Here is a 56,206-nt window from a genome sequence, read left to right as displayed (position 1 = left end):
TTGGTTTCGTTTATGTGCTGGTGATTGGTTTTGCTCCTTCTTTACGTATCTCGCTAAAAAGCTATTTCCGTCCGCTCAAAGTGGGCATTTTGTGGGAAGTACTGGGGATTGGTATTCCGGCGAGCATTGAGTCGGTGTTGTTTAATGCAGGGAAATTACTCACGCAAATGTTTGTCGCCGGAATGGGGACAAACGTGATTGCCGGTAACTTTATCGCGTTCTCCATTGCGGCATTAATTAACTTACCCGGTAATGCCCTGGGTTCAGCGTCCACCATTATTGTCGGCAAGCGACTGGGTAAAGGGCAAATTGGCCAGGCCGAACGGCAACTGCGCCATGTGTTCTGGCTCTCCACTCTTGGCCTGACGATAATCGCCTGGGGGACCGCGCCTTTCGCCGGATTGATGGCCTCGTTCTATACCCACGAAGATGATGTTAAAGAAGTCGTCAAAATACTCATTTGGCTGAATGCTGCGTTTATGCCGATTTGGGCAGCGTCATGGGTATTACCTGCCGGGTTGAAAGGGGCGCGTGACGCCCGTTTTGCAATGTGGGTTTCCATGGCGAGCATGTGGGGTTGCCGCGTGGTTGCAGGCTACACATTAGGGATTGTGTTGGGGATGGGCGTGGTCGGTGTCTGGATGGGTATGTTCTTCGACTGGACGGTGCGCGGCGTGTTGTTCTACTGGCGAATGGTCAGTGGGCGCTGGCTAAAAAAATACCCGCGTCTTAAAAAAGAGCCGCTTTCGTAAGGTGGACTGAGTGGATGCTGTTTTTACTCATCCACTCTATAAAACCGTTTACCCAATGTTAATAGTGATGTTCTGGAAGTTTTTGGCGTTTTTTGTTCTGCATTACTCCTGTTATCCAAACTCATTGTATGGCTTTCAATCAAATTCTTGATATCTATCACTCTGCTATGTCTCGTTTTTACTAGTAACGTAAAGTTACTGGCTGTGAATTATTCTAAAATGTTATTAATTGCGGCAAGCAATGACTTTTATGAATGTAACAGGAAGACGAGGTAATAATGAGCACAACGACAAGGAACACGGAAGGTCGTCTAATGACAGGGTTTCTCAACGCTGTTGAGAAAGCAGGAAACAAATTACCCGAACCCGCTTTAATCTTTTTCTATTTTTTACTGGTAGTTATGGCACTCTCCGCGGTGCTCTCTTCCGTCAATTTTGATGTAGTCAATCCGGTTACCAATGAAGCCGTCAGAATTAATAACCTGCTTTCGCCTGAGGCGCTGACTGTCACACTTTCTTCAATGGTCACTACCTTCACCGGTTTTGCTCCGTTGGGAATCGTGCTGGTGGCGATGTTAGGTGTGGGTGTGGCAGAAAGCTCAGGCTTTATTAATACCGGCCTGAAAAAAATGCTTCGTGTTACGCCGAAAAAACTGCTGACTCCGATGATTATTTTCGTCGCAATGTTCAGCCACGTAGCAGCCGATGCCGGCTATGTGCTGGTTATTCCATTGGGCGCGATTATCTTTATGTCTGCTGGACGCCATCCGTTGGCGGGTATTGCGGCGGCATTTGCCGGGGTATCTGGCGGCTTTGCGGCCAATATGGTGCCAACCGGTAACGATGCGTTATTGCAAGGTTTTACCCAAACTGCCGCACAACTGCTGGATGGGACTTATACCGTCAATACCTTGTGTAACCTGTTCTTTGGTATAGGTTCAACAGTAATGATTACCCTGGTTGGTTGGTGGGTGACTGAGCGCATTGTTGAGCCACGCGTGTCAAAACTGGAAATCGACGGCGATTATCAGCATAACGAAGATATGAGCAGCTACACCGTTGCGGAAAGCCGCGGCTTTAAAGCTGCGGGCCTGGTGATGGTTCTGGGGCTCGCAGGGCTTGCCGCTCTGGCATGGCCTGAAACTTCGCTGCTTCGTAGCCCAACTGATGGCTCACTCACCAGTTATGGCGCGCCAATCATGAAATCCATCGTACCGTTGATTTTCCTGATCTTTATTATCCCCGGGATTGTTTACGGTTTTGTCGCTGGTACTTTTAAAAGCGGCAAAGATGTCATCACTGCAATGAATGAATCCATGAGCAAAATGGGTTCCTACATGGTCATGGCCTTCTTCTGTGCCATGTTTATCAAAGCGTTTGGCGATTCCAATATCGGGACGCTGATTGCGCTGGCCGGTGCCGACGTGCTGAAAACAATGGCACTGCCAGGCGAAGCCACCATTATTGGTATGATTCTTTTGACTGCTGTGGTGAACATTCTCATCGGTTCTGCTTCTGCAAAATGGGCGCTGCTTTCACCAATTATGGTGCCAATGCTGATGGCGGTAGGTATCTCCCCTGAGCTGACTCAGGCGGCGTTCCGTATCGGTGATTCCACTACCAACATTATTACTCCGCTGATGGTGTTCTTCCCGCTGGTGGTGGTCTATTGCCAGCGCTACGTGAAGTCCACTGGCGTGGGCACGCTGGTGTCGATGATGATGCCTTACTCGGTGATCTTCTTCGTCTCCTGGAGCATCTTCCTGCTGGTGTGGTGGGCTCTGGGTCTGCCACTGGGCGTGAACGCGCCATATACTTATCCGATTTCGTAACTGTTTATGCAACCGGCTACTTTGTGGCCGGTTTTACGGCTAAATGGTGGATGACGCCTGCGGCTTATCCACCCTATGATTTGTATGTCAGATTCGTATTACTCAGGCATCAGGCTTTGCAACACGTCACAATGCTGTTTCACTGCCTGATGCAACAACCGCACCGTTGCCGAAAGCTGTTTACGATGCGGGCAAATCATATTGAGCGGCACGCTATCACCCTGGTACTGCGGCAGAATAATTTTAAGACGGCCTTCATTCACATCTTCGCTGACATCCAGCCAGGATTTATAAGCAATCCCTTCACCTGCGATCGCTAAACGGCGAATCACTTCGGCATCATCGCTCACCATTGCGCTTTTCATCGCCACATGATGCATGTCGCCATCTAAGCTTAACGTCCATTTGTCGTAAATCCGCCCACGAAGTGCGTAGGTTAACGCGTCATGTTGGGCCAGTTCGCTAATTGTTTTTGGCTCACCGCAGCGCGCGATATACGAAGGTGCAGCCACGACAACTCGTCGATTAAAAGGAGCGAGTGGGAGGGCTACAAACGAGGCGTCATCGTTGTTTCCGTAGCGGAATGCAATATCCACCGGATCTTTGAATACATCGGTAATTTGATCGGAGAACAGAATTTTTAAATGCAGCGCCGGGTGTTCACGACGAAAAGCCTGGAAAACCCAAAGCAACATATTGCGCCCAAGATCTGAAGGTACGGCGATTTGCAACACACCACGCACTTCGTCGGCTGCGGGCTGAATTTGTTCGAATCCGGCCTCAAGGGTTTGCAGTGCAGTGATGGCGTAGGGTAGCCAGGTTTCACCTTCTGGTGTCAACCGCAGGCTACGCGTGGAGCGGGCAAATAAACGCGTATTCAGCGTTTGCTCGAGGCGTTTGATGGCGGTACTGACCTGTGCAGGCTGTAAACCTGCTTCACGTGCAGTCTCACTAAAACTGTTTAAGGCGGCGGCCCTGACAAACAAAGTAAGGTCTTCCAACCTGAGCATTTTAACTCTCCGAGTATAAGTGTTGTTTTCTATGGGCTGTTTTTCGCCTGTAGAACACCTTGTACCATGAGTTCATTCACACGATGAACCCTTTAATCTCTGGAGCAACCATGAAAGCTATCGCGATTACTCAAGCTGCACAAAATGGCACCAATCTGGAATCTCTTAGTGAGATTACTCTACCGACACCGGTCGCTTCAGGGCACGATTTGTTGGTAGAAGTAAAAGCAATATCCGTAAACCCGGTCGATACCAAAGTACGTGCAGGTTTTAAAGCAGACCAGCCGCGGGTGTTGGGTTGGGATGCCGTGGGCGTAGTGGTTGCAACAGGTGAAGCCGTGTCGCTGTTTAAGCCAGGCGATGAAGTATGGTATGCAGGTTCGTTGACTCGCCCTGGAAGTAACAGTGAATACCAACTGGTGGATGAGCGCATTGCCGCGCTGAAACCAAAATCTATTGATAATGCTTCTTCTGCTGCATTGCCATTAACAGCAATCACGGCCTGGGAAATGTTATTTGACCGCCTGGGCGTGACAGAAAACGGTAATGAAAATGATGTGTTGCTGATTGTAGGTGCGGCAGGTGGTGTGGGTTCAATTCTCACGCAACTGGCAAGTAAGCTGACGAAAATCACCGTTATCGGTACTGCTTCACGTCCACAAAGCCAGCAATGGGTTGCGGATTTAGGCGCGCATCACGTTATCGACCATAGCAAGCCATTGACTGAAGAGTTGGCGCGTATTGGTGTGAAAAATGTTACCCATGTTGCAAGCCTCAACCAGACTGACAAACACTACCAGCAACTGATTGAAGTGCTGGCCCCTCAGGGGAAACTGGCGCTGATCGATGACCCGGAAACCCTTGATGCGCGCCCGCTGAAAGTGAAGAGTATTTCGCTGCATTGGGAGTTTATGTTCACTCGTTCCATGTTTGAAACCAGCGATATGATTGAGCAAAACCGCCTGTTGACTCGCGTGGCGACCTTGATAGACCAGGGCGTACTGCAAACGACGCTTGGTGAGCATTTTGGCACTATTAACGCAGCCAACTTGCGCCGTGCCCATGAATTAATTGAAACCAATCGTGCGGTCGGTAAAATCGTGCTCGAAGGCTTCTAATTACATAAAAATCATAGAGAAAACATCATGGACATTATTCAATCAGCAGCATCACGTTACTCAACCAAAGCGTTTGATGCGAGCAAAAAAATTAGCGATGAAAACATCGAGAAAGTGAAGGATTTGCTGCGCCTTAGCCCGTCCAGCACAAACTCACAGCCGTGGCACTTTATTCTGGCAAGCACTGATGAAGCGAAAGCGCGTATTGCCAAAGCAACCTCCGGTTTCTATGTGTTTAATGAGCGCAAAGTGCTTGATGCATCTCATGTTGTGGTGTTCTGTGCGAAAACGGCAATTGATGAAACGCATCTTTCTAAACTGTTGGAACAGGAAAATGCAGATGGCCGTTTTGCCAGCCAGCAGGCGATGGAAGGGCAGCACAAGGGGCGCTCTTATTTTGTAAATATGCACCGTTTTGATTACAAAGACGCCCAGCATTGGATGGAAAAACAAGTTTATCTCAACGTGGGGAATTTCTTGTTAGGCGTATCCACAATGAATATCGATGCTGTGCCGATTGAAGGTTTTGACGCCCGCATTCTGGATGAAGAGTTTGGCCTGCGCGAGAAAGGTTTTACCAGCCTGGTTATCGTGCCAATTGGCTATCGCAGTGCGGAAGACTTCAACGCGGCATTGCCAAAATCGCGTCTTGAGTTCAGCGAAATCTTAACGGAGTGCTAAAAATGTCGGATAACACACTGTCAATCATTGCTGTTCTGAAGGCAAAAGAGGGGCAACAAGATAACCTGAAATCGGCCCTACAAGCGCTGATTGCACCGACGCGACAGGAAGAAGGTTGCCTGGATTACGCGTTGTTCCAGCTTCAGGAAACGCCGGATGTGTTCTATATGCGTGAGTCCTGGAAAGGGCAGGAAGCGCTGGATGCACACATTGCACTGCCACATTTCCAGGCGTTTGTGCAGCAGATGGATGCATTGTTGGCGGAGCCTTTGCAACTGGTTCGTTTGAATGCCGTTGAGCCGTAAGCTCTGCCTGCTTTCTGTAATTTGAGCCACTAAACCAAGGCCGTCACAGTATCTGTGGCGGCCTTTTTTCTATCTTTTAGTGCGGCCATCCTTTCAGGCTCAGCGAGCTGCAAAACCAGGATTGAAAGTCTCACCGGACGAGATAACGGTTATTGCCCAGCGGCCAGCCGGTGCGGTGGTCGGCTATGGCGAGTGGCAAACTTTGCCGGGGCAAGAGACTACTCTGCGCCATTCCACTGTGATATTCAGCAATACGGGTTCTGAGCTGCTCTGGTTACGCTTGCATGAAACCGCAGCGGTGTGAATTCGCGCAGAGCGAGAATAATAAGCAGATGAAAAGGGGAGAATGAGCAGACGTAATAGAACAAAAAGCCCGCTTAGTTTCCTAAGCAGGCTTCTTAAATTTGGCTCCTCTGACTGGACTCGAACCAGTGACATACGGATTAACAGTCCGCCGTTCTACCGACTGAACTACAGAGGAATCGTTTGAACGAGGCAAATAGTAACGTCACGTTCAAAAAGAGTCAACGACAAAAATAACGTATTGATTCAAATGGCTAATTTAAAATCAACTTGTTGAATTAATGCACCGTATTTCCATTGGATGCCTCAATGTTTTCACTCTCACGTAACCGTAATAACGGGTCTTGACCATAAAACTGGCAAAAACGTTGATAAAGTGAAGGAAAACGAGGCGCGAAAAGCTCCGGGGCACTAAAAAAATACTCGGAGAGCACGGCGAAACATTCTGCCGGTTCAGATGCTGCGTAGGCATCAATACTTGCTGCGTTTTCGCCCACCATATCAATTTCGTCCTGGATGTTACTCATGGCTGCCTGGAGATCGTGTTCCCAGCCCGCGACATCGCGCAGTGCTATTAATGGAACGCCGCTCGCACGATCGCCATTACGCATATCCAGTTTATGAGCCACTTCGTGGAAGACCAGATTAAAGCCGGAAGCATCGAACGAATCCTGCACATCGAGCCAGTTCAGAATGATGGGGCCTTGCTGCCAACTTTGCCCAGACTGCACAACGCGCTGGTTATGGACCAGTCCAATGTCGTCTTCCCATTCATCATCCACCACGAATGGGGCAGGGTAGACGAGGACTTCATGAAAACCATCCAGCCACTCGATACCAAGTTCAAGTACCGGCAAACAAAAGAGTAACGCGATCCGTGCGCTTTTTAGTTCATCAAGTTCGAATCCTTGCAAAGGCACCAGCCGTTTTTGCTGTAAAAAACGGTCAGCCAGACGGACCAGTTTTTCTTGCTCGGCAGTCGTGAGCGTTGCCAGAACCGGAATGGCTAAAGCCTGCTCCCACGGCAATACCGTGACAGCGGATGAATCATTTGATTTCCAGGGCCACTTAATCATGTTACTCGCTCGCAAAGTCATCTCTTGAACGGAAAACTACTATACCGTGACTGTGAAAATGCCGCACTAGTGAGGCACATGGCAGCGACCAGAACAGGACCGCCGAGAGAAGGGATGTACCCTATATCTCTGTGTCATTATTCAAACACTTACCACTTTTCCTTTCAACGACGCGGGTCACAGCTTGCGCGGGAAGGGTTAAAATTATTTCTATCCTCAATGTTTGTAGTAGAAATATATTGATCAGCTATATGAACGCATGTTCCGGGGAGAGAAACCCGGAAAGCCAGGGATAGCGGTTTTGCTCCGGGTGAGGCAGTTGCCAGACTGCATCTTTAGTCTTAGCACGTGATGGACGAGCATACAGATATTCGAGGTCTGATTAGTATTATTATCGATACTTATTGTCTGCAGTTTTATAATCCAAAATCTCTTTTTGTCTTATCTCTCTCTTTTAATTTAACCCGGTAAACTAAGAACTGATATTTTTGAAGGCACTCATAATGTGTGTTGTTGTTTTTACTGGAGCTTTAATACGGGTAGGAATTGCTTTGGTGTGTGTATCTGGAACTGCCTGGCTATTAAGTTAAGAGTGTCTAAAATTACATATTTATAAAACCGCTCAATAAATGATCTGATGTTTGTGGGTTGTTAATTTGATGAGGAATGACATGATATATTACAATTTTAAGAATCATCCTAATTAAAAACAGCTATTTCATGCTGTTAAAAAACAATGAAAATGTGATAAAAATCACGCTCATGGAGATGCTCACTTATCGCAATTCTTCAGCTAATTAATTGAGGGACATATGTCAGAAGTTATGGACGAAAAACCGACTCGTACTCCGGGCGGAAAATTGGCGCTGTGGTTGTTTTATGGATTTTGCCTGTACACGGTTTGGGCTGTGGTGCGTTACTTTTGGGTTGTCAGCGACGTTACCGGTGGCGATATGGGATCGCTTGGTGGAAAGTTGCTTGGCGCGTTAATGGGGTTATTGGTTCTGGGATCGGTGGCTGCATTATTAGGTGGTTTGGCCTGGTATACGCGGGCCAGGTGAATAAGATCGTGCCAATGTGGTCTGTTGTCAGCGCTTTACTTGCTAATTTTGTGATCTTGTACTCATATTAAGTACCGGGTCCAGCTGCGAAGTGAGGAGTACGTATGCCGATAGCCCACTGGCAAGAGCGTTTTGAAGAGTATTTGCAACACAACTGGTTGCAGGACGATAAAGCCCATGATGTGGCACATTTTCGTCGTGTATGGAAAACATCACAGCAGATCATGGAAACCACTGAGGCCGATAGGCTGGTGGTGCTAACCGCTTGTTACTTCCATGATATTGTCAACTTGCCGAAGAACCATCCTGAACGTCATCTTGCTTCCACACAGGCTGCTCAAGAGACTTTACGTATTCTGGATGCTCACTTTCCCGACTTTCCGCATCCGTTATACGATGCCGTTGCGCATGCTGTGCGCGCTCATAGCTTTAGCGCCGGGATTGCACCTCAAACACTTGAAGCGAAAATTGTGCAAGATGCCGACCGTCTGGAGTCGTTAGGGGCAATAGGACTTGCGCGGGTTTTCTATACTTCTGGTGCGTTGGGGCGACCACTGTTTGACAGTGAAGATCCACTGGCTTGCCATCGTGAGCTGGATGATGCCACTTATGCCCTTGATCACTTCCAGAAAAAATTACTTAAATTGCCTGATACCATGCAAACCGAGGCAGGGCGCGCGCTTGCTCTTCTTAATGCAGATTTTTTGGTGAATTACATGGCCAAGCTTTGTGCTGAGTTGAAAGGCGATTACTGCGGTATTGAGCAGGACGTTGTGCATCAATTTTCCTCGCAAAAAATTTCTTCCTGAAATTAGATAGATGCCCGCATCGCTTGCGGGCTGTTCCGATTCTCTCTGGGTCAAATCAGTGATAGAGTGACACTCTATTTTCCCTGCTATGGTTCATGATGAACGACTTCGACACTATTGCCGTGCAACTCTCACAACAATCCCTTCGCCAGCAGCAGCAACAATTAGAAGAAGACTACGCACTCGTGAGCCATATTCTGGAAATCTATGACCAGAAGACGGTGGCACACCATTTGCGTCAGGTGAGTGGTGACTGGACTCGTGAATCGCTAAACCGCTGGTTTAACCGTAAATCATCTCCGCGTACTTTGACGCCTGCTGAAAGTGAAATGCTGCAAAGCATGTTGCCGCCATTGCCGGCACATCATGGAAAATATGCATTTAAATTTGTTGATTTATTTGCCGGGATTGGTGGTATTCGTAGCGGCTTCGAAGCAATTGGCGGCCAATGTGTATTTACCAGCGAGTGGAACAAGCATGCGGTGCGTACTTATAAAGCCAACTGGTATTGCAGCCCGGAAGATCATCAGTTTAATCAGGATATTCGTGATGTCACTTTGAGCCATCGTGACGATGTCAGCGATGAAGAAGCTACGGCGCATATTCAGGCAACGATGCCCGATCACGATGTTTTGCTGGCAGGTTTCCCATGCCAGCCTTTCTCTCTGGCTGGGGTGTCGAAGAAGAATGCCTTAGGGCGAGCACATGGCTTTGCTTGTGAAACGCAGGGCACACTGTTCTTCGATGTTGCGCGTATTATTGATGCGAAACGTCCGGCAATTTTTGTGCTCGAAAACGTTAAAAACCTAAAAAGCCATGATAAAGGCAACACCTTCCGTATCATTATGGAAACCCTCGATAGCCTGGGTTATGAGGTGGCTGATGCCGCAATAATGGGGGCGGGGGATCCAAAAATTATTGATGGTAAAAACTTCCTGCCACAACACCGTGAACGTATTGTACTGGTAGGTTTTCGTCGCGACCTCAATCTGCATAAAGATTTCACGTTAACTAAGCTCAGCGAACTATATCCTCAACGCCGCCCAACCTTTGGTGAATTACTGGAACCCTCAGTGGATAGTAAATATATCCTGACGCCTACGCTCTGGAAGTATCTTTATTATTACGCCAAAAAACACCAGGCTAAGGGTAATGGTTTTGGTTATGGACTGGTTGATCCCAAAAACCCAGCAAGTGTCGCCCGCACATTGTCAGCCCGTTATTACAAAGATGGCGCTGAAATACTTATCGATCGGGGATGGGATAAATCTCTTGGGGAAGCGGATTTTGACAACGCAGATAATCAGCTTCGCCGTCCGCGTCGTTTAACGCCCCGTGAATGTGCGCGCTTAATGGGTTTTGAAGCGATTCAAGGTAATGCATTCCGTATTCCGGTTTCGGATACTCAGGCTTACCGGCAGTTTGGTAATTCGGTGGTGGTGCCTGCGTTTGCAGCGGTTGCCAGACTGCTTGAGAGCAGAATAAAACAGGCAGTGAAAAATCGGACTAATAATTAATGAGTAACATTGGGGGCGTGTGGCATTAATACGACCCCAAAGTTACATAAGCACAGAGAGGTTAATCAGTGTGATGTGACATTTTTTTCTCAATGCTAACCCCATATCTGGCGGTTATGATGCCAGTCTGGAATTCCATCGTTTTTATTTGCTCGAAAGCATCATTGCCATCTTTAACATCCATCTCCAGAAGCTGCGCACCCAGCGTGTTAACTAACAGCTCGCCATTTCCTTTATGTTCATAGCTCGCACCTTCAATACAGGATATTGCCGCCAGGCGGTCAAATAGCTGTAAATCTTCGGACAGAAATGCCGTCTCTGTCATTTTCGTGCCGGTTTTATGTTGCCACAAATTGATCATTGCACTGCGATAAGTCTTCGGCGCTACAGTTTTGCAACTCTTCACAATATCAGCATCAAGGATTGCGGCCTGGGAACTGGGGATGGCTTGTCCATCCATGGCTTCATTCCAGCGGGCCATATAATCCTGAGTAATATTATTTTCCGCTTCTCCTGCCCATGTGTTGAATACGCCACTCAACAACAAAGTTGGGATGAATAATGCTTTGTATAGCTTCATGTTATCGTCTTAAACAAGCCCAGTTCGGGCGTAAAAAGTTAATTAGAATATTTGATATAATGAAGAGCTTTTACATGCCAACAAAATAATGCCACTGATGTTAACAACTTAACCTTTTGTTCTTCATAATGGGTGTTGCTGAATATAGATTGCCACTTTAATTCGACAGATCAAAGTTGAAATTATTTCAATAACGGCTAAATGATGCACAAAAATTGATGTATTTTTAGTTGATACATGATGTTAGGAGAATAATTACTGTAGCAGAATGTCCAAAAGTATACATAATTAAATCCTTCGATATTTATTTTTCGCAGCAGGAGTAATTTCACTATTAGATTATTTTTAATTATTCCGAGCAGGGTTATTAATTTTTTATAACGTTTGTTGCGTGGTTGTTGCTAATATTAGGTTGGGTATTAATAATGAGTAAGAGAGCTGCTGATGGTTGATGTGCATAGTAAGGCGATTCGCAGTAAAAATATGCGCGCCATTGCGACGCGTGACACCGCTATTGAAAAACGCTTGTCTGGCTTATTGAGCGAATGTCGGTTTGCATTCCGCGTGCAGGATGCCTTGCTTGCTGGCCGTCCGGATTTCGTCATTGATGAATATCGCTGCGTTATTTTTGCGCATGGCTGTTTCTGGCATCACCACGACTGTTATCTGTTCAAGGTTCCGGCAACTCGCACCGAGTTCTGGCTCGAGAAAATAGGTAAAAATGTGCTGCGCGATAAGCGAGACATACAACTTTTATTGAACGATGGTTGGCGAGTTCTTCTGGTATGGGAATGTTCATTACGTGGGCGTGAAAAACTTAGCGATAGTGCGCTTTGCGAACGGCTTGAAGAGTGGATCTGTAGCGGGGAAAATTTTGCCGAAATTGATGGGCAGGGTATTCATGCCATCACAAATAGCGGGTGGCAAATGCCACCCATGAGTTGATTACTTCTCTACTTCACATGGGATAATTACCGGCTTTGGGGGCAGGAGATATTTCCCAAGTGTAACCAGCACTACCGCAAAGATAATTACACCTAATGCCAACCATTCTATTGGGGATAAACTTTCTCCAGCAAAACCTGTACCCAAAAGCACCGCCACGACTGGGTTAACGTAGGCATAGCTGGTCGCTACCGCAGGTGCAACATTACGAATAAGGTACATATAAGCACTGATCGCAATAATCGAACCAAATAGTGAAAGATAAGCCACCGCCATAAAGCCTGCCGGTGTAGGCATTGCAAACAGGCGTTCGCCCGTTAACGCCGATGCGGCCAGAAGGACCATTCCCGCCGCGAGCATTTCTACCGCGCCAGCCATCAAACCGACAGGTAATTCAATACGCGACCCGTAAACCGAACCAAAAGCCCAGCTCAAAGAGCCAATCAGGATTAACAGCGCGCCCCAGGGATTGCCACTCAGGTTGCCACCACTATTCAGTAGCACGATGCCAGCAAGGCCAATGGCGATTCCGAGCCATTCTAATTTGCGGGTTTGAATGCCGAACAGGCGGCTAAAGCACAAAGTAAAGAGCGGAACCGTTGCGACCATGACAGCAGCAATACCAGACGGAACATGTTGATGTTCTGCGACGGTCACGAAGCCATTGCCAACAGCAAGTAATAATACGCCAATTAACGCGGCATTAAGCATTGGGCGCATTGCGGGTAATTTATGGCCCCGGAGTAATAAAACGCTCATCAACAACACGCCGGCCACCATAAATCGCACACCAGCCATCATAAATGGTGGCCAGCTTTTTACGCCTACGGCGATAGCAAAATAGGTGGAACCCCAGATGATGTACAACGCAAATAATGCTGCAACCAGCGGCAATAACTGACCAGAACGAACGCGCATGTTTCCTCTCTTTACCCTACCTACCACTCGAATTATTTAGGGTAACTAACGCTAATAGAGCTAATAGTTAACGTCAAAACTATCTTTCTGGCGAGGATTTTACTTGTTTGTGGAATGTTAATTTTTATTGACAGATGAGTTTAATATTCGCCAGCCAACTTTTGTTCCATACTATTGAGTAGACAAACAAAAAAGGATGATCATTTTGGCTGGAAGTAGCTTACTAACTTTGCTGGATGATATCGCCACGTTGCTGGACGATATCTCGATGATGGGGAAACTGGCAGCGAAGAAAACTGCCGGGGTATTGGGAGACGATCTATCACTTAATGCACAACAAGTTTCAGGAGTGCGGGCAAACCGTGAGTTGCCAGTGGTGTGGCAAGTCGCGAAGGGTTCGGCCATTAATAAACTGATCCTCGTTCCTCTGGCTCTTATTATTAGCGCTTTTGCACCATGGGCCATCACGCCGCTGTTAATGATTGGCGGCGCATTCCTGTGTTATGAAGGCGTTGAAAAGGTCGTTCACACGCTTCAGGCCCGTAAGCACAAGGAATCACCGGAAGAGCGCCAGAAGCGGTTAGATGATATTGCCGCGCAAGATCCGCTGGTTTACGAAAAAGACAAAGTAAAAGGCGCGATTCGTACCGATTTTATTCTCTCTGCTGAAATTGTGGCGATTACGTTAGGCATTGTCGCCGATGCGCCCTTGCTCAACCAGGTGTTGGTGCTATCGGGGATAGCGCTGGTCGTGACGGTCGGCGTGTATGGCCTGGTGGGAATTATCGTTAAGCTCGACGATCTCGGCTTTTGGCTGGTCGAGAAAACGTCGCTTATCGCGCGCGGGATCGGCAAAGGTTTATTAGTGCTGGCACCATGGTTGATGAAATTCCTGTCGGTTGTCGGCACGCTTGCGATGTTTTTGGTCGGCGGTGGCATTCTGGTCCACGGTATTCCGGTTCTTCATCATGCTATTGAAAACTGGGCTCAAAAAATGGGGGGCGTGGTTCATTTGCTCGGCCCAACTGTAGCAAACCTGATTATCGGTTTTATTATTGGCGCCATTGTGTTGGCAGTGGTTAATGGCATAAACCGTCTGCGTGGGCGCACAGTTCACTAACTTTTTGCGTAAATTTGTGCGGGTTGCCAGGCAAAACCGTAGGTCATTGTCTATAACTGTAGAAGTTTTCACCCCTGATACAGGAGGCAGTTATGGTCTTTGTGGTCAGCGATGAAGTCCAGCCTAAGAATGGTGGCCCAAGGATGATTGTTACCGGGTTTTCCAGCGGGATGGTGGAGTGTCGTTGGTATGATGGTTTTGGTGTAAAGCGCGAGGCCTTCCGAGAGGATGACCTGGCCCCACTGGTAACAGGGGGCAGCTCGCAAGGATAAGCTTAAAATGCCCTGTCATTGAATTGATGGGGCATTTTTATTTCCTGAATACCTTTCGTTTTGAGGGTAATATAATATCCATGAATATATTTACCCTTAGTAATAGTCCTGAGTGGTCATGTATTCTCTACTTATAAGAACCGACCCATGCCATGGGAAAGTCATGGTTACGGCACAATTGACAGATTTTTAGATGATTGCGGTTTCAGGGAGAGTGTCAGTGTTTGGCAATGCAATACAACGCGTGATCAGCCGTTTTAAAAATCCGCAGAAGGTCGTTAACCTTTGTTTTATATTTGTATTTTTGTTCTCCACCGTGCTGACATGGCGAGAGGCTGTGGTACTCGAAGGGGCTTATGTCGCCAACCAGCGCAATAGTCTTGATAGCGTTGCCACCTTGCTTGATAGACAACTTCAGCACAGCATCGACAATCTGCTGTTTTATCGCAATGCGATGCTCTATGCGCTGCAATCACCCATATCCACGGACAGAACCCGTAAATCGCTGGCCGATTTTGATACCTTGCGTAGCCAACCTTTTTGGCAATTACGTCTCGATTTAAACCGCAGTTTGCCGATGAGCGGTGTGTCTGATGAATTTGTCCATGAAAGCCCATTACTAGACCGTGATGAAAAAACGCTTCATTCAGAGTTGAGTTCGGCGCTGGAATTAAGCTACATCATGCGCTTATCAGACCGTTCTGGAACAATGCCTCAGCGCATGTTCTATGCATCGCGCAGCGGGTTCTTTTTGACCAACACGCCACCTGCTAATGATCCTGGTATTGTCTCGCTCTATTACCGCTTAATAGCCCGGCCCTATTTTTCCTCACAGTCCCAGCAAAATAACCCGCAACGCGCTTTGAAGTGGACGCACACGTTTAACCCTGACACGGCATCGGGTCAGATTGTTACCGCCTCGGTACCACTGGATTTTAATGGCCGCTGGTATGGTGTGCTGGCTCTCGATTACCCAATCAACTCGCTACATAGTTTTCTACAGCAAGCAAAGTATGACGACCATGAAGGTACCGTCTTGCTCTACGATAACGAACTTAATCCAATAGCGAGTTCTTTGGGGGAGTTGCCGACGCATTCGTTGTTTACGGCCCCGCAACTGGCGCAAATCGCCAACGTGGTGACCTCAGCCAAACAGGGGGCTCAGGGTGAAATTCGTATGGACAGCCGTTTTATCACCTGGGCTAAGCTGAGTAACTTTGATGGCCTGCTGATAAAGGTTCACACGCTGGAAGAAGGAGTTCAGGGTGAATTTGGTCGTATTAGTATTGTACTGAGCGTGCTGTGGTTGTTGTTCACACTCATGCTATTTGCGTCGTGGATTGTGATTCGCCACCTGGTCACTAATATGTTTAGCCTCCAACAGACGCTCTCCTGGCGTGCTAATTACGACACGCTTACCCGGTTGTACAATCGTGGTGCTTTCTTCGAAATGGCGCGTAAATTATCGCAAGAGTGTGAGCAGCAAGGTTTACCGTTCTCGGTTATTCAGATGGACCTTGATCTCTTCAAAAGCATAAACGACAGGTTTGGCCATAGTAGTGGTGACAAAGTGCTTATCCATGCGGCAGCGATGCTCAGTGATGCGTTTCGTACGGGAGATATTGCCGGACGAGTAGGTGGTGAGGAGTTTTGTATCGTACTGCCTGATACCTCGCTTGAAGAAGCAACAAAAGTAGCTGAACGCATTAGAGTTCGTATTAATAGTAAAGAATTACTGTTAAAGCAGGGCAATACGGTAAGGATTAGCGCATCGTTTGGCGTCAGTAGTGCCGCCGAATTTAGCGATTACGATTTCGAACGTCTCCAGACATACGCTGACCATCGCCTGTATAAAGCGAAGCAGGGGGGGCGTAATCAGGTGTGTAATCACGATTAAATCGGTTACTCAGGGGTGATGAAATGATCGAGACCTTCTTTCCATCCTTCTGGACCATAGTGCTGAGTGTGGTACACGCGTTGTGGGTCGTCCCGTTGCAACGTCATAGCCTGGCGGCTGTAGCCTTTGACAACCACGGCGTAATCGACGCTATCAAGCAGTAACGCATCACTCGGACTGTCTCCAAGCCCTATTGTGATGTGGGTTTTCCCTTCGCGTTGCTGAAACTGTTCCTGAAGCCAGTGTAGCGCCTTATCTTTGCCTGCCTGAACATCTAATACATGCCAAAACCGCCCGCCTTGCAGCATCATTAAACCGAGAGTTGCCAGCTGATTGTTAAATGCGGCGAGCATTTCTTCGCTATCGCGCCATATCAAGGTTTCTGACGCTTCACTGAGCTTTGCAAGTCCTGCCTGTTTGCGTGTAAGGCCAGTTAACTCACATAGGGTATTCTCATCAACGTCGGCAAAGCAGGTAAATTTAAAGCCAAATTTCTGCCGTAACTTATCCAGAACAGAAAACAGCTCTTCATGGCGGATACCCGTCATCAGACGAGGGTAATCGTCACTGTCACTCCAGCGAGAATCTAGCTGAATAACAGCCCCGTTTTCTGCAATAAACGCCTGTCCTGTTAATGAAAACTCATTTTGCCACTCAATGATTTCCGCAGCACTTTTCGCACTGCACAAAATCAGTGGGATCTTGTTTTGGCGCAAAATGTTAATCCATGGACTTGCGGCCTCCCAACGGTAGGAATGATGTTCCAGTAACGTGCCATCAAGATCTGAAATGATTAATAACGGATCGTGCAGATTCGGCATGGTACTTCTCCTGAAATTCCAATGTTAAGGGCCAGGTTGATTAGGATAAATCTCAATTAAATTCGGTACCTAATCATTAGTGAGTAACAACATTAGTGCTGACAACCGCAAAGAATAAGGAACTCCGGCTTGTTTTAGATAAGTCATTGCGAAAAATTGAATATTCATAGAATGAATCATTCATTGTTTTGAAATAAATCTGATGTATTGTGGATGCACGTCAGATTTCCTGATGTAACGAATTTTTCAAGTGCTTCTTGCTAACGCAAGTTTCATCCCGGCTTTCCTGCCGGGATTCTTTTATCCCATCTATACTTCAAGTTGCTGATGTGTTGGCTACTTTCACACACCTGAATCACTTACCTATGTAAGCTCATCGGGGGTCACTCAATTGCCGCATTTGTGCAACTCGAAATATTTCGGGGAATTCAGCGGTTCACTTCATTAACACTAAAATCGTGTATATCCAGTTCGAAGGCTTCCGCTAATTCGGAGTAGGTATGCCATGTGCGCCCATCGATACTGACTCGATGCGGATCGTCACTCGCACGTGTCACTTCACTTTCGCTAATCTCATTGATGGCCGCCAATAGCGCATCGACATCGATACGTGTGGTTTCATTGAGCTCTTTCGCGGTCTTCATGCAGTCGTCCTCCAGGCTGTACCCGAGTTTAAGTATAGACGCTTAACAAAATGCATAACCTTGCATATCATCCGATGCGAATGAGTCGTTTTTGATCTACACTGGCACAAAGAAACCTGGAGATTTTTGTTATGAATATCAACGATCGCGTGACAGTCAAAACCGATGGCGGCCCGCGTCGGCCTGGTGTGGTATTAGCTGTCGAGCAATTTAGCGAGGGGACGATGTACCTCGTGTCGCTCGAAGAGTATCCGTTGGGAATCTGGTTTTTTAACGAACTGGGGCACCCGGATGGCGTTTTTGTCGAGCGCGCTGAATAATATATTTGCGGTGGATATCGCTTGCGCTAATCCACCCTAAAACCATCCTGTTCTAATTAACGCAAATTTACGAATATTCCATTGGTGACATTATCGGTAAGGCGCACCACATGATAAATCACTTGCTTATTATGTGTCTTTATCTTGCGTTTGATATTTCCTTTGTGCGATGAGACCGTTTTTGCTTTGATATTCATCTGGTCAGATATTTGAATCGTGCCTTGTCCAGACATCCACATTTTAAGCATACTGGACTCGGTTCGGCTTAATGATAATGTGGGTAAATTAATATGCCCGATGCAGTGAGCATTTTTTGCCAGATATTCTGAAAGTATTTCGTCCAGCGACTCTGGTTTTATAGATTTTGAACTAATTAGTAGATTGCTACGCACCAAAAGATATTCATCGAAATGAATATTAGCAATTGCCATAAAGACCAGAAATAAAGTACTGGGATGCTGATTAATGATCTGCTTAATACGCTCACTGCTTTGAGCATCATGGATAAAACAGTCCTCATTAATAAACACCACATTGGGTGTCTGGGATTCACAAGCGAACGCTAAATCCTCAATCGTCTCCACGTTGGTCATCTGTCGTTTTCGGATGCCACGGCTGGTTAAATAACCTGTTAACCCCAACCGGGTATAACTGCATAAGTCCATAATGATCGTTGACATAACACCCCCCACCCGTAATTAAGTATTTTTAGGCGTACTAACCTACATATTTCAAACTGCATCTTTGTTGGCTGCGGTTACTTGCCAGAATCACTTTCTGATGTAAGTTCATCGGGACTTATTCCCTTACCACCGCCATTGAGCTCGAATTATTTCGGTTACAACTATCTAGTAAAGTTATGTATAATTTGTTAAGAATGCTCTCAAAGTAAAGTGAATGTTACATTATGTGAGATAGCTAAAAGCATATAAGCCGCGCCAGTTATATCCTGGTGAATGTTATTCAAGAAAGCTTTTAGGAATATCCTCAGTAAGACGCTACAAAACCTGGGGATTAATTTGCGGGAATTTCACTCACAATATCTGAGAGTAAATTAAATACTTCACTAAATAAGTGTTCAGCGAAGGGAGCCATTAAGGGAATTAATGCTGTCATCACCAACATGCCGACAGCCAGTGTCAACGGAAAACCGATAACAAACACAGAAAGCTGCGGTGACATTCGGTTGAGCAGACCCAGTGCAATATTTAGCGTGAGCAATAAAGTGATGAGCGGGAGAGCCAGCATTAAGCCATTGATGAAGATCAGGCCGCCTGCTCGGGTCAGCGCCATAAACGCATTGCTGTTAATCGGATTACCACCGATTGGCAGAGTGTGAAAAGTGTCGACCAGCATCGATATCAGCCATAAATGGCCGTTAAACACCAAAAAAAGCAGCATCGCCAGCATGTCCATAAAACGGGCAAGCACTGGCATGTTCAGACGGCTACCAGGGTCAAAGAAGGTCGCGAATGAGAGCCCCATCTGCAAGCCGATTATCTCACCTGCGGTACGAATGGCGGCAAAGGCAAACTGCATGGTGAAGCCAAGCGCAGTACCAATCAGAATTTGCTGTGCTGCAAGCCAGAATCCGGCCGCCGAGAAAATGGTGACCTCAGTTGCCGGAAGCGTCGGCGCAACTATCCAGGTAATCATCAACGCGAGGCCAATTTTTACCTTCTTTGAAATCGCGCGTTCACTGAGAATCGGTGCCGTTGAGATCAGGGCCAGAATACGAATAAATGGCCAGAACCCCATACTTAATAACGTGAGCCACTGCCCGCTATCAATGTGAATCATCCAATGTTCATCGGGATGTTCGTCAGCAGCGTGCGCATATAATCCAGCAGCAGATTAAGCATCCACGGCCCTGCAACGATAATAGTAACGAACACCGCGAGAATTTTCGGGATAAACGACAGTGTCATTTCGTTTATCTGGGTTGCGGCCTGCAGCATACTGATCACAAGACCCGTCACCAGTGCCACCATCAATAATGGGGCTGCGAGCGCCAAAGCCACTTTCATCGCTTCGGTGCCCATCATCATGACCGACTCAGGAGTCATCTTTTTCCCTCTAACTATAGAAACTTTGCGCAAGCGAACCGACTAACAATTGCCAGCCATCCACTAACACAAACAGCATTAACTTAAAGGGCAGGGCGATAGTTGCCGGTGGCACCATCATCATCCCCAACGCCATCAGTACGCTTGCAATAACAAGATCGATAATCAAAAACGGAATAAAGACGGTAAAGCCAATCTGGAAAGCGGTTTTCAACTCGCTGGTCACGTATGCCGGTAACAATATGCGCATCGGAACCACTTCAGGTCCTTCCAGCGCAGGGATATCTGCCAGGCGTGCGAACAGTGCCAGATCCGCTTCACGGGTTTGACGCAACATGAACTCACGTAGCGGCTTAGAACCCCGCTCCAGAGCCTCATCCATCTGAATTTTGTTTTCACTAAACGGCTGGTACGCGTCGGTATAAATTTTGTCGAATACCGGGGCCATAATGAAAAAGGTCAGAAACAGCGCAAGCCCCAGTAGAACCTGGTTGGGTGGTGCAGACGGTGTGCCTAATGCACTACGCAGCAGGCCGAAAACAATGATGATGCGTGTGAAGCTTGTCATCATCAGTAGAATTGCCGGTAAAAATGTCAGCGACGTAATAAAGACCAGCGTCTGAACCGGAAGCGTCCAGCTTTGGCCGCCGTTAGACATCGGCTGGCTGATGAGGCCAGGTAGTTGGGCAAAAGCGGCTGGCATAACTAACAACAAACCGAGCAACGAGAAGGGGAGCCAACGTTTCATCAATCTTTCCCGTTACGTTTAAGCAGATTTTTCATCAGACTCTGGAAGTCAGCAGGGGCTGCTGGTGACACCGTTTCGCTCACCAGGGCTGCGGGGAGCGTGTGCAAATGAGTGATTTGCCCGGCAGTAACGCCGAGCACCAGACGCGCATCTTGCACATCGACAATCACCACCCGTTCACGCGGGCCAACGCTACAACTGGCGCTGACTTTCATCTCTTTGCTGGAGCCGGTTTTCGGCGTAAAGCCAAAACGTTTTGCCACCCAGGCCGCGAGTAAAATAAAAATGATAATCGCCGTTAACGCGCCGCTCACTTGCACCAACGGAGAGCCGGTGCTGGCAGTAGGTTGTGACTGAACAGTTGCCTGGGTTTTCATGGCGTTAGCGGCTCAAACGACGCATGCGCTCAGATGGCGTGATAATGTCGGTGATACGGACACCGTATTTATCGGCCACGACCACGACTTCGCCCTGAGCAATCAGATAGCCGTTGATCAAAATATCCAGCGGCTCACCTGCTAAGCCATCCAGCGCTACCACGGAACCTTGCGACAAACGCAGCAGCTCTTTGATAGTCATACGGGTGCGGCCCAGTTCCACCGTCAGTTTGACGGGGATGTCCATAATCAGGTCGATATCTTGCATCGCGCCCGCTATGTCATTGCCTTCAAGCGCACGGAATACGCTGTCTGCGGTGCTTTTGTTGGTGGAAACTTTCTGTTCGTTTAACGCGTCAGCCCACAGATCGTCCACGGAGTCTGCATTATCGTCGGACGGTTGATTAATATCACTCATTTGGGCTGTTCCTCGTTCAGCGAATTCAGTATCGGGTTGATCAAATGTTCGACGCGCAGAGCGTACTGGCCGTTAAGCGTACCGTACTGACTAGTCAGTACCGGAACACCGTCAACGTGCGCCAGAATTCTGTCCGGTTTATCAATCGGCAGCACGTCACCAGGTTTCAATTTTAAAATTTGCGACAGGCGAAGCGGGATATCCGCGAAATTGGCAATTAGCTCAAGCTCAGAATGCTGAACCTGGCGAACCAACGTATCGCGCCAGCTTTGGTCTTCCTGACGGGAATTTTCCAGCGGCGGATTCACCAGCAGTTCGCGCAAAGGTTCAATCATGCTAAACGGCAGGCAGATATTGAACTCGCCGGTCAGGTTGCCGATTTCCACATGGAATGGCGTATTCACCACGATGTCGTTAGGGGACGTTGTGATGTTGGTGAATTTCACCTGCATTTCAGAGCGCACATACTCCACTTCCAGTGGATAAATGGCTTTCCACGCATCGCTATAAGATTCCAGCGCCAGTTTCAACATGCGGTTAATCACGCGCTGCTCGGTATGGGTAAACTCCCGGCCTTCAACTTTAGTTGGGAAACGTCCGTCGCCGCCAAACAGGTTGTCCACGGCGATAAACACAAGGCTTGGAGAGAACACGAACAAACCAGTGCCGCGCAGCGGTTTCAGATGCATCAAGTTGAGGTTGGTAGGCACGGGCAAGTTACGGGCAAACTCGTGGTACGGCTGAATGCGAATAGCCCCGACGGTAATGTCCGGGCTACGACGTAACAGGTTAAATAACCCCATACGGAATTGACGAGCAAAACGCTCGTTAATAATTTCCAGTGCCTGTAAGCGCTCGCGCACCACACGACGTTGGGTATTGGGGTCATAAGGACGAATGTCGGTTTCATTAACGACACTGGTCTTGGGTTCGTCAGAGTTGTCACTGTCGCCATTTAACAGTGCGTCAATTTCGGCCTGAGAAAGAATGCTGTCGCCCATGGGATTACCGCAAAATAAAGGCGGTATACAGCACGTCGCTGACTGCCTGTTGAGGTTGTCCGGCGACCAGAGGCGGTGCCAGCGTATTCTTTATCGCTTCAACCAGTTTCTGTTTACCTTCATCAGTCGCAAGGGCTGCACTATCCTGGCGGGAAAACAGCAGCAGTAGGCGGCTACGTACTTCTGGCAGGAATTCACTCAAACGTTGACGCGTGGCTTCATCTTTCAGGCGCAATGTGACACCGATATACAAGACGCGGTCAGCATCACCGAGGTTAACGGTGAAAGTGTCGAGTGCGTAAAATACCGGTGCTGGCGGTGGCTCTGGTGCCTTCGCCTGCGCGGCAGCAGGTTGCTGCTGCATACGCCAGTAGCTGTAACCTGCGGTAGCACACGCGGCAAGTGTAATCAGGACCAGTAACGGCATCCAGATGGAGCGCTTGCGGCCTTTTGGCAAAGCGTTGTCAGTCATAAAACGCATCTTTCCTGTATCGGTACTGCATATTGGTTAATTATCGCGTGTCGTCGGGCGTTCAAAGGCCCGAAAACAGGTGATATTTGTTGTTACCTCTAACGTTTAGCTTAGGGAACGTGGCTCAGGCGAAAATATCCACCGCGTTATTTCCCGACGCTAAACGTTGTACGCTGGCAGGAACAACCAGCGAATCAGCATCTCCCATTGACGGGAAAGTACCGCCCGAGCGTGATGCTTGTTGCTGCTGTTGGCCTGATTGTTGTTGCTGTTGCCCGGCAGAACTTTCGCTACTAATGCTGCTTTGCCCAAGCTGGATGCCACTTTCTGCCAGTGCAATACGCAGGTTTGGCAATGTCGCTTCAAGTGCTGCGCGAACGTGGCTGTGGGCAGAAACCATCTGCAACTGTGCCTGGTTGTCATCAAGCTTCATGCTGATTTGAATCTGCCCTAAATCTTCCGGATGCAGACGTAGCTCGGCACTTTGCTGGCCCTGACGAGTGAATAGGGTGATGTGCTGGCTGACAGCCTGCTGCCACTCCTGACTGCCCAGTTGGGCGCTAATTTGTGGGGCAACTGGCACAGCAATTTGCGCCGAGGCAGGTGTAGCTACCGTTGCGGTACTGAAAGTTGGCGTGGTGAGTGCGGAAGCCGTACTGGTGTTGTTCGCAGCGGCATCACGGTTGCTATTTTCAGTGCTACTTATGGTGAAAGTTTTTGCTTCAACCGGTGAGTCGGTTGTGGCTGGTGCATTTTTTGCCGCTGCGGTAGTGCTATCGAGTGCTACTGCGTTATCTGTCGCAGTGGTGCTGTTGACTCGTGCATCAACCGCAGGCGTATTTTTTATGCCACTACCGGAAAGCAAAGTATTCAGGCTAACCGCCGCGCTGCTTTCAGCATCTGGCTGGTGATTGAGTGCGTTGGCGACCGGTACTTGCTGCGGCAGCATGGCAAACAGTGCGCTTAATGCCTGCATGTCAGCATTACTGAGCGTATGCGTTTGCTCATGTTGCGCATCGACCTGGGCCGTTTTTTCATCGTTGCTGCTTTTCTTAACGTTAGAGAGCAGGGCAGACAAAGCTTGTGGTGTATCGAGGTTATTTAACAGCGCGGCAAGGGTGGTTTTTTCATCTGCGGCATCAACAGCAATAGCAGGTGCGTCTTTGCCCGCTGTTTTACCCAAAGCGGCTTCCAGAGAAACAGTTTTACCCTCCACCAGAGTGACCTCGCCTGGCAGCGCTTGACTCAGCAGGCTCAGGAAATCCTCACTGAAGCCTTTATCGCCAGCAACGACACCACCCGGAGCTGGCGTAGTACTTGCGACTTCGGGAGAGGTTGTAATCAGGGGCTGCATAATCATTCTGCTTTCCTCAGTGTTGCCCGCTGGGCGTATTCATCCATCAATTTTTGATCGAGCTTGTTCTCGGCCAGCAGTACTTGCGCTGCTTTGCGCTGTTGTAACGTGCTCCAGGCCTGCAATCTTTTCTGCTTCTCTTGCCATACATTCAGCGCCTGATTGACCTTTCCGTTCCACTGCATCAACTGTTGGCGATGCTGATCGATAGCTTTCTCAAGTGTTTGTATAAATTGCTGATAATTCTGCCAGCGGTTACTGGCAATGCCCTGACTCATGCTGTCGTTGAGGCTGGAGCTATATTCAAATTGATAGTTAATCAGCATGTTGAGCTGTTCTTCTGCCGCCTGGCAGCCGCGGCGCATTTCCCCTAAGCGTACTGCTGCGTCCTCGACCTCTTTTTCTGCCAGGTCGCGCAGGGTATCCAGTGCTGTGCTTTGGTTCATAGTGACCTCTCGTCAAGCTTGTGTCGGATACAGCTGACGCTTATCCGACCTACGATGGGTTATCAAACCGTTGGAAAAATAATCTCCAGTGACTGGCAAGCTTCTTCCCAGCCGCTGCGCTCAAAGATCCCTTGCTGCAAAAAAGCTTCCAGTTGCGGCCACAGCAAAATTGCTTTATCGAGCTGCGGATCGCTGCCTTTGGCATATGCACCAACGCTCACCAAATCGCGGTTGCGCTGGAAGCTGGATAACAGTTGTTTGAAATGGCGCACGCGTGCGTAGTGCTGATCGGTAATTAACGACGTCATGGCACGGCTGATAGACGCTTCAATATCGATTGCCGGGTAGTGACCGCCTTCCGCCAGACGGCGCGATAACACAATGTGGCCATCAAGAATGGCGCGCGCGGAATCGGCAATCGGATCTTGTTGATCGTCGCCTTCGGTCAAAACGGTATAAAACGCGGTAATAGAGCCACCGCCAGAAATACCGTTACCCGCACGCTCAACCAGCGCTGGCAGCTTTGCGAACACCGAAGGTGGATAACCTTTGGTTGCTGGTGGCTCGCCAATCGCCAGTGCAATTTCACGCTGCGCCATCGCATAACGGGTGAGGGAGTCCATAATCAACAACACATGCTGGCCACGGTCGCGGAAATCTTCGGCGATACGCGTGGCATAAGCGGCACCCTGCATACGCAGCAGTGGCGAAACATCCGCAGGAGCAGCAATAACCACTGAGCGGGCGCGTCCTTCCGGGCCAAGAATGTTTTCAATAAAGTCTTTAACTTCACGCCCACGTTCGCCGATTAACCCCACGACAATCACATCGGCCTGGGTATAACGCGCCATCATGCCAAGCAGCACACTTTTACCCACGCCAGAACCGGCAAACAGACCCATACGCTGGCCGCGACCCACGGTTAGCAGCGCGTTGATAGGGCGCACGCCAACATCAAGCACGTGTTCGATAGGGGTTCGTTGTAAAGGGTTGAACGGGGCGGCCCCCAATGCACCAAGCGTGGTTGTTTCCGGTGCCGGAAGGCTGTCGAGTGGGCGACCACTGCCATCAAGAACACGGCCCAGAAGTGCCGGGCCGAGGGGCAGTTGTTTGCCACTATGCAGGCCACCTTCGCTGGTGGCGCGAGCATAAACACGCGCACCGGGCAGAATGCCTTCTACTTCCTCAAGCGGCATCAGGAACAGTCTTTGGCCGTTAAAACCGACGACTTCACACTCGATATCTCTGGAGTGCTGCTCGATGATGCAGGTCGCGCCAAGCGGTAATTGCAGGCCTGTGGCTTCCAGTACCAGACCGGTTGCGCGAGTCAAACGACCATAACGACGCACGGTCGGCAGTTGAGACATTTTTGCCTCAAAAGAATCGAGCGAGTTGAGCCAGCGAGTCAGGCGCGCAGTCATCACAACACTCCAGGGGCTGCAAGTCGGCAGAGTTCTTGCCAGCGCGTTGCAACACTTGCATCAAGGTCGCCTTCATCAGCGGAGACTTTGCAACCGCCCTGATGAAGACCGGGATCACCCCGTAAGCGCCAGCCATGCAGACTGAGCGTGGCACCCAGCATCTCTTCAACGCGGGTTAAATCGTCGGGGTGAACGCGCAACTGTGGTTTACCGCTAAACAGTGGCTCTTGCTGCAAAAGCGACTGAATCTGCTTAATCAACGCATTGTTATCAATGCCTTTGGTTTCACCGATAACCTGACGGGCCGCTTCCAGTGCCATCTGCATCAGACGTGAAGCGATAACGCTGTCGAGCGCGTCAAGTGTGTACTGGAACTCGCTAACCAGTTGCTGCATTCGCGCATGTACAGGGGCTTGTTGCTGCTTAGCCTCAGCAAGACCTTGCTCCAGTCCTTGCTGAAAACCCGTTTTACGGCCTTCTTCCATGCCCATTTTTTGGCCTTCGGCATAGCCGAGTTGATGGCCTTGTTCATGAGCCTGCATCTGCATTTGAGCAAGTTGTTGCTGTAAATCAGGCACGCTTTCCTGAGCCTGTTCAGGTTCATCACCATCCGATTGCGACTGGAACATCGGCTCGAAGGCTTGCGAAGGCGGAGCCAGGTCGTCTGGTGTCCAGATTTTCCATGACAGCGAGTTAGACATAGGTATCCTCGCTGGTGCCAATCACCATTTCGCCGGTTTCTGCCAGGCGACGAACAATAAGCAGAATGGCTTTCTGTTCGTTTTCCACCTGCGAGAGACGTACCGGGCCACGGTTTGCGAGGTCGTCGCGCAGAATATCTGCCGCACGTTGCGACATGTTGCGCAGGAATTTCTCGCGCAGCGGTTGCTCGGCACCTTTGAGCGCGACAAGCAGCGATTCGGACTCCACTTCCTGCAACAGGCGCTGGATGCTGCGATCGTCCACTTCGACCAGGTTTTCGAAGAGGAACATTTCGTCGATGATTTTCTGTGCCAGCTCGCCGTCGAAGTCGCGTACAGCGGAGATAACCGCTTCTTCCTGCTGAGTTTTCATCAGGTTGATAATTTCTGCTGCCGTTCTCACGCCGCCCATTTTGCTGCGTTTAAGGTTCTGGCCATCGAGCAGGTTGTTAAGCACTTCGGTCAGCTCTGCCAGCGCCGCTGGTTGTACACCGCCGAAGGTAGCGATACGCAGCATCACATCGTGGCGTAGACGTTCGTCGAACAGCGCCAGAATATCGGCAGCCTGGGCACGTTTGAGGTGAACCAGAATCGTGGCGATGATCTGTGGGTGCTCGTCGCGGATAAGGTCGGCGGCACTCTGCGGTTCCATAAAGTTGAGCGTTTCCATGCCTGAGGTGGTTTCGCGCGTTTCCAGAATATCCTCCAACAGGCTGGAAGCACGCTCTTCACCCAACGCTTTGATCAGCACAGAACGCAGGTAGTCGTTGGCGTTTATCGACAGCGCAGCGTATTGCTCAGCTTCTTGCTCGAACTCAGCTAACACTTCGGTTAGCTGCTTGTTAGAAATCTGGCGAATGCTGGCCATGGCCGAACTAAGATGCTGGACTTCACGCGGGCTAAGGTGTTTGAACACCTCCGCCGCACGATCTTCACCAATGGTCATCAACAGAATGGCGCTCTTCTCTGTTCCGCTAATACTCATAGTTCGTTACTCATCCATTGGCGTATAACCAGCGCAACGACGCGCGGATCGTTATCAGACATCTCGCGAATACGTTGGCTCATGACCTCAGCACTGAGACGCTGATTCGCTTTACGTTGCTGCTGCTGTTCGTCTTTCGTCAGACGAACAGAAACTGCATCCTCCTCTTCGGCACGTTGGCGCTGTGCTTCCACCTGTGTTTGTTGCACCTCAACCTTGCGTTGAATAAGTGGGCGCACCAGTTTGCGCCACAACAACCAGGCAACAATCAGAACGACCAACCAACGGCCTGCGGACATCAGCATTTCGAAGAAGGCTTGTTGCTTCCAGAACGGCAGCTCAAGGCTGGTTTCTTCTGTTGCACTAAATGGTGAGTTCACTACGTTGAGCGTATCGCCACGTGTGTCGGAATAGCCCATCGCTTCACGCGTCAGGTTCTCAATTTGTTTCATCTGCTCAGCGGTCAACGGCAACGGTTTGCCATCGGTTAGCTGGCGATAATTCACGACGACTGCGACAGACAGGCGCTGAATATCACCGGTGTTCAGTTTGGTATGCAAAATAGTTCGGTCAACTTCGTAGTTAGTCGTTTCGTCGCGCTGAGTATTGCTTGAGCCGGTTGGGGTAGAACCACCCATCGACGTCGTTTGATTTTGTTGAGGTGCATTTGCCGCATTGTTTTGTGGCGCATTAGCAATAGGGGCATTGTTCGGCGGAGCCGGTTGGTTTGAAAGAGCACCCGGGACACCACCTGGGTTACGGCCATTAACCTGCTCACTTTGGTTTAGCTGGCGTGAACGCACGGCGGCCTGAGAAGGATCGCTGTTCGGGCGATATTGCTCTTCGGTTTTTTCTTTATTGGCAAAATCTATCTGGGCTGTGACCTGAGCATGGACATTCCCGCTACCCACGATAGGTGCGAGGATTGATTCGATACGGCGCTGGAAGCGGCTTTCAACATCCATCGCATATTTCAACTGGGCATCGTTTAAATCGCGGCCTGCGGTATTGGACTGCGTGAGCAGATGCCCACCTTGATCAACAAGCGTTACATTGCCTGGCGGCAGCCCTGCTACCGCGCTGGAAACCATATGGACCACCGCGCTGATTTGTCCTTCATCTAAAGCGCGGCCTGGTTCGAGGCTGAGCGTTACGGAAGCAGAAGGGGATTTTTGCTCGCGGACAAAAAGAGAGGGTTTTGGCATGGCAAGATGCACACGCGCATTTTTCACCGGGCCAAGTGTTTCGATCGTACGCGCCAGTTCACCTTCCAGCGCACGCTGGTAGTTTATTTGCTCGCTAAATTGGCTAATACCAAATTTTTCCTGGTCCAGCAGCTCAAACCCGACTGCGCCACCTTTAGGCAACCCTTGTTGGGCGAGGCGCAGACGCAGGTCATAGACTTTATCGGCTGGAACTTCAATGGCGCTACCGTTATCGGAGAAGCGGTAAGGCACATTCATTTGGGTGAGTTGCGTGACGATGGCACCACCGTCCTGATCTGCCAGGTTGCTGTAAAGCACTTTGTAATCAGGTGTTTTGGCCCACAGTACCAGCGCGATAATAACGGCGATCGCTGCCGCACCTGCGACCATCAGTGGGATTTTAGGATTCGCGCGAACGCGGGTCAGCCATTCCTGGGGTTTGTTTTGTGACGTTTGTGCCTGGCTCGCTGCGGTCATTGAGCACCTCGCAGCTGAACATAGACATCATTTTTACTATAAAGAGTGAACAAAACGAGCTCCCACAACAAAAGTTCCACGATAGATGGCACCGTCATTATTTTCTTTCTCAAAAGTTTCGATGGCTGAATTAGCTCTATTTATTGACGCTAATTACCGCCTTTGTCCTATTGACAAGGTGGTAATCTTGCCGCGTTAAAAATCACTGGGGCAGAAAAATGGCAATTCAGGGCATTGAAGGCGTTCTCACGCAGTTGCAGGCAACCGCGCTGTCGGCGGGAAATCCGGTTCAAAATAACGAGCCTAAAGTAAGTTTTGCCGGTGAGTTGCAGGCAGCCCTTGGTCGAATCAGCGAAACACAAACCGCTGCGCGTACCCAGGCTGAAAAATTTGCCCTGGGAACACCTGGTGTTGCACTAAATGATGTGATGGTCGATCTGCAAAAATCGTCCGTTTCGTTACAGATGGGGATTCAGGTGCGTAACAAGATGGTGTCGGCCTACCAGGAAGTGATGAACATGCAGGTTTAGTTGCTTGATCTATTTGATATATAAAATATAAACACACAGTTTTATCACTAAAAAACGACAAGCGTGGGTCAATACATTACGCTCTATGTAGAAGTGTTGCTGCGAAAAGTTTGTGGGTTTGTTAATTTTTATCTTTACTCACCCACGATAATCTTAATTTTTTTGTCATTAATTTCTTAAAAATTACTTAAAAGTAATAAATAGCTTGCTGCTTCTTAGTTCCATTTACATAATCCGCAATAGTTTATAGGGGGTATAGTGGCAACTGTTTATTATTTTATGCTTCTGGCGTCAGGTTATACGAGTAATGTGTCATGGAACGTGACCCCCATGCCGAGCATGGAGGTTTGCGAGCTCACCTTAAAAGAGGTGATGAAGGGAATTTCTGATAGAAGTTACGGTACTGTCCAGGCCCCATCCGCAGGAAAATGTATAGAAGTGCAGAAGTAACCAGGATTATTCCAAAGGCTGACACTTGTCGGCCTTTTCTATTTAGCCTGCCAGCAATCAAAAGTTTTTACTGGGTATTGCCCTGTTTAATTAAACCGTTAACGTTTCAGACTTTTCTATAATAACCATTTTATTACTGGAAATGACCGTGCTATTAGACGGGACGCTTTTTAAAACCAGTGTGCCTACGCCTATAGTCACGTTGTCGCCAATTTCTATATCGTCGCCAATGATGCAGGAATGGGCACCCATATTGACGTTGTTTCCCACTTTAAATTTGATGTCGACACCATTTTTATTGCTACCAAGGGTGCAAAACTGCCTGATGGTAAATCCTTCTCCAATCACACAACTTCTGTTGATAATCATCGAGTTGCCATGCCAGATTTTAAAGCCTTTACCAATTTTTAAATGGTAAGAGAGCTCAACCCCAAACAGACCTTCATTAATAACCCTATTGAGTATCACAAACATCAGCGAAAGCGGGTAAAGCGCCTTTGTTTTGGCGTGAATAGTGGCCAATCTGAAAATTAAAATAATGAGTTTGGATTTGGCTGTGTTGATTTTTAAGTCATATTTTAATGTGGAAAAGAAATCACGCATGGCGATATTCCGTTTAAGATTTATAAGAATAATCTTAATTCATAATCTGCAACTCGCCATTGAGTCTGGTAAAAGATTTGCTTTGGCGGGGGAGTACACCAGAACGGCGAAGGCGAGAATAATCATAAAAAGTCACTATGAGTTGAATAGGTTTCAATTGTGCGAGTGTTAACTTTTCAGTAACATCCGCTCTTTCGGAGATAGAAAATGTCTGTTGCGGATTCACTTCTTGCTTTCTCTATTGCTGCACTTCTCTTAACGCTGACTCCTGGGCTTGATACCGCACTCATCCTGCGGACGGCTACCGTCGAAGGTGGTAAAAAGGCTTTTCAGGCTGCACTGGGTATCGATACCGGCTGTTTTATCTGGGGCGCTATAGTTGCTTTTGGCCTGGGGGCGCTACTTGCCGCGTCTGAGTTGGCTTACGATATTCTCAAGTGGTGTGGCGCTGCGTATTTGTTCTGGCTGGGGATACAGCTCCTTCTCAGACCTCGCCAAACATTTGATTCTAATCAGCTTGAACGTCCTGCCTCAAGTAATTGGTTTTTAAGAGGGATGCTCGGAAACGTATTAAACCCAAAAATCGGTATATTCTACGTTTCATTCTTGCCTCAATTTATACCTGCAGGGCATTCACCTATCATCTGGACATTCTTGTTGGTCTCTATTCATGTCGTTTTAGGCACGCTTTGGTCATTAACATTAATTATGGCAACGCGTTATGCCTCAGACCTGCTTAAGATCCCCGCTATCGTGAAATGGATGGACCGTGCCACCGGCGGCGTGTTTATGCTGTTTGCGACAAAACTGGCGTTGAGTAGCCGATAATCATCACGTGCTGTTTTTCGGTAAGTTGCTGAAACACTGGCGGGCTAAGTGCTTTAATGCGAAAATTATTTTTTCTCCGCAGTCGGGATAGATGATGAAGAAGATTGCATTATTGACAGTGTTGCTGGCGTTGAGCGGCTGTGTGCAGGTTGATAATTACCGCGAAGTGGTTAAAACCCCAGCGCCTGCAGGACTTGCTGGTTACTGGCAGTCGCAAGGCCCGCAAAGTGAGATGGTGAGCCCGGAAGCGATCGCGACTCTTGTGGTCACGCCGGAAGGGGATACGCTGGATTGCCGCCAGTGGCAGCGCGTGCTTGCTCTGCCGGGTAAACTGACTGTGCGTTCAGATGACTGGTATAACGTGACGAACAAACGCGATGTTTATAGCGTTGAGCGTGAAGGCGATACGCTGGAATATGCCGGTATGACGCTGAAACGTGTTGATCGTCCGACTCAAGAATGCGCTGATTATTTGCAGAAGAACCCGCTCGATAGCAAATTACCGTAAGTGATGATTCCCTCTCCTTGAAAGGAGAGGGAAGTTTAAGCCAATCTATAACACCTCTTCCAGTACCCACACGCTGACGCTTCCGCCATTGCAGGAAAAGGTCGCATTACCTTTTTCATCGGTGGTGACGGTTTCGTCACGGTTACCCAGATAGTCCCGCCAGTTTTTGCCGCCATAATTATCGCCAAGCGTGATGTTTTTCTCACCTTCATCGCCATTTGATAACACCACCACACAGCCGGGATTTTCGTCGGTGCCGCTGCGGCTAAAGGCGATGCAATTAGGGTGATCAAACCAGAGCGTTTGCACACCGTGGGCGAAGCGCTCACGGGCATGAATTAAATCATCGAGCTGCTCAATTATCGGCATGTCAATATGATAAGTTTCGCCATCACCACCCTCATCGTCGTAACTTGCGCCAAATAAATCGGGATAAAACACGCTTGGCACACCGTTTTCACGCAATAGAATCAGCGCATAAGCTAATGGTTTGAACCAGGGTTCAACGGGAGCTTCGAGGGATTGCAGCGGTTGCGTGTCGTGATTGGCAACGAGTGTTACCGCGTGGAAGGGGTCAGCTTCAACCAGCGTGCCGGTAAAAATCTGGCTCATGTCGTAATCACGACCTTGTTTTGACGCCTGGTGGAATTTCATTTGCAGCGGCGCATCAAACAGCATCGTTTTGCCATCAACCTGCGCGATATATTCCTGAAGTTTATCAACCTCATGTGACCAGTATTCAGCAACAATAAACAGCGGTTGTTCAGCTACTTCCTGAACATGCTCAATCCACTCTTTGTAGAACCATGCCGGAATGTGTTTGACCGCATCGAGGCGGAAGCCGTTACAGCCGGTTTCTTCCATGACCCAGCGCGCCCAGTATTTCAACTCTTCTGTGACGGCGTGATTGCGAAAGTCGATATTCTCGCCCATTAAATAGTCGAAATTACCCAACTCATCATCAACCTGGTCGTTCCAGCCTTCGCCGGTGTAATCGTTAATTATCTTGAAAATACCGTCTTCGTTGGGGTTTTCGATGTGGTCAACACCACTAAAGCATTTGTAATCCCAGATAAACTGCGAGTATTGACCGGCGCGGGCAGGGAAGGTGTAACGCGTCCAGGCTTCGCATTCGATAACTTCATCGTCTATCTCATTACGGTTTTCTTCGTTAACGCGATTAACGCGAATCTGCTCTTTTTCATCAGCGCCCATTTTGTGGTTCACCACCACATCAAGCAGCACAGCAATATCGTTTTCTTTGAGCGCTTTTATTGCTGCCAGTAATTGCGCTTTATCGCCGTATTTGGTCGCCACCGATCCTTTTTGGTCAAATTCGCCGAGATCAAAAAGATCGTAACAGTCATAACCCACCGAATAGCCGCCGGAACTGCCCTTATAAGCCGGAGGCAGCCATACCATATTGACGCCGATATCATTGAGCGTTGCCGCGCGTTCGGCGACTTCTGCCCACAACTGACCCCCACCGGGGTAATACCAATGGAAAAATTGCAATAAGGTTGGGTTTTTCATCGAGTCCACGCTCCAGGAGTCATTTAGCTGACCTCTGGAGTATGGAAGATTTTTGAACTTATGAGGGAATGACTGAACGAATGAAAATTATTGTGGTGCATCAGGTACCAGCAACTGGCCTGATAACCTTCCATACGTGTGGTTAAGCGTTTGCTGGCGTGATGACTGGCCGATTAACGCACTAAGTTCGTCCAGGCGCTGCTGTAAAAGATTTTTAAGCGCCTGTTCGTTAGCCAGAATTTGCTCAAGATTTTGTTGCAACATATCCTGCACGCTTTTCGCCGTTCCCGGTGGAATCGGATTGGCATTGAGCGTTTCAATGCCTTGCAGGTACGCGACTTCTTGTTCCAGCAATAGATCCCACTCGCCACGCTGTGCCAGTTCCAGCAACGACTGGCTTAACAGCACAACGTTCTGCCAGCGGCTGATCAGTTCTACATACGGCGACATTAGGCAGGCTCCCGCGCAGCATTCAGAGGTGAGATCTGTTTCCAGGCATCGGCAATGTTGGTGAGCAGCCCTTCAACTTCTTCTATTGCTTCAACATCATTTCGCAGATTGGCCAGCATCAGGCGGCGAATCATATAGTCATACAGAGACGATAAATTCGCTGCGATTTCGCCACCTTTTTCATTATCTAACCCTGCTTTCAGGCCGTTATCGATAATATTGATAGCCTTGCTCAGTGCTTCCCCTTTCGCGGCCAGCTCTCCTTGCTGCATAAACAAGCGAGCTCTGACCAGGGCGCTTAATGCTCCATCAAAAAGCAAAACAATCAATTGATGAGGACTCGCGCTCATGACGGCGCTTTCCACACCAATCTGAGCATATGCTTGTGTACCCCGCGCGCTGTACATAATTACCCCTTGTTATCAGGAACTGCTGGATGAGAATTGTTGAGTCAGATACGAACTGGTGTTGTTCAGCTTGCTCATCATGGTATCGAGCTGCGTAAACTGAGCTTTGTATCGGGCGATGGTGTCGTCGATGCTGGAACTAACGGCAAGATACTGTTTGGTGAGGCTTTTTAGCGTGGCGTTGATACTGGTGGTGGCGCTGTCGATAATGCCATCGGTTGCCAGATAGTCTTTCACCAGATTGGCAGTAGTAGTAGTGATGCCAGTGGTTTTGCCGTCGCCGACGAGAAGATTTTGGGTGTCTACTGAGTTAGTTGTAAGAGCTTTGGTTAATTTATCGTCATCGATCTTTAACTTGCCTGTAGTTGGGTCTTGAGCAATGCCGATTTGGGAAAGGGTACTGAATTTAGAGCCGGTATCGCCAGTTGTGAATTGACCACGAATACCCGTCTGAATGGTACGTACCACGCTGTCGCCAAGCAGTACACCGTTGCCCGTGCTTTGGTCTGCACCAGCTTCCACCGCGCTGTACTTGGTCAGAGAACTAAAGGTGTCCAGCATGGAGTTATAGGCATCAACCCACCCTTTGATGGCAGCGGTTGCTTTATCATTGCTTTTAGTGACGGTAACCGTTGCGTTAGTCACTTCTTTATTCAGCGTTAACGTGACACCTTCGGGAGTATCTTTAACGGTGTTACTACCGCTTTCTACTTCGATATTGTTGATGGTTAATAGGGCATTTTGAGGAGCAATAGTTTGAGTCAGCTTGCCCGTTTTAGTCTTTGAATCATAACCCAGCAGATCGTTGAGTTCACTGTCGCCTGTGACGCTAATCGTCATGGCTTTATCTTCACCTGTTTCGGCTGAAGAGATAACTAACTGGAATTCACCACTTTTATTCTTAATGACGCTTGCAGAAACACCACCATCGGCGGCGTTAATTGCATCACGAATACCATTCAGTGACGTTTGATCATCGCTGAGTTTGATTTCCAGCGGTTCTTTACGGCCTGGCTGGTTAATGATTAGCGTGCGGTCGGTAGATGAAACGGTGCTCTGCTTGTCAGTTGCACTAGCAATTCCGCCAGTTGCCAGAGACTGTGCCTGCGCCAGTTGAGTCACACTGATGGTGTATTTACCTGCTGCGGCTCCCGCACCGGTGCTTACAACTAAATCTGTATTGCTGCTGGTGGCGGTGCTGCTTTTAAAAAGGTTAGCGTCATTAAGTGTGGTATTCGCAGTCTGGAATTTTTCGATCGCGCTTTTGAGCGTGCCATAAGCCGTCAATTTTGAGCTGTAGCTGGACTGCTGAGCAGTAATCGGTGTTAATCGGCCTTTTTCTGCGACAGTAAGGTTATCTAACAGTGTATTCAACGGCAGATTGGAGCCGATGCCTAATGAAGAAACGCTAGCCATTAATTAATCCCTTTTCATTACTAACAATTATTCACGTTGATATCGGCACTTTAGCGGCAAAGTTTAATGATATTTGTCGGTATTTAATGGCGGGAATAATGAAGTCGTTGCGGGTTATTTCGGCGGCTAGTTAAAAAGTGAAATATTTCTAAAGTTCGAAAATAGTGTGCCGATACATGGGTAGACGGTGAGAAACCGTGGGCAACAGCCCAACCACAAAATGTGAATTGATAAGGATAAAATCATGGCACAAGTTATCAACACTAACAGCCTGTCGCTGTTGACCCAAAACAATCTGAATAAATCTCAGTCTTCCCTGGGCACCGCTATCGAGCGTCTGTCTTCCGGTCTGCGCATTAACAGCGCCAAAGACGATGCAGCGGGCCAGGCAATTGCTAACCGCTTTACTGCAAACATCAAAGGTCTGACTCAGGCTTCTCGTAACGCCAACGACGGTATTTCTATCGCTCAGACGACTGAAGGCGCATTGTCTGAAATCAACAACAACTTGCAGCGTGTACGTGAGCTGTCTGTTCAGGCAACTAACGGCACTAACTCCACGTCTGACTTGGATTCCATCCAGAATGAAATCACCCAGCGTTTGAGCGAGATTGACCGTGTATCTGGTCAAACTCAGTTCAACGGCGTGAAAGTTCTGGCTGGCGACAGCTCTATGAAAATTCAGGTTGGTGCGAACGATGGCGAAACCATCACTATCGATCTGAAAGAAATTACTTCCAGCACTCTGGGCCTGAATGGCTTTAATGTGAATGGTAAAGGTGGTGTGGCTAATACCCTGGCTAAAACAACCGACTTGGCGGCAGCAGGCTTCCAAACTGCTGATGCTGGTAAAACATATACTGGTTCAGCTGGTTACGCTGCTGCTACTTCAAGTGATGTGCTGGCTGGTATTTCTGGCGGTAAAGCAGTTACTGCTACCATTGATAATGGGCTTCAGTCAACACCAGCAAGCACTACTTATACCTATAACTCAACAAGTAAATCTTATGAGTTTACGGCAAATGGTTTGGATGCTGCGGATGTTGTTAGCTATCTGAATCCAAAGGCTGGAGATGTTACAAAAGCTACAGTAAGCATTGGCGGTAGTACACAAGATGTATTAATTGCCAAAGATGGTTCAATGACAGCAGCTGATGATAACGCAGCACTGTTTATCGACCCAACTGGTAACTTAACCAAAACAAAAGCTACTGGTACTACTATTAGCGCCTCTCTGTCTGAACTCCAGAAAAATGGTGGTGGTACTGCGGTTCCGGCTACTGTCGCAATTACTGGAACAAACACAACACTGACTTTGGCTGGTGGTACTGGAAGCAAAATTGATGTTGCTAACGCTCAACTTAGCCCGGAAACAATGACAAATGCTTTAAAAGGTAAAGCATTTACTACAACAGTTGGTACCGGCTATAACGTTGATACTAATGGCGTTGTCAAGGCTGGTACTACTGCTGGTGCAGGCGCAGCTATCTATAAAAATGATAAAAGCGAATTGGTTGACAGTAATGTAGCTACTTACTACGTTCAGGATGACGGTTCTATTACCAATGGTTCAGGTAAAGCAGCATACAAAGATGCCGATGGCAAAATTAGTGCTAATGCTCAAACCGCTTCGGATAAAACAGCGGATCCACTGAAAGCACTTGACGCAGCCTTGGCTAAAGTCGACGCACTGCGTTCTGATCTCGGTGCGGTACAGAACCGTTTCGACTCTACCATCACTAACCTGGGTAACACCCTGAACAACCTGACCTCTGCTCGTAGCCGTATCGAAGATGCTGACTACGCGACTGAAGTTTCCAATATGTCTAAAGCTCAGATCCTGCAGCAGGCTGGTACTTCTGTTCTGGCACAGGCAAACCAGGTTCCGCAGGGCGTTCTGTCTCTGCTGCGTTAATCCACGCAAACCTGACCAAACCCCGCGCTTGCGGGGTTTTTTCTTTATGGTTGTTACCCATAACCCCAAATAACCCCTCATTTCACCCACTATTCTTGCGATTAAAACCCCTCCAGAAACGGATAATCATGCCGATAACTCAACTAACGCAGGGCTGTTTATCGTGAATTCACTGTATACCGCTGAAGGTGTGATGGATAAACACTCGCTGTGGCAGCGTTATGTACCGCTGGTGCGTCACGAAGCATTGCGCCTGCAGGTACGCCTGCCTGCGAGTGTGGAGCTTGACGACCTGCTACAGGCGGGCGGCATCGGGTTGTTAAACGCAGTGGACCGTTATGATGCCCTGCAAGGAACGGCATTTACTACCTACGCGGTGCAGCGCATCCGTGGGGCGATGCTTGATGAGTTGCGCAGCCGTGACTGGGTGCCCCGCAGCGTCAGGCGTAATGCCCGCGGCGTTGCGCAGGCAATTGGTCAACTGGAGCAAGAGCTGGGCCGTAACGCCACCGAAACTGAAGTGGCCGACCGGTTGGATATCCCGCTCAACGAATACCGTCAGATGTTGCTCGACACCAATAACAGCCAACTCTTTTCTTACGATGAGTGGCGTGAAGAGCATGGCGATAGTATCGAACTGATTACTGAAGAGCATCAGCAGGCGAACCCGCTTCAACAATTGTTGGAAGGGAATTTGCGTGAGCGTGTGATGGGCGCAATTGAAGCGTTACCTGAGCGTGAAAAGCTGGTGTTGACCCTTTACTACCAGGAAGAGCTGAATCTGAAAGAGATTGGCGCGGTGCTGGAAGTGGGGGAGTCGCGCGTGAGTCAGTTGCACAGCCAGGCGATTAAACGTTTACGCACGAAGCTCGGTAAGTTGTAAATGCCCGTCATACTTCAGGTTTCATCTTTGTTGGCAGCGTTCACGTGCCCGAATGACTTACTGATGTAAGCGTATCGGGACTTGTTCTCTTGCCGCGCGATGCGACTCGAGTTAGTTGGGTATCTGGCGAGATAATCGGGATTACATAATGACGGTGCAGCAATTAAAAAAACGGCCATTAAGCCGTTATTTGAAAGACTTTAAACACACACAAACTCATTGTGCGCAGTGCGCAAAATTGCTCGACAGAATCACGCTTACGCGTGGGGGGGAAATTGTCAGCAAAACCGCCATCGCCCAACTTGATACTTTAATAGATGATAATGGCTGGCAGGCTGAACGCCTGTCCTGGGCGGCACTGTGCCGTTTTTGCGGTGATTTGTACTGCAAAGAGCAGCAGCACTATTTCGATATCATTGGCTTTAAAGAATACCTGTTCGAGCAAACGGAGATGAGCCACGGCACCATCCGCGAATATGTGGTCCGCCTGCGTCGTCTGGGTAATCATTTTGCTGAACAAAATATCCCTTCTCCCACTTCAGCTAACGCTTTCTTCGACGATTCCCTGGAAGAGTGGTTACCGCCAACCAGCACCAATAATTACCGTATTGCACTGCGCAAGTACGGGCAGTTCCAGACCCTGAACCAAACTACCCGTGCCCATTTCCAGGAAAATAAATCAACTTCTGATATTTACCCATAAGATCTCAGGATGCAGGAAGGCGGCAAGCGAGAGCAGCCAACACGCCTGCAACTTAAAAGATTAAGGTATATATTAAAACGGCATAAGTTGTAACGTAGTGGTTTTGATTCATTATATTAAGTCGTTACACTACATCAAATTATCGACATTCGGGGTATCTATGAAACTAGCAATGGTGGGGCGTCAGGCGCTGATGGGCGTGCTGGCTGTGGCAATGGTAGCTGGCGCGAGTGTGAAGACGTTTGCGGCGGAAAACTTACTCAATAAAGTCAAAGAACGCGGCACGTTGCTGGTTGGCCTGGAAGGAACCTACCCTCCGTTTAGCTTTCAGGGTGATGATGGCAAACTGACCGGTTTTGAAGTGGAATTTGCAGAACAACTGGCACAGCACCTGGGCGTAAAAGCCGCGCTTAAGCCGACGAAATGGGACGGCATGCTGGCGTCACTGGACTCCAAACGCATCGATGTGGTGATTAATCAGGTCACGATTTCCGATGTGCGTAAGCAAAAATATGATTTCTCAACGCCATATACCGTTTCCGGTATTCAGGCGCTAGTGAAAAAAGGCAATGAAGGCAGCATTACCGGGCCTGATTCCCTGAAAGGCAAAAAAGTGGGGGTGGGCCTTGGGACAAACTATGAAGAATGGTTACGTGCCAATGTGCAGGGCGTGGATATCCGCACTTATGATGATGACCCAACTAAATATCAGGATCTACGCGTAGGCCGTATTGATGCCATTCTGGTTGACCGCCTGGCGGCGCTGGATCTGGTGAAGAAAACCAAAGATACCCTGGCTGTAGCGGGTGCTCCATTCTCTCGTCAGGAAGCGGGTGTTGCGGTACGTAAAGGCAATGAAGACCTGGTTGAAGCGATCAACAAAGGTATCGCTGAAATGCAGAAAGATGGTTCTCTGGCCAAGCTTTCTGAAAAATGGTTTGGTGCTGACGTTACTAAGTAAGTAACCCGATACCTGTAGGGCGGATTAGCGTAAGCGACATCCGCCTTTTTTATTTGTATTTGTCGGCATTTTGCCCGGCTGGTGCATAATGAATAAATCTGGATTTTATTCAAAGTGTAATGGAGTTGCTCATGTCACTGCACAATCTGACGCGCTTTCCGCGTCTGGAGTTTATCGGCGCCCCGACGCCACTCGAATATCTGCCGCGTTTTTCTGACTACCTTGGTCGTGAAATCTACATCAAACGTGACGATACAACACCCATGGCGATGGGGGGTAATAAGCTGCGTAAACTTGAGTTTCTGGCAGCCGATGCGCTACGTGAAGGGGCTGACGTTCTGGTCACCGCAGGGGCGATTCAGTCAAATCACGTTCGCCAGACTGCTGCGGTTGCTGCAAAACTTGGCCTTAAATGTGTCGCGTTGTTGGAAAACCCGATTGGCACGCAGGCAGAGAATTATCTCACCAATGGCAACCGTTTGATGCTCGACTTGTTTGATGTCGAAATCGAAATGTGTGATGCGCTACATTCGCCTGATCAACAACTTGAAGAAGTTGCTGAGCGCCTTGAAGCACAAGGTTTTCGCCCGTATGTGATTCCGGTGGGGGGCTCTAATGCACTGGGGGCACTGGGTTATGTGGAGAGTGCGCTGGAAATCGCCCAGCAGTGTGAAGGTGCTGTTAACGTCTCGTCTGTTGTTGTTGCGTCCGGTAGTGCCGGGACTCATGCAGGGCTTGCGGTAGGGCTTGAACAGCTTATGCCAGATGTCGACTTAATCGGTGTCACCGTTTCGCGTTCGATTGCCCAGCAGCTTCCAAAAGTGGAAGCTTTACAGCAGGCTGTGGCGCAATCGCTGAGTGTCAGCGCCAATAATCCGATTACTCTGTGGGATGATTATTTTGCACCGGGTTATGGCAAACCTAATGAAGAAGGGCTGGAAGCCATAAAGTTACTGGCGCGTCTTGAAGGGATTTTGCTTGACCCGGTTTACACCGGTAAAGCGATGGCTGGTTTGATTGATGGCGTGGCACAAAAGCGTTTTAAAGACGAAGGGCCGATAATCTTTATTCATACCGGTGGGGCGCCAGCACTGTTCGCTTACCATCCGCATGTTTAAAGAGATTATGTAGCGTGGGTTAGTGTAGCCATATCCGCGACTGTATAGCGCAAGAATAAAAAAGACAGACAGGGTGTAATTTAAGTATGCAAGAAAGTATTCAACTGGTGCTGGACTCGGCACCTTTTCTGCTCAAAGGGGCCGTCTTTACGCTGCAACTCAGCATCGGCGGTATGTTCTTTGGGTTGATTCTCGGTTTTTTACTGGCGCTGATGCGCTTATCACGATTTTGGCCGTTTTCACTGCTCTCGCGTTTCTATGTGTCAATTTTTCGTGGCACGCCGTTAATCGCACAGCTGTTTATGATCTATTACGGTCTGCCGCAGTTTGGCATTGAGCTTGATCCAATTCCGGCCGCAATGATTGGTTTGTCGTTGAATATGGCGGCATATGCATCGGAAACACTGCGTGCTGCAATTTCGTCAATTGATAAAGGGCAGTGGGAAGCGGCGGCAAGTATTGGTATGACGCCGTGGCAAACTTTGCGCCGGGCGATTTTACCGCAGGCAGCGCGTGTGGCATTACCGCCACTGAGCAACAGCTTTATCAGTCTGGTGAAAGACACCTCGCTTGCGGCAACGATTCAGGTTCCTGAGTTGTTTCGCCAGGCTCAGCTTATTACTTCTCGTACGCTTGAGGTGTTTACCATGTATCTCGCGGCTTCCTTGATTTACTGGGTAATGGCAACGGTGCTCTCTTCGTTGCAGAACTACTTTGAAAATCAACTTAATCGCCAGGACAGGGATCCAAAATGAGTGCCATCGACGTAAAGCAACTGATCAAGAAGTTCCACGGGCAGACCGTGCTGCATGGCATCGATCTGGAAGTAAAAGCAGGGGAGGTGGTCGCCATTATTGGTCCAAGCGGCTCAGGCAAAACCACGCTTTTACGTTGCATTAACTTGCTGGAACAGCCGGAGGCGGGAATCATCAGGGTTGGAGATATCTCCATTGATGCAGCGCTTTCGCTGAGTAAGCAAAAGAATAAAGTGCGCGAGCTGCGCCAACATGTTGGTTTTGTATTCCAAAGTTTCAACCTTTTCCCGCACCGTACGGTTATTGAAAATATCATTGAGGGGCCGGTGATTGTTAAAGGTGAGCCGAAGGAAGAGGCAATAGCACGCGCGCGTGAGCTACTGGCGAAAGTGGGGTTGAGTGGCAAAGAGACCAGTTATCCGCGCCGCCTTTCAGGTGGCCAGCAGCAGCGTGTGGCGATAGCTCGTGCATTGGCCATGCGCCCGGAAGTTATTCTGTTTGATGAGCCAACCTCAGCACTCGATCCTGAGCTGGTGGGGGAAGTGTTGAGCACAATCCGCCAGTTAGCGCTGGAGAAACGCACCATGGTGATTGTGACTCATGAAATGAGCTTCGCCCGCGATGTTGCTGACCGCGCTATCTTCATGGACCAGGGGCGTATTGTGGAACAGGGGCCGGCTCGTGAATTGTTTGCTAATCCTAAGCAGGCGCGTACCCAGCAATTTCTTGAGAAGTTTTTGACGCAATAGCTTGAACGGCCCCAATTGGGGCCGTTATTTATGGTGAATTAACCCTGTAATTAATAAGCGTTATAAATAAAAATATAATTATTGAGTATTGATTCTCAATATTCAGCTGTAATTACTGTTAAATCATATAAATAAAGATGGCAAATGTGATAGCGTTAGGCATTACATTTGAAAATGAATTCAATGTCAGGAGTTTCGCCAGATATAATGGATGATCGTAACTTTTTTAACTGGCGTCTGGATGCGCTTAATATCTTCCAGTCTGTCACTCAGGCTGATGAAATAACGAAGATTCTGCATCAGCAAACTGAGCTGTTGGAGTTTGACTATTACTCGCTATGTATACGTCACCCGGTGCCATTTACCCGCCCTAAAACCTCTTTAAGATCGTCCTATCCGCAAAGCTGGCTCGATCACTATCATGCTGAAAATTACTTCACGATAGACCCGGTGCTTCGCCCGGAAAATTTCATGCGTGGCCATTTACCGTGGAATGACGAGCTTTTTAGCGATACCCCACAGTTCTGGGATGCGGCAAGGGATCACGGCCTGCGCCGCGGCATTAGCCAGTGTGTAATGGCACCTAATCGAGCAATGGGTTTTTACTCTGTTTCACGTACTCAGGGCAAAGGGAAAATATTACCCAGCGATGAGCTTCAGTTACGTCTGCAGTATTTAGGTGAATTGAGCCTGATGACGTTAACGCGTCTAAACGATCCATCTATGGATGCGCTGACATTAAAACTCAGCAAGCGTGAGCGGGAAATATTGCAGTGGACGGGTGAAGGAAAAACATCAGCTGAAATCGCTATTATTTTGTCGATATCAGAAAATACCGTCAATTTTCATCAGAAAAATATGCAGAAGAAATTTAATGCGCCAAATAAAACACAAATTGCCTGTTATGCGGCAGCGATAGGAATAATTTGAAAGGGGAGTTAATTCGATGACTCTTCAACGAAACGGCTGGAGACATATTCCTCATCCAGCCGCCGTTTAACGATTACTGACGGTAAGCCTGTTTAATTTGCTTAACAGTATTACCAAAGACTTCTGCGTGCGCCGAGTCGTCCATCTGAGCAATTTGCTTTTCCATTTTGATGATAACCTTGCCTGCATCGGCTTGGCCCATGGCTTTTAGCATCTGAGTCAGCATAGCTTTCAGGCAGGTAACTTCAATAGCCAGTTCACTACTGTTGTCTGCGGTGGAAAAATCAGGAGTGCTCATTTGTGTTCCTCGGTCTTGGTTGGTACACCGTTGTTTTGTGTAACGGTTTCGTAAGGCGGCGGAGTATAGCACAATCGTAAACTATTTTATTAGTGCTTACGCTAAACATCCAGGTTGTTATCTGTACAATGCTGTTAAATTGTTTTGATTGTGTTTGTTTGCGGTTAAATGTTGGGGTGTGTAAGCATTATTTAATACGTCTGATATTAATGAATTATCGTTTTTTTTAATGTGAAAGGCATTTTTATTATTTAAAGCCATAAATTAATCAAATTGCTTGTACAGTTTCCACTGTACAATTAAATTTCCAAAAACAGTGGAAACTCTGAAAATCTGTTTTTGCATTTTAAAGTTACCGGAAAACCCGTTAATATAGCGTGATAATTTTTAGTAGCGTAATTCCTTTTCTGGAGAGTCCCCTTTGATCAACGTACTTCTTGTTGATGACCACGAACTGGTGCGCGCAGGGATACGACGCATTCTTGAAGATATCAAAGGGATTAAGATATCAGGTGAAGCAAATTGCGGTGAGGATGCCGTAAAATGGTGCCGTAGCCATCCGGTTGATGTCGTCCTGATGGATATGAACATGCCAGGCATTGGTGGCCTTGAAGCAACACGCAAAATCGCGCGATATTCAACGGATATCAAAGTGATTATGCTGACGATTCACACTGAAAATCCACTGCCGGCGAAAGTCATGCAGGCCGGTGCGGCGGGTTATTTAAGTAAAGGTGCAGCACCGCAGGATGTGGTAAATGCGATTCGCTCAGTCAACGCGGGTCAGCGTTACATTGCATCAGACATCGCCCAGCAGATGGCATTAAGCCAGATCGAACCGGAAAAAACGGACACACCGTTTGCCAGTTTGTCTGAGCGTGAATTACAGATTATGCTGATGATCACCAAAGGCCAGAAGGTCAATGAGATCTCTGAACAGCTTAGTCTAAGCCCGAAAACGGTCAATAGTTACCGTTACCGCATGTTTAGTAAACTGAATATCAGTGGCGATGTTGAGCTGACACACCTGGCCATTCGTCATGGTTTATTTAGTGCGGAGACGTTAATCAGTAGTGAGTGAAATCTTTGACCCGCGAGCTTTTCTCAAGACAGTAACCAGCCAACCTGGCGTCTATCGGATGTATGACGCCAGTGAGACGGTTATTTACGTTGGTAAAGCCAAAGATCTTAAAAAACGCCTGTCGAGCTACTTCAGGAGCAATCTTGCCAGCCGTAAAACGGAAGCTCTGGTTGCGCTAATCCAGCATATCGACGTGACGGTAACCCATACCGAGACAGAAGCGCTGCTGCTTGAGCATAACTACATCAAGCTTTATCAGCCACGCTATAACGTGCTGCTGCGCGATGACAAATCCTATCCTTTCATTTTCCTTAGCGGTGATACACACCCGCGACTTGCTATGCATCGTGGGGCGAAACATGCGAAGGGGGAATATTTCGGGCCATTCCCGAACGGCTACGCAGTACGCGAAACGCTGGCGTTATTACAAAAAATCTTCCCGATTCGTCAGTGCGAAAACAATGTCTATCGCAATCGCTCTCGTCCTTGTTTGCAATATCAGATTGGGCGTTGTCTTGGCCCGTGTGTTGCAGGTTTGGTCAGTGAAGAGGATTACGCCCAGCAGGTGGAATATGTGCGCTTGTTCCTCTCAGGAAAAGACGATCAGGTTCTTAACCAGTTGATCGCCAGAATGGAAGAGGCGAGTAAAAACCTGGAGTTTGAAGCCGCTGCGCGAATCCGTGACCAGATTCAGGCAGTCCGCCGTGTGACTGAGAAACAGTTTGTCTCTAATACCGGTGATGATTTGGATGTGATCGGTGTGTCGTTTGATTCGGGTATGGCGTGTGTGCACGTGCTGTTTATCCGCCAGGGTAAAGTGTTGGGCAGTCGCAGTTACTTCCCGAAAGTACCAAATGGCACGGAACTGTCAGAAGTGGTTGAAACATTTGTTGGCCAGTTCTATTTGCAGGGCAGCCAGATGCGCACCTTACCTTCTGAAATTCTGCTCGATTTCAATTTGCCGGATAAAAACCTGTTGTCAGACTCTCTGACGGAGCTTGCTGGTCGGCGTATCAACGTGCAGACCAAACCGCGAGGGGATCGTGCACGTTACCTTAAACTCGCGCGGACCAATGCGGCCACCGCACTGGTGACACGTCTGGCGCAGCAGTCGACCATCCATCAACGTCTGGCGGCATTAGCCAATGTGCTGGAATTGCCAGAAATTAAAAGAATGGAGTGTTTTGACATTAGTCACACCATGGGTGAGCAGACAGTGGCTTCCTGTGTGGTCTTTGATGCTAACGGCCCGCTACGTGCGGAATATCGCCGCTACAACATTGAAGGTATTACACCTGGCGATGATTATGCCGCGATGAATCAGGTACTGCGTCGTCGTTACGGTAAAACTATCGACGAAAGTAAAATCCCGGACGTTATCCTGATTGACGGTGGCAAAGGGCAACTCGGCCAGGCAAAAACCGTCTTCGCAGAACTTGATGTTGAGTGGGATAAAAATCATCCCCTGTTGCTTGGCGTGGCAAAAGGCGTGGACCGCAAAGCCGGGCTTGAGACGTTGTTCTTCGAACCAGAAGGGGAAGGCTTCTCACTACCGCCAGATTCTCCTGCTTTGCATGTTATCCAGCATATCCGTGATGAATCGCATGACCATGCCATTTCCGGGCACCGTAAAAAACGGGCAAAAGTGAAAAATACCAGCGCCCTGGAGACAATCGAAGGTGTTGGGCCAAAGCGTCGCCAGATGTTGTTGAAATATATGGGGGGATTGCAACCATTAAAGAATGCATCCGTAGAAGAAATTGCAAAAGTGCCAGGTATCTCGCAAGCGTTGGCAGAAAAGATCTTCTACTCGTTGAAACATTAAGGGCTCTGTAGCAACATAGAGACAATTTCCACTTACGACAGACAGTTAACCAGCACTATGCAATTTAATATCCCGACATTGCTTACTCTGTTTCGTATCGTCCTTATCCCATTCTTTGTGCTGGCTTTTTATCTGCCGTTCAGTTGGGCACCTTTCCTGTGCGCGTTTATCTTCTGGTTTGCTGCAATTACTGACTGGTTTGATGGCTTTTTGGCGCGTCGCTGGAACCAAAGCACGCGTTTTGGAGCATTCCTTGATCCGGTAGCGGATAAAGTTATGGTCGTCGTTGCGCTGGTGCTGGTGGTGGAACATTATCACTCATGGTGGGTGACACTGCCTGCGGCCACAATGATTGCCCGTGAAATTATTATCTCTGCGTTGCGTGAATGGATGGCTGAAATTGGCAAGCGCAGCAGTGTTGCGGTCTCCTGGATTGGTAAGTCCAAAACCATGGCGCAAATGCTGGCGTTGATCGGTATGCTCTGGCGCCCAAATATGTGGGTTGAGTACGCGGGGATCGGTTTATTCTTCATCGCTGCGGTATTAACTTTCTGGTCAATGTTCCAGTACTTAAAAGCGGCAAGCAAAGATCTTCTCGATAGCTCAGGCAATTAATAACCGCATCAGACACAAGAGATGAGCTCCTACCAGGCTCATCTCTTAAAAACACCAAACTCCCGCCAGCACCACATTCCGAAAATTACTCCGCCTATACCATAGCAAAATGAGTGACTCTTTTGTGCGGCTCTCCTCACCGAACTCTTAAGTGAGGGTTATATTTAACTTATCAATGCCATGTCTGATAATAGGGAAATTATGATTCGCTTATCCTCGCTTGCCTTTGTGCTTGCCACCGTTACCTGTAGCGTCCAGGCCGTTACCTATATGCTTCCACCTGACGGGAGCCGTCTGGTTGGCTCGCCGATAACCGTTAGCATTCCTGAAGGGAATACTGAGCCGTTGGAGTATTATGCAGCGCAGTACGGGCAGGGGCTCAGCAATATGCTGGAAGCTAATCCAGGTGTTGATCCATTTCTGCCAAAAGCCGGTACCCAGTTAACAATTCCACAGCAAGTGATTTTGCCTGACACCATACGCCAGGGCATCGTGATTAACGTCGCCGAAATGCGGCTTTACTACTACCCGGATCAGAGCAATACGGTTGAGATCTTCCCCATTGGAATCGGACAGGCCGGGCGGGAAACCCCGCGTAACTGGGTGACGAGGGTTGAGCGTAAGCAGGAAGCTCCAGGCTGGACTCCCACACCTAATACTCGACGCGAATATGCGAAAGAGGGGAAAACGCTGCCAGCATATGTACCGCCGGGTGAGGATAACCCGATGGGGCTGTATGCGATTTACATCGGCAAGCTTTACGCTATTCACGGCACTAACGCCAACTTTGGTATCGGCCTGCGCGTTAGCCAGGGTTGCATTCGCCTACGTAAAGACGACATAAAGTATCTGTTTGATAATGTGCCGGTGGGGACGCGTGTACAGCTGATTGACCAGCCGGTGAAAGCAACGGTCGAACCGGACGGGAGGCATTGGCTGGAAGTGCATGAGCCGCTGTCCCGTAACCGTGCGGAGTTTGAGTCTGACAAGAAAGTCCCGCTACCAATGACATCGGCACTGCGCGATATGACGCAAGGTTCTGGCGTAGATGCAGGTATAGCGAGCGCCGCGTTGACGCGTCGTTCCGGGATGCCGGTGCCAATTAGCATTGAACCCGGAAAAGCAGGGCAGCTATAAAATACAAATTCTGAAAAGCAAAAAGCCCGCTTAGTTTCCTAAGCGGGCTTCTCAAATATGGCTCCTCTGACTGGACTCGAACCAGTGACATACGGATTAACAGTCCGCCGTTCTACCGACTGAACTACAGAGGAATCGGTTAACGGGGCGCATAGTAACTAGCGGCTACTGGGTTGTCAAAGGCTGTTTAGGTGAAATGTGTTTGATTGCTGGTTTAATCGGCAAAAAGAAGAAAAGAGCCGCAAAACACGGCTCTTAGAGTAACACCTTTCACTTAAGCCAATGAATGAGGGGAAACACCGGGATCTGTTTCCGGGGGAAGCCAAACCCGGTGGTCGCCCCGGATACCTCGCTCTTAAACTGATGGTGTTAGCCCTTTAAGGGCTTACATACGTTGCGTTCTGACTGGCGCAGTTGCCTCTATCAGCCATGGACGCGCAGTACTGGAAACGAGTGGCGACAATGTTTCCCGCACCAACTGGTGGTAATCATCAAGCCAGGCAATCTCTTGCTCACTTAACAATGGCAACTCCACCGCGCTTAAATCAATCGGGATGAGCGTCAGTGAGGCGAATTTGCAGAACCCCGGTATTGAAGCGACAACTTCAACCTGGTTTTCAATACGAATGCCGTGGCTACCTGCCAGGTAATAACCCGGTTCGATGGTTAGCACATTGCCCGGCAGCATTGGCCATGGATTCACTTTTTTCGCCATACGGTGCGGGTTTTCATGAATCAGCATGTTGTGACCGACACCGTGACCCGTGCCGTGATCATAATCCAGGCCCAGTTCCCAAAGCGGGCGGCGTGCAAATGCGTCCAGTTGGTGGCCTTGTGTCCCTTGCGGGAATTGCAGCGAAATCAGCGACAGGAAGCCTTTCAGAACCGCGGTGTAGTGTAGACGGCGTTGAGCATCGAGTTGTCCAAAGTTCAGCGTGCGTGTGGCATCGGTTGTACCGTTGAAATACTGCCCACCGGAATCGTTGAGATAAAATTCATGCCCGGTGATCGCAAAGTTGGTTTCCGGCGCGCTGTGGTAATGGCACATCGCCGCATTACCCGCTGCCGCGGAAATGGTACCAAAACTTTGCTCAATGAAGTTGTCGCATTCTTGACGGAACGCGAGCTGCTTTTCCTGCGCCTCAAGTTCAGTAATCGGGTTACCAGCGGCTTCACGTAGTGGGACTTCATGGCTAAGCCATGCAAGGAAATTAATCCAGGCGGCACCGTCCTGAATATGGCTTGAACGGTACCCTTCCAGTTCGATATCGTTCTTATTGGCTTTCATTAGTGTGATTGGATCTGGCTGCCATTCGATGTCACCACCGCCTTGTTCCACGGCAAAGCGCACGGCAACTGGCGTGTTATCGCCATCAAGCAAGAAGCGTTTGCCGGCCGCCAGTTGCTGGCAACGTGTGAGGAATGCATCCGGGCTATGGATGGCGATTGACTCCAGCACTGAACTATCGAGTTGTTGCAGTTTCGCCTCGTCAACAAACCACTCAACGGCACCGTCGTTTTTGACCAGCGCAAACGAAAGCGGCACCGGGCTTGTCGGGATATCTGAACCACGAACATTAAGCAACCAGGCAATGTTGTCAGGCAAAGTGAGTGCGAGAAAATTTACACCTTTACGCGCCAACGCTTGTGCGACACGGGCGCATTTAGATGCGGTTGATTCCCCGCTAATCTCATCAGGCATCTGGCGTATCAGGCCACGAGGTATCGCCGGGCGCGTCGCCCAAATTTTATTGATCGGATCATCATCCACAGCAACCAGGTCGCAGCCACTGGTACGCAGGCTTTCATATTGGCTGTTGACCATCAGCAGAGGTTCAAACGCGATACGTTTACCAACTGACAAGTTTTCCTGAAGCCAGAGATGAATAGGTTCATCGTGTAAATGATGGATTTCAAACTCTTCAAGGTTTACCTGCTGGCGCGCTTGAACCTGATAGCGGCCATCAACGAACAGCAACGCGCGGTCAGCCAGAATCAGCGCCAGGCCCGCTGAACCGTCAAAACCACTGATAAACTCCAGTTTGTCGTCATAAGGCGCGCAATATTCACTCTGCCAGGCGTCGGTGCGCGGAACCAGCATGCCATCCAGTTCGCGCTCTTTAAGCAGGCTGCGCAAGGCAGCCAGGGGTGATGTGTGTTGCATTATTATGTTCTCTTAACGGAAAGGAGGTTCATTAAACGTGCGTAATTTGCGTGAGTGCAGGCGTTCGCCTTCAGCTCGCAAGAGATCAATCGCGCAGATACCAATCTGCAAGTGCTCCGAAATTGCCCCTTCATAAAAGCGATTGGCCTGGCCGGGGAGTTTAATTTCACCGTGCAACGGTTTATCGGAAACACATAACAGCGTGCCATACGGCACGCGGAAGCGATAACCCTGTGCGGCAATGGTGGCGCTTTCCATATCAATAGCGACAGCGCGGCTGAGATTGAACCGCAAGGCCGATGCGGAATAGCGCAGCTCCCAGTTACGATCGTCGGTGGTGACGACAGTCCCGGTACGCAAACGTTGCTTAACTTCTTCACCCGGCATGCCGCTCACCAGTTTGGTTGCGTCGTAGAGCGCACGCTGCACTTCGGCAATGCTTGGGATTGGGATATCCGGCGGCAGCACTGCATCCAGAACGTGGTCATCACGCAGATATGCATGGGCCAGAACATAATCGCCAATCGACTGGCTTTCACGTAGCCCACCGCAGTGGCCAATCATCAACCACGCCGCCGGGCGCAACACCGCCAGGTGGTCACAAATGGTTTTTGCGTTCGATGGACCAACACCGATATTCACTAACGTGATACCGGTGCCGTTGGCGTCGATCAAGTGCCAGGCTGGCATCTGGTGTTTTTTCCAGGCGAGATCGGAAATGGCTTCTTCCGGTGCCTGGCTGTCGGCTGTCAACCACACACCTCCGGCGCAGGAAAGTGCGACATACGGGCTTTCTGGATCAAGGATCTGCTGGCAACCCCAGCGCACAAATTCGTCCACATAACGGGTGTAGTTGGTGAACAACACAAAAGACTGAAAATGTTCAACCGGAGTGCCGGTGTAGTGGCGCAAACGCGCGAGCGAAAAATCGACGCGGCGGGCATCAAAATGCGAAAGCGGGTAGAACTCGGTAGGGTGGAATAATCCATCTGCTGTCTCATCGCCAATTTGTGCCAGTTCGGTTGTCGGGAAATGGCGAGGCAAACCGGCACTCATTGAGCGGTCCAGCGACAAACTGGAACCATCAATCACATAGGGATAGGGGATTTCATGCTGCGATAACCCCACTTCAATTTGTGCGCCGTAGTCGTCATAAAGCAGTGTGAGTTGTTCGGCGAGGTAATGGCGGAATAAAGCAGGGCGGGTGACGGTGGTGGTGTAACTGCCAGAATGGGTGAAGCGGGCATAGGCACGGGTTTTATTTGGGTGATGTACGGTGCCATCCCAACTGACGCGTAACTCCGGGTAGACAAATAAACCGGCCGCACGTTTTTCAATTTCAGGTAGTGCGCCGTTTTCAACATACTGGCCAATGGCGTCGCGCAGAGCATTGACCGAGGCATCGTACAGCTCCTCTAATTTATCGAGGGCCTGGTTCGGGGTAAGGGCTGTGTCGGCTGTCTGATGCGTCATTTTCTCTCCTTATCCTGCTGATTCTAAGCAGGGCTGCTTCGATAGTATGTCATCGACGGGAGAGAACGGAAGGGGGTGGTAAGGGCAGAAAAGCAAAAAGCCTGCTTAAATAAGCAGGCTTCTTAAATATGGCTCCTCTGACTGGACTCGAACCAGTGACATACGGATTAACAGTCCGCCGTTCTACCGACTGAACTACAGAGGAATCGGTTAACGGGGCGCATATTAGCGATGCGTTTCGGGCTTGTCAAAGCCTGTTATCACGTTGCAGGTTCGTTTGCTGATAAAACAATCAAACCGAGCTGTGCAGGTGTGCAGACATATCTTTACAGCACATCAGTTGCCAAACGAGAACGACTGGTTAAGATATGCGGTTCATATAATGCGAGGGATTCATGTTTAAACGGAAGCATTTTGCAAAGTGGTTTTTATTACTGGCATGTCTGGTGGTGTTAGTTTGCACCGCGCAGCGCATGGCGGGATTGCACGCTTTGCAAATGAAAGCTGCCCAAAGCGTCATGCTCTCGCAAAGCAGTAATTCTGAAATTGAAGATAGTGCATCGGTTACACCCTGCGAATTGAGTGCAAAGTCATTGCTTGCCGCACCGCCAGTGTTGTTTGAAGCTGCATTTTTTGTTTTCAGTCTTCTTCTGGTGCTCATTGCGCCATTACAAGCTGAACGATCATCTGTTTCTCCCGCCAGGGCATTTAGTTCGCCCACCCTCAGAGTTCATCTTCGATTTTGCGTTTTCCGTGAATGAAACACTGGCTGTTTAACACAGTTCGATAATTCATTTACGGAGAAAAAATATGTTGAGTCTTTTTAGGCGGGTGTTGCTCTGCCTGCTACTGCTATGGCTGCCATTCTCGTGGGCTGCACAACCCGGCTGGCTTCAGTCTACCGATAATCATCACGCCAGCGTTCGGCTGCGTGCAGATACCTCACCGCCAGGTGAAACCCGTGTCCTGCTGGATGTGAAACTGGAAGAAGGGTGGAAAACCTATTGGCGTTCACCGGGCGACGGTGGTGTTGCGCCGACTATTGTCTGGAGCGAACCTGTGAAATCTGCTCAGTGGTTCTGGCCGACGCCGCAACGTTTTGATGTGGCGGGGATCACCACTCAGGGTTACCACAATGCGGTAAGTATTCCATTGGTGCTCGATGATGCTTTTACAGAGAAAATCGCAGGCGTACTTACGCTCTCGACCTGCAAAGATGTCTGCCTGCTGACAGATTTGCCCTTTGAAATCACACCTGAGAATGGCAATGCCGCTTTTGCCCACGATTATGCGCAAGCGATGGGTAAAGTGCCGCTTCATAACGGGCTGACCGATAGCCTGAAAGCTGGTTATCACAGCGCTGAATTGGTTGTGCAAGCCACACGTTCCGCAGGTTGGCAGAAACCCGAGCTGTTTTTTGATATGCCAGAGGACGCCAGTTTCGGTAAACCAAAATATCGTGTCGAAGGTGAAACGCTATGGGCAACCGTACCGGTTAGTGATGGTTGGGACGGTGCCGGGCCAGACCTGCGTGGGCGCAATCTTTCATTGGTTATCGCCGATAACGGCATTGCTCAACAAAGCAATATCACGATAGCTGAAACGCCGGTTATGCCTGAAGCCGGGGGCGACTTTGTACTCTGGCAAGTGTTACTGCTGGCTCTGGTCGGTGGATTCATTCTTAACCTGATGCCATGTGTGTTGCCCGTTTTGGGGATGAAACTCGGTTCTGTATTACTGGCTGAAAAACAAGAGCAGCGCGTTATACGCCAACAATTTCTTGCCTCATTTGCCGGTATTCTCGTTTCGTTTATGGCGCTGGCGCTGTTAATGACGGTACTGCGTCTGACAAACCAGGCGGTGGGATGGGGGATTCAGTTCCAGAGTGCCTGGTTTATTGGCTTTATGGCCGTCGTGATGTTGGTGTTCAGTGCCAACCTGTTTGGGCTATTTGAATTCCGGCTTTCGTCGAAAGCGACAACCAGGATTGCTACGCAAGGAGGCAATGGCATAAGTGGGCATTTCTGGCAGGGGGCGCTGGCGACACTGCTGGCAACACCTTGTAGCGCCCCATTCCTCGGCACCGCCGTTGCCGTGGCACTTGGTGCATCCTTGCCAACCTTATGGGGTATTTTCCTTGCCCTTGGCGTAGGCATGAGTTTGCCGTGGCTGCTGATTGCCATGCGCCCTTCATTGGCATTACGACTGCCGAAACCTGGGCGCTGGATGGTGTGGTTACGCCGCATACTGGCAGTGATGATGCTGGGCTCAGCTTTATGGCTGGTTAGTCTGTTACCGGTGCATTTTGGGTCAACAGTGAGTACTCCCGTTAAAGAAAATATCGTCTGGCAGCCGCTAAGTGAGCAGGCAATTCAGAATGCATTGGCGCAAAACAAGCGTGTGTTTATTGATGTAACTGCCGACTGGTGTATCACCTGCAAAATTAACAAATTAAACGTTCTTTCACGTGAGGATGTGCAGTCTGTGTTGCAAGAGCCTGATGTCATTGCATTACGCGGAGACTGGACACTCCCTTCAAAAGAGATAACAGCATTCCTAAAACAGCGTGGGCAAGTTGGTGTGCCATTCAATCAAGTCTATGGGCCAGGCATCCGCGAAGGAAAAGCCCTGCCAACACTATTGACACGAGATGCAGTACTTAACGTGCTAAATGATGCGAAAGGAGATAAAAAATGAAAATAATCATCACGCTTGTACTGTTGCTGGCGACCACTTTTGGTGCCACTGCTGAGACACAACCTAATGAAGAACAAATACAACAGATGATCTATCAAGCGTTGTATCACGATCCTGCCAGCCCGCGGATTGGTGCAACTTCACCGAAACTAACCATCATTTCATTCACCGACTACAACTGCCCGTACTGTAAAAAGTTCGACCCTATGCTTGAGAAGATTGTGGAAAAGTATCCCGATGTTGCAGTGGTATTCAAGCTGCTGCCATTTCGTGGGGAATCCTCATCGCTTGCAGCGCGTGTCGCCTTAACGACCTGGCGCGAACATCCACAGCAGTTTCTGGCATTGCACCATAGTTTGATGGCAAAACAGGGCAATCACACCGCAACCACTATTGATGCTGCGTTCGTCAAAAGTGGGGCGACAGTGGTTACGCCAGATGAATTAAGTCGGGAGACACTGAATCTGAACCTACAACTGGCTCGGGTCGTCGGTGTGGAAGGCACACCGGCAACATTGGTTGGCG

General features: G+C 48.9%; 60 protein-coding genes and 3 tRNA genes (1 of these 63 only partly in view). 32 read left to right on the top strand and 31 right to left on the bottom strand.

Annotation, left to right across the window (positions count from 1 at the left end; all coding sequences use genetic code 11):
* Window positions 1-752: EmmdR/YeeO family multidrug/toxin efflux MATE transporter (locus tag M979_RS09415; protein WP_074388639.1), on the top strand; the 752-nt coding region annotated here is incomplete at its 5' end.
* 314 nt (window positions 753-1,066) lie between these two features.
* Entirely contained in the window at window positions 1,067-2,584 is a 1,518-nt protein-coding gene (locus M979_RS09410; RefSeq protein WP_157093220.1) for an AbgT family transporter, read from the top strand.
* Between the two features lie 98 nt (window positions 2,585-2,682).
* Here M979_RS09410 and M979_RS09405 read toward each other — a convergent pair whose 3' ends face one another.
* The gene (locus M979_RS09405) at window positions 2,683-3,594 is read right to left on the bottom strand and encodes a LysR family transcriptional regulator (RefSeq protein WP_064554644.1); all 912 of its coding nucleotides are present in this window, start codon (window positions 3,592-3,594) and stop codon (window positions 2,683-2,685) included.
* A 110-nt stretch (window positions 3,595-3,704) separates the two neighbouring features.
* Between M979_RS09405 and M979_RS09400 the strand changes: the two genes are divergently transcribed.
* The 4 genes from M979_RS09400 to M979_RS09385 all read left to right on the top strand — a co-directional run bounded on the left by M979_RS09400 (window position 3,705) and on the right by M979_RS09385 (window position 6,002).
* Window positions 3,705-4,712, top strand: coding sequence for a zinc-binding alcohol dehydrogenase family protein (locus tag M979_RS09400; protein WP_064554642.1), 1,008 nt, complete (start codon window positions 3,705-3,707; stop codon window positions 4,710-4,712).
* Window positions 4,713-4,739: 27 nt separating this feature from the next.
* Window positions 4,740-5,393, top strand: a complete 654-nt coding sequence (gene nfsB, locus M979_RS09395) for an oxygen-insensitive NAD(P)H nitroreductase (protein WP_064554641.1) — start codon at window positions 4,740-4,742, stop codon at window positions 5,391-5,393.
* Window positions 5,394-5,395: 2 nt separating this feature from the next.
* The gene (locus M979_RS09390) at window positions 5,396-5,698 is read left to right on the top strand and encodes a putative quinol monooxygenase (RefSeq protein ID WP_064554640.1); all 303 of its coding nucleotides are present in this window, start codon (window positions 5,396-5,398) and stop codon (window positions 5,696-5,698) included.
* Between the two features lie 121 nt (window positions 5,699-5,819).
* Window positions 5,820-6,002, top strand: a complete 183-nt coding sequence (locus M979_RS09385; RefSeq protein WP_064554639.1) for a hypothetical protein — start codon at window positions 5,820-5,822, stop codon at window positions 6,000-6,002.
* 101 nt (window positions 6,003-6,103) lie between these two features.
* On the opposite strand, the gene M979_RS09380 is transcribed toward M979_RS09385, so the two are convergent.
* Window positions 6,104-6,179, bottom strand: a tRNA-Asn gene (locus M979_RS09380).
* Window positions 6,180-6,279: 100 nt separating this feature from the next.
* On the bottom strand, window positions 6,280-7,077 hold the full coding sequence (mtfA, locus tag M979_RS09375) for a DgsA anti-repressor MtfA (RefSeq protein WP_064554638.1): 798 nt from the start codon (window positions 7,075-7,077) through the stop codon (window positions 6,280-6,282).
* Between the two features lie 824 nt (window positions 7,078-7,901).
* Between mtfA and drpB the strand changes: the two genes are divergently transcribed.
* From drpB to M979_RS09360, 3 genes are all read left to right on the top strand, one after another.
* Window positions 7,902-8,138: a cell division protein DrpB gene (drpB, locus tag M979_RS09370; protein ID WP_064512143.1), complete on the top strand. Its 237-nt coding sequence runs from the start codon at window positions 7,902-7,904 to the stop codon at window positions 8,136-8,138.
* A 104-nt stretch (window positions 8,139-8,242) separates the two neighbouring features.
* Window positions 8,243-8,947 (top strand): phosphohydrolase, encoded by a 705-nt coding sequence (locus M979_RS09365; protein WP_064554637.1) that lies wholly within the window; start codon window positions 8,243-8,245, stop codon window positions 8,945-8,947.
* 98 nt (window positions 8,948-9,045) lie between these two features.
* Complete coding sequence (locus M979_RS09360) at window positions 9,046-10,464, top strand: DNA cytosine methyltransferase (protein WP_064554635.1); 1,419 nt, start codon at window positions 9,046-9,048, stop codon at window positions 10,462-10,464.
* A 61-nt stretch (window positions 10,465-10,525) separates the two neighbouring features.
* Here M979_RS09360 and M979_RS09355 read toward each other — a convergent pair whose 3' ends face one another.
* Window positions 10,526-11,044, bottom strand: a complete 519-nt coding sequence (locus M979_RS09355) for a hypothetical protein (RefSeq protein WP_064554633.1) — start codon at window positions 11,042-11,044, stop codon at window positions 10,526-10,528.
* Between the two features lie 444 nt (window positions 11,045-11,488).
* Between M979_RS09355 and M979_RS09350 the strand changes: the two genes are divergently transcribed.
* Window positions 11,489-11,989, top strand: a complete 501-nt coding sequence (locus M979_RS09350) for a very short patch repair endonuclease (protein ID WP_064554631.1) — start codon at window positions 11,489-11,491, stop codon at window positions 11,987-11,989.
* Here the strand turns inward: M979_RS09350 and yedA are convergent, their stop codons facing one another.
* Entirely contained in the window at window positions 11,990-12,907 is a 918-nt protein-coding gene (yedA, locus tag M979_RS09345) for a drug/metabolite exporter YedA (protein ID WP_064554629.1), read from the bottom strand.
* A 205-nt stretch (window positions 12,908-13,112) separates the two neighbouring features.
* Here yedA and M979_RS09340 point away from each other — a divergent pair, with 205 nt between their 5' ends.
* The 3 genes from M979_RS09340 (at window position 13,113) to dgcQ (ending at window position 16,196) form a co-directional block, all read left to right on the top strand.
* Window positions 13,113-14,027 carry a DUF808 domain-containing protein gene (locus M979_RS09340; protein ID WP_064554627.1) on the top strand — a complete coding sequence of 305 codons (915 nt, stop codon included), beginning with the start codon at window positions 13,113-13,115 and terminating at the stop codon, window positions 14,025-14,027.
* A 92-nt stretch (window positions 14,028-14,119) separates the two neighbouring features.
* Window positions 14,120-14,299 (top strand): YodC family protein, encoded by a 180-nt coding sequence (locus M979_RS09335; RefSeq protein WP_064554625.1) that lies wholly within the window; start codon window positions 14,120-14,122, stop codon window positions 14,297-14,299.
* Between the two features lie 220 nt (window positions 14,300-14,519).
* Entirely contained in the window at window positions 14,520-16,196 is a 1,677-nt protein-coding gene (gene dgcQ, locus M979_RS09330; RefSeq protein WP_245164695.1) for a cellulose biosynthesis regulator diguanylate cyclase DgcQ, read from the top strand.
* Between the two features lie 5 nt (window positions 16,197-16,201).
* Here the strand turns inward: dgcQ and M979_RS09325 are convergent, their stop codons facing one another.
* Together M979_RS09325 and yodD are read right to left on the bottom strand one after the other, a co-directional pair.
* Window positions 16,202-17,017 carry a mannosyl-3-phosphoglycerate phosphatase-related protein gene (locus tag M979_RS09325; RefSeq protein ID WP_064554621.1) on the bottom strand — a complete coding sequence of 272 codons (816 nt, stop codon included), beginning with the start codon at window positions 17,015-17,017 and terminating at the stop codon, window positions 16,202-16,204.
* Between the two features lie 428 nt (window positions 17,018-17,445).
* Window positions 17,446-17,661, bottom strand: a complete 216-nt coding sequence (gene yodD / locus M979_RS09320) for a YodD family peroxide/acid resistance protein (protein WP_064512069.1) — start codon at window positions 17,659-17,661, stop codon at window positions 17,446-17,448.
* A gap of 131 nt (window positions 17,662-17,792) precedes the next feature.
* On the opposite strand from yodD, the gene dsrB reads away from it, so the two are divergent.
* Window positions 17,793-17,981, top strand: coding sequence for a protein DsrB (gene dsrB / locus M979_RS09315; protein ID WP_034458231.1), 189 nt, complete (start codon window positions 17,793-17,795; stop codon window positions 17,979-17,981).
* 56 nt (window positions 17,982-18,037) lie between these two features.
* Here dsrB and rcsA read toward each other — a convergent pair whose 3' ends face one another.
* The 14 genes from rcsA to fliF all read right to left on the bottom strand — a co-directional run bounded on the left by rcsA (window position 18,038) and on the right by fliF (window position 29,652).
* The gene (rcsA, locus tag M979_RS09310) at window positions 18,038-18,661 is read right to left on the bottom strand and encodes a transcriptional regulator RcsA (protein ID WP_064512067.1); all 624 of its coding nucleotides are present in this window, start codon (window positions 18,659-18,661) and stop codon (window positions 18,038-18,040) included.
* Window positions 18,662-18,995: 334 nt separating this feature from the next.
* Entirely contained in the window at window positions 18,996-19,781 is a 786-nt protein-coding gene (gene fliR / locus M979_RS09305; RefSeq protein ID WP_034458227.1) for a flagellar biosynthetic protein FliR, read from the bottom strand.
* Window positions 19,778-20,047, bottom strand: a complete 270-nt coding sequence (gene fliQ, locus M979_RS09300) for a flagellar biosynthesis protein FliQ (RefSeq protein ID WP_034458225.1) — start codon at window positions 20,045-20,047, stop codon at window positions 19,778-19,780. The genes fliR and fliQ overlap by 4 nt, the downstream gene beginning before the upstream one ends.
* A 10-nt stretch (window positions 20,048-20,057) precedes the next feature.
* Window positions 20,058-20,795: a flagellar type III secretion system pore protein FliP gene (gene fliP / locus M979_RS09295; RefSeq protein ID WP_064554620.1), complete on the bottom strand. Its 738-nt coding sequence runs from the start codon at window positions 20,793-20,795 to the stop codon at window positions 20,058-20,060.
* The gene (gene fliO, locus M979_RS09290; RefSeq protein WP_034458221.1) at window positions 20,795-21,172 is read right to left on the bottom strand and encodes a flagellar biosynthetic protein FliO; all 378 of its coding nucleotides are present in this window, start codon (window positions 21,170-21,172) and stop codon (window positions 20,795-20,797) included. The genes fliP and fliO overlap by 1 nt, the downstream gene beginning before the upstream one ends.
* Before the next feature lie 4 nt (window positions 21,173-21,176).
* Window positions 21,177-21,590: a flagellar motor switch protein FliN gene (gene fliN, locus M979_RS09285; RefSeq protein WP_034458219.1), complete on the bottom strand. Its 414-nt coding sequence runs from the start codon at window positions 21,588-21,590 to the stop codon at window positions 21,177-21,179.
* A complete protein-coding gene (gene fliM / locus M979_RS09280; protein WP_034458217.1) occupies window positions 21,587-22,591 on the bottom strand; it encodes a flagellar motor switch protein FliM in 1,005 nt (334 codons plus the stop codon). The genes fliN and fliM overlap by 4 nt, the downstream gene beginning before the upstream one ends.
* Window positions 22,592-22,595: 4 nt before the next feature.
* The gene (fliL, locus tag M979_RS09275; RefSeq protein ID WP_034460010.1) at window positions 22,596-23,063 is read right to left on the bottom strand and encodes a flagellar basal body-associated protein FliL; all 468 of its coding nucleotides are present in this window, start codon (window positions 23,061-23,063) and stop codon (window positions 22,596-22,598) included.
* A 124-nt stretch (window positions 23,064-23,187) separates the two neighbouring features.
* A complete protein-coding gene (locus M979_RS09270) occupies window positions 23,188-24,423 on the bottom strand; it encodes a flagellar hook-length control protein FliK (protein WP_064554618.1) in 1,236 nt (411 codons plus the stop codon).
* Window positions 24,420-24,863: a flagellar export protein FliJ gene (gene fliJ / locus M979_RS09265; RefSeq protein ID WP_034458213.1), complete on the bottom strand. Its 444-nt coding sequence runs from the start codon at window positions 24,861-24,863 to the stop codon at window positions 24,420-24,422. Before fliJ ends, M979_RS09270 begins: the two co-directional genes overlap by 4 nt.
* Before the next feature lie 62 nt (window positions 24,864-24,925).
* On the bottom strand, window positions 24,926-26,284 hold the full coding sequence (fliI, locus tag M979_RS09260) for a flagellar protein export ATPase FliI (RefSeq protein WP_034458211.1): 1,359 nt from the start codon (window positions 26,282-26,284) through the stop codon (window positions 24,926-24,928).
* Window positions 26,284-26,985, bottom strand: coding sequence for a flagellar assembly protein FliH (gene fliH, locus M979_RS09255; RefSeq protein ID WP_064554616.1), 702 nt, complete (start codon window positions 26,983-26,985; stop codon window positions 26,284-26,286). The genes fliI and fliH overlap by 1 nt, the downstream gene beginning before the upstream one ends.
* Window positions 26,978-27,970 carry a flagellar motor switch protein FliG gene (gene fliG, locus M979_RS09250; protein WP_034458207.1) on the bottom strand — a complete coding sequence of 331 codons (993 nt, stop codon included), beginning with the start codon at window positions 27,968-27,970 and terminating at the stop codon, window positions 26,978-26,980. Before fliG ends, fliH begins: the two co-directional genes overlap by 8 nt.
* The gene (fliF, locus tag M979_RS09245) at window positions 27,967-29,652 is read right to left on the bottom strand and encodes a flagellar basal-body MS-ring/collar protein FliF (RefSeq protein ID WP_064554615.1); all 1,686 of its coding nucleotides are present in this window, start codon (window positions 29,650-29,652) and stop codon (window positions 27,967-27,969) included. Before fliF ends, fliG begins: the two co-directional genes overlap by 4 nt.
* Window positions 29,653-29,870: 218 nt before the next feature.
* Here fliF and fliE point away from each other — a divergent pair, with 218 nt between their 5' ends.
* Window positions 29,871-30,182: a flagellar hook-basal body complex protein FliE gene (gene fliE, locus M979_RS09240; protein WP_064554608.1), complete on the top strand. Its 312-nt coding sequence runs from the start codon at window positions 29,871-29,873 to the stop codon at window positions 30,180-30,182.
* Window positions 30,183-30,722: 540 nt separating this feature from the next.
* Here fliE and M979_RS09235 read toward each other — a convergent pair.
* Window positions 30,723-31,235 carry an LbetaH domain-containing protein gene (locus M979_RS09235; RefSeq protein WP_051880679.1) on the bottom strand — a complete coding sequence of 171 codons (513 nt, stop codon included), beginning with the start codon at window positions 31,233-31,235 and terminating at the stop codon, window positions 30,723-30,725.
* Between the two features lie 207 nt (window positions 31,236-31,442).
* Between M979_RS09235 and M979_RS09230 the strand changes: the two genes are divergently transcribed.
* Window positions 31,443-32,063, top strand: coding sequence for a LysE family translocator (locus tag M979_RS09230; RefSeq protein WP_064554606.1), 621 nt, complete (start codon window positions 31,443-31,445; stop codon window positions 32,061-32,063).
* A gap of 94 nt (window positions 32,064-32,157) precedes the next feature.
* Window positions 32,158-32,571 (top strand): lipoprotein YedD, encoded by a 414-nt coding sequence (gene yedD / locus M979_RS09225; RefSeq protein WP_034458199.1) that lies wholly within the window; start codon window positions 32,158-32,160, stop codon window positions 32,569-32,571.
* A gap of 45 nt (window positions 32,572-32,616) precedes the next feature.
* On the opposite strand, the gene amyA is transcribed toward yedD, so the two are convergent.
* The 4 genes from amyA to fliD all read right to left on the bottom strand — a co-directional run bounded on the left by amyA (window position 32,617) and on the right by fliD (window position 36,377).
* Window positions 32,617-34,104 (bottom strand): alpha-amylase, encoded by a 1,488-nt coding sequence (gene amyA / locus M979_RS09220; RefSeq protein WP_064554604.1) that lies wholly within the window; start codon window positions 34,102-34,104, stop codon window positions 32,617-32,619.
* 87 nt (window positions 34,105-34,191) lie between these two features.
* Complete coding sequence (fliT, locus tag M979_RS09215) at window positions 34,192-34,554, bottom strand: flagella biosynthesis regulatory protein FliT (protein WP_034458196.1); 363 nt, start codon at window positions 34,552-34,554, stop codon at window positions 34,192-34,194.
* Window positions 34,554-34,961 carry a flagellar export chaperone FliS gene (gene fliS, locus M979_RS09210; protein ID WP_064554602.1) on the bottom strand — a complete coding sequence of 136 codons (408 nt, stop codon included), beginning with the start codon at window positions 34,959-34,961 and terminating at the stop codon, window positions 34,554-34,556. Before fliS ends, fliT begins: the two co-directional genes overlap by 1 nt.
* 15 nt (window positions 34,962-34,976) lie before the next feature.
* Window positions 34,977-36,377, bottom strand: a complete 1,401-nt coding sequence (fliD, locus tag M979_RS09205; RefSeq protein ID WP_064554600.1) for a flagellar filament capping protein FliD — start codon at window positions 36,375-36,377, stop codon at window positions 34,977-34,979.
* 244 nt (window positions 36,378-36,621) lie between these two features.
* Here fliD and M979_RS09200 point away from each other — a divergent pair, with 244 nt between their 5' ends.
* The 8 genes from M979_RS09200 (at window position 36,622) to sdiA (ending at window position 44,391) form a co-directional block, all read left to right on the top strand.
* Window positions 36,622-38,292, top strand: a complete 1,671-nt coding sequence (locus tag M979_RS09200) for a FliC/FljB family flagellin (RefSeq protein ID WP_064554598.1) — start codon at window positions 36,622-36,624, stop codon at window positions 38,290-38,292.
* Between the two features lie 163 nt (window positions 38,293-38,455).
* On the top strand, window positions 38,456-39,175 hold the full coding sequence (locus M979_RS09195; protein WP_034458187.1) for an RNA polymerase sigma factor FliA: 720 nt from the start codon (window positions 38,456-38,458) through the stop codon (window positions 39,173-39,175).
* A gap of 148 nt (window positions 39,176-39,323) precedes the next feature.
* Window positions 39,324-39,878, top strand: coding sequence for a flagella biosynthesis regulatory protein FliZ (fliZ, locus tag M979_RS09190; protein WP_064554596.1), 555 nt, complete (start codon window positions 39,324-39,326; stop codon window positions 39,876-39,878).
* A 160-nt stretch (window positions 39,879-40,038) separates the two neighbouring features.
* Entirely contained in the window at window positions 40,039-40,839 is an 801-nt protein-coding gene (gene tcyJ / locus M979_RS09185; protein ID WP_064554594.1) for a cystine ABC transporter substrate-binding protein, read from the top strand.
* 131 nt (window positions 40,840-40,970) lie between these two features.
* Entirely contained in the window at window positions 40,971-41,957 is a 987-nt protein-coding gene (dcyD, locus tag M979_RS09180) for a D-cysteine desulfhydrase (protein ID WP_064554592.1), read from the top strand.
* A gap of 86 nt (window positions 41,958-42,043) precedes the next feature.
* A complete protein-coding gene (gene tcyL / locus M979_RS09175; protein ID WP_034458179.1) occupies window positions 42,044-42,712 on the top strand; it encodes a cystine ABC transporter permease in 669 nt (222 codons plus the stop codon).
* Window positions 42,709-43,461, top strand: a complete 753-nt coding sequence (gene tcyN, locus M979_RS09170) for an L-cystine ABC transporter ATP-binding protein TcyN (protein WP_064554591.1) — start codon at window positions 42,709-42,711, stop codon at window positions 43,459-43,461. Before tcyL ends, tcyN begins: the two co-directional genes overlap by 4 nt.
* Before the next feature lie 207 nt (window positions 43,462-43,668).
* A complete protein-coding gene (gene sdiA / locus M979_RS09165; protein ID WP_034458175.1) occupies window positions 43,669-44,391 on the top strand; it encodes a quorum-sensing transcriptional regulator SdiA in 723 nt (240 codons plus the stop codon).
* A 73-nt stretch (window positions 44,392-44,464) separates the two neighbouring features.
* Here sdiA and M979_RS09160 read toward each other — a convergent pair whose 3' ends face one another.
* The gene (locus M979_RS09160; RefSeq protein WP_034458173.1) at window positions 44,465-44,689 is read right to left on the bottom strand and encodes a DUF2594 family protein; all 225 of its coding nucleotides are present in this window, start codon (window positions 44,687-44,689) and stop codon (window positions 44,465-44,467) included.
* Window positions 44,690-45,110: 421 nt separating this feature from the next.
* Here M979_RS09160 and uvrY point away from each other — a divergent pair, with 421 nt between their 5' ends.
* The 4 genes from uvrY to ldtA all read left to right on the top strand — a co-directional run bounded on the left by uvrY (window position 45,111) and on the right by ldtA (window position 49,347).
* Window positions 45,111-45,770 (top strand): UvrY/SirA/GacA family response regulator transcription factor, encoded by a 660-nt coding sequence (gene uvrY, locus M979_RS09155; protein WP_034458171.1) that lies wholly within the window; start codon window positions 45,111-45,113, stop codon window positions 45,768-45,770.
* Window positions 45,763-47,595: an excinuclease ABC subunit UvrC gene (gene uvrC / locus M979_RS09150; protein ID WP_064554590.1), complete on the top strand. Its 1,833-nt coding sequence runs from the start codon at window positions 45,763-45,765 to the stop codon at window positions 47,593-47,595. Before uvrY ends, uvrC begins: the two co-directional genes overlap by 8 nt.
* Window positions 47,596-47,652: 57 nt before the next feature.
* Window positions 47,653-48,210, top strand: coding sequence for a CDP-diacylglycerol--glycerol-3-phosphate 3-phosphatidyltransferase (gene pgsA / locus M979_RS09145; protein WP_034458167.1), 558 nt, complete (start codon window positions 47,653-47,655; stop codon window positions 48,208-48,210).
* 201 nt (window positions 48,211-48,411) lie between these two features.
* Window positions 48,412-49,347: a L,D-transpeptidase gene (gene ldtA / locus M979_RS09140; RefSeq protein WP_064554589.1), complete on the top strand. Its 936-nt coding sequence runs from the start codon at window positions 48,412-48,414 to the stop codon at window positions 49,345-49,347.
* A gap of 58 nt (window positions 49,348-49,405) precedes the next feature.
* On the opposite strand, the gene M979_RS09135 is transcribed toward ldtA, so the two are convergent.
* The 4 genes from M979_RS09135 to M979_RS09120 all read right to left on the bottom strand — a co-directional run bounded on the left by M979_RS09135 (window position 49,406) and on the right by M979_RS09120 (window position 53,189).
* Window positions 49,406-49,481 (bottom strand) — tRNA-Asn (locus tag M979_RS09135).
* Between the two features lie 251 nt (window positions 49,482-49,732).
* Entirely contained in the window at window positions 49,733-51,511 is a 1,779-nt protein-coding gene (locus tag M979_RS09130) for an aminopeptidase P family protein (RefSeq protein WP_064554588.1), read from the bottom strand.
* Window positions 51,512-51,523: 12 nt separating this feature from the next.
* Entirely contained in the window at window positions 51,524-52,984 is a 1,461-nt protein-coding gene (locus M979_RS09125; RefSeq protein ID WP_064554586.1) for an AMP nucleosidase, read from the bottom strand.
* A 129-nt stretch (window positions 52,985-53,113) separates the two neighbouring features.
* A tRNA-Asn gene (locus tag M979_RS09120) sits at window positions 53,114-53,189 on the bottom strand.
* Between the two features lie 190 nt (window positions 53,190-53,379).
* On the opposite strand from M979_RS09120, the gene M979_RS09115 reads away from it, so the two are divergent.
* The 3 genes in view from M979_RS09115 to M979_RS09105 are tightly spaced (at most 49 nt apart) and all read left to right on the top strand, a layout consistent with a single transcriptional unit that may run on beyond the window.
* Complete coding sequence (locus M979_RS09115; protein WP_064554584.1) at window positions 53,380-53,745, top strand: hypothetical protein; 366 nt, start codon at window positions 53,380-53,382, stop codon at window positions 53,743-53,745.
* A gap of 49 nt (window positions 53,746-53,794) precedes the next feature.
* Window positions 53,795-55,681, top strand: a complete 1,887-nt coding sequence (locus M979_RS09110; protein ID WP_064554582.1) for a protein-disulfide reductase DsbD family protein — start codon at window positions 53,795-53,797, stop codon at window positions 55,679-55,681.
* Window positions 55,678-56,206, top strand: partial view of a DsbA family protein gene (locus M979_RS09105; RefSeq protein ID WP_064554580.1) — the 5' portion only. 83 nt of this gene lie beyond the right edge of the window; 529 of the gene's 612 nt are visible here — the first part of the coding sequence; it begins with the start codon at window positions 55,678-55,680; its stop codon lies beyond the right edge, outside the window. Before M979_RS09110 ends, M979_RS09105 begins: the two co-directional genes overlap by 4 nt.

Origin of the sequence: Buttiauxella noackiae ATCC 51607, assembly GCF_001654865.1 — a bacterium.
In the GTDB taxonomy this organism is placed as follows: Bacteria; Pseudomonadota; Gammaproteobacteria; order Enterobacterales; family Enterobacteriaceae; genus Buttiauxella; species Buttiauxella noackiae.
The sequence above is the reverse complement of the archived record's forward strand: the minus strand, read 5'-3'. Positions and strand labels throughout refer to the sequence as shown.

Excerpts from the sequence above, each read along its gene's own strand:
- M979_RS09410 (WP_157093220.1), top strand. The coding sequence starts at position 1,067 with ATGACAGGGTTTCTCAACGCTGTTGAGAAAGCAGGAAACAAATTACCC.
- M979_RS09405 (WP_064554644.1), bottom strand. The coding sequence starts at position 3,594 with ATGCTCAGGTTGGAAGACCTTACTTTGTTTGTCAGGGCCGCCGCCTTA.
- M979_RS09400 (WP_064554642.1), top strand. The coding sequence starts at position 3,705 with ATGAAAGCTATCGCGATTACTCAAGCTGCACAAAATGGCACCAATCTG.
- nfsB (WP_064554641.1), top strand. The coding sequence starts at position 4,740 with ATGGACATTATTCAATCAGCAGCATCACGTTACTCAACCAAAGCGTTT.
- M979_RS09390 (WP_064554640.1), top strand. The coding sequence starts at position 5,396 with ATGTCGGATAACACACTGTCAATCATTGCTGTTCTGAAGGCAAAAGAG.
- mtfA (WP_064554638.1), bottom strand. The coding sequence starts at position 7,077 with ATGATTAAGTGGCCCTGGAAATCAAATGATTCATCCGCTGTCACGGTA.
- drpB (WP_064512143.1), top strand. The coding sequence starts at position 7,902 with ATGGACGAAAAACCGACTCGTACTCCGGGCGGAAAATTGGCGCTGTGG.
- M979_RS09365 (WP_064554637.1), top strand. The coding sequence starts at position 8,243 with ATGCCGATAGCCCACTGGCAAGAGCGTTTTGAAGAGTATTTGCAACAC.
- M979_RS09360 (WP_064554635.1), top strand. The coding sequence starts at position 9,046 with ATGAACGACTTCGACACTATTGCCGTGCAACTCTCACAACAATCCCTT.
- M979_RS09355 (WP_064554633.1), bottom strand. The coding sequence starts at position 11,044 with ATGAAGCTATACAAAGCATTATTCATCCCAACTTTGTTGTTGAGTGGC.
- M979_RS09350 (WP_064554631.1), top strand. The coding sequence starts at position 11,489 with ATGGTTGATGTGCATAGTAAGGCGATTCGCAGTAAAAATATGCGCGCC.
- yedA (WP_064554629.1), bottom strand. The coding sequence starts at position 12,907 with ATGCGCGTTCGTTCTGGTCAGTTATTGCCGCTGGTTGCAGCATTATTT.
- M979_RS09335 (WP_064554625.1), top strand. The coding sequence starts at position 14,120 with ATGGTCTTTGTGGTCAGCGATGAAGTCCAGCCTAAGAATGGTGGCCCA.
- M979_RS09325 (WP_064554621.1), bottom strand. The coding sequence starts at position 17,017 with ATGCCGAATCTGCACGATCCGTTATTAATCATTTCAGATCTTGATGGC.
- yodD (WP_064512069.1), bottom strand. The coding sequence starts at position 17,661 with ATGAAGACCGCGAAAGAGCTCAATGAAACCACACGTATCGATGTCGAT.
- dsrB (WP_034458231.1), top strand. The coding sequence starts at position 17,793 with ATGAATATCAACGATCGCGTGACAGTCAAAACCGATGGCGGCCCGCGT.
- rcsA (WP_064512067.1), bottom strand. The coding sequence starts at position 18,661 with ATGTCAACGATCATTATGGACTTATGCAGTTATACCCGGTTGGGGTTA.
- fliR (WP_034458227.1), bottom strand. The coding sequence starts at position 19,781 with ATGATTCACATTGATAGCGGGCAGTGGCTCACGTTATTAAGTATGGGG.
- fliQ (WP_034458225.1), bottom strand. The coding sequence starts at position 20,047 with ATGACTCCTGAGTCGGTCATGATGATGGGCACCGAAGCGATGAAAGTG.
- fliP (WP_064554620.1), bottom strand. The coding sequence starts at position 20,795 with ATGAAACGTTGGCTCCCCTTCTCGTTGCTCGGTTTGTTGTTAGTTATG.
- fliO (WP_034458221.1), bottom strand. The coding sequence starts at position 21,172 with ATGAAAACCCAGGCAACTGTTCAGTCACAACCTACTGCCAGCACCGGC.
- fliN (WP_034458219.1), bottom strand. The coding sequence starts at position 21,590 with ATGAGTGATATTAATCAACCGTCCGACGATAATGCAGACTCCGTGGAC.
- fliM (WP_034458217.1), bottom strand. The coding sequence starts at position 22,591 with ATGGGCGACAGCATTCTTTCTCAGGCCGAAATTGACGCACTGTTAAAT.
- fliL (WP_034460010.1), bottom strand. The coding sequence starts at position 23,063 with ATGACTGACAACGCTTTGCCAAAAGGCCGCAAGCGCTCCATCTGGATG.
- M979_RS09270 (WP_064554618.1), bottom strand. The coding sequence starts at position 24,423 with ATGATTATGCAGCCCCTGATTACAACCTCTCCCGAAGTCGCAAGTACT.
- fliJ (WP_034458213.1), bottom strand. The coding sequence starts at position 24,863 with ATGAACCAAAGCACAGCACTGGATACCCTGCGCGACCTGGCAGAAAAA.
- fliI (WP_034458211.1), bottom strand. The coding sequence starts at position 26,284 with ATGACTGCGCGCCTGACTCGCTGGCTCAACTCGCTCGATTCTTTTGAG.
- fliH (WP_064554616.1), bottom strand. The coding sequence starts at position 26,985 with ATGTCTAACTCGCTGTCATGGAAAATCTGGACACCAGACGACCTGGCT.
- fliG (WP_034458207.1), bottom strand. The coding sequence starts at position 27,970 with ATGAGTATTAGCGGAACAGAGAAGAGCGCCATTCTGTTGATGACCATT.
- fliF (WP_064554615.1), bottom strand. The coding sequence starts at position 29,652 with ATGACCGCAGCGAGCCAGGCACAAACGTCACAAAACAAACCCCAGGAA.
- fliE (WP_064554608.1), top strand. The coding sequence starts at position 29,871 with ATGGCAATTCAGGGCATTGAAGGCGTTCTCACGCAGTTGCAGGCAACC.
- M979_RS09235 (WP_051880679.1), bottom strand. The coding sequence starts at position 31,235 with ATGCGTGATTTCTTTTCCACATTAAAATATGACTTAAAAATCAACACA.
- M979_RS09230 (WP_064554606.1), top strand. The coding sequence starts at position 31,443 with ATGTCTGTTGCGGATTCACTTCTTGCTTTCTCTATTGCTGCACTTCTC.
- yedD (WP_034458199.1), top strand. The coding sequence starts at position 32,158 with ATGAAGAAGATTGCATTATTGACAGTGTTGCTGGCGTTGAGCGGCTGT.
- amyA (WP_064554604.1), bottom strand. The coding sequence starts at position 34,104 with ATGAAAAACCCAACCTTATTGCAATTTTTCCATTGGTATTACCCCGGT.
- fliT (WP_034458196.1), bottom strand. The coding sequence starts at position 34,554 with ATGTCGCCGTATGTAGAACTGATCAGCCGCTGGCAGAACGTTGTGCTG.
- fliS (WP_064554602.1), bottom strand. The coding sequence starts at position 34,961 with ATGTACAGCGCGCGGGGTACACAAGCATATGCTCAGATTGGTGTGGAA.
- fliD (WP_064554600.1), bottom strand. The coding sequence starts at position 36,377 with ATGGCTAGCGTTTCTTCATTAGGCATCGGCTCCAATCTGCCGTTGAAT.
- M979_RS09200 (WP_064554598.1), top strand. The coding sequence starts at position 36,622 with ATGGCACAAGTTATCAACACTAACAGCCTGTCGCTGTTGACCCAAAAC.
- fliZ (WP_064554596.1), top strand. The coding sequence starts at position 39,324 with ATGACGGTGCAGCAATTAAAAAAACGGCCATTAAGCCGTTATTTGAAA.
- tcyJ (WP_064554594.1), top strand. The coding sequence starts at position 40,039 with ATGAAACTAGCAATGGTGGGGCGTCAGGCGCTGATGGGCGTGCTGGCT.
- dcyD (WP_064554592.1), top strand. The coding sequence starts at position 40,971 with ATGTCACTGCACAATCTGACGCGCTTTCCGCGTCTGGAGTTTATCGGC.
- tcyL (WP_034458179.1), top strand. The coding sequence starts at position 42,044 with ATGCAAGAAAGTATTCAACTGGTGCTGGACTCGGCACCTTTTCTGCTC.
- tcyN (WP_064554591.1), top strand. The coding sequence starts at position 42,709 with ATGAGTGCCATCGACGTAAAGCAACTGATCAAGAAGTTCCACGGGCAG.
- sdiA (WP_034458175.1), top strand. The coding sequence starts at position 43,669 with ATGGATGATCGTAACTTTTTTAACTGGCGTCTGGATGCGCTTAATATC.
- M979_RS09160 (WP_034458173.1), bottom strand. The coding sequence starts at position 44,689 with ATGAGCACTCCTGATTTTTCCACCGCAGACAACAGTAGTGAACTGGCT.
- pgsA (WP_034458167.1), top strand. The coding sequence starts at position 47,653 with ATGCAATTTAATATCCCGACATTGCTTACTCTGTTTCGTATCGTCCTT.
- ldtA (WP_064554589.1), top strand. The coding sequence starts at position 48,412 with ATGATTCGCTTATCCTCGCTTGCCTTTGTGCTTGCCACCGTTACCTGT.
- M979_RS09130 (WP_064554588.1), bottom strand. The coding sequence starts at position 51,511 with ATGCAACACACATCACCCCTGGCTGCCTTGCGCAGCCTGCTTAAAGAG.
- M979_RS09125 (WP_064554586.1), bottom strand. The coding sequence starts at position 52,984 with ATGACGCATCAGACAGCCGACACAGCCCTTACCCCGAACCAGGCCCTC.
- M979_RS09115 (WP_064554584.1), top strand. The coding sequence starts at position 53,380 with ATGTTTAAACGGAAGCATTTTGCAAAGTGGTTTTTATTACTGGCATGT.
- M979_RS09110 (WP_064554582.1), top strand. The coding sequence starts at position 53,795 with ATGTTGAGTCTTTTTAGGCGGGTGTTGCTCTGCCTGCTACTGCTATGG.